This is a genomic window from Lysobacter changpingensis (genome assembly GCF_017308985.1).
Classification (GTDB): domain Bacteria; phylum Pseudomonadota; class Gammaproteobacteria; order Xanthomonadales; family Xanthomonadaceae; genus Lysobacter_J; species Lysobacter_J changpingensis.
The window spans coordinates 1-56,325 of record NZ_JADWPE010000008.1; the positions used below are offsets into that span (position 1 = coordinate 1).

Annotated in this window: 50 protein-coding genes and 1 tRNA gene; 27 read left to right on the forward strand and 24 right to left on the reverse strand. The window is 67.5% G+C overall.

Annotated elements, in window-relative coordinates; genetic code table 11:
* The first annotated feature begins 375 nt into the window (after nucleotides 1-375).
* Genes I4U41_RS17435 through I4U41_RS17445 form a run of 3 tightly spaced genes read left to right on the forward strand, consistent with a single transcriptional unit; the run spans nucleotide 376 to nucleotide 3,917 of the window.
* Nucleotides 376-2,757, forward strand: coding sequence for an arylsulfatase (locus tag I4U41_RS17435; RefSeq protein ID WP_206862452.1), 2,382 nt, complete (start codon nucleotides 376-378; stop codon nucleotides 2,755-2,757).
* Between the two features lie 35 nt (nucleotides 2,758-2,792).
* A complete protein-coding gene (locus tag I4U41_RS17440; RefSeq protein WP_206862453.1) occupies nucleotides 2,793-3,551 on the forward strand; it encodes a hypothetical protein in 759 nt (252 codons plus the stop codon).
* Between the two features lie 48 nt (nucleotides 3,552-3,599).
* A complete protein-coding gene (locus I4U41_RS17445) occupies nucleotides 3,600-3,917 on the forward strand; it encodes a hypothetical protein (protein ID WP_206862454.1) in 318 nt (105 codons plus the stop codon).
* 156 nt (nucleotides 3,918-4,073) lie between these two features.
* On the opposite strand, the gene I4U41_RS17450 is transcribed toward I4U41_RS17445, so the two are convergent.
* On the reverse strand, nucleotides 4,074-5,495 hold the full coding sequence (locus I4U41_RS17450) for a M20/M25/M40 family metallo-hydrolase (RefSeq protein ID WP_206862455.1): 1,422 nt from the start codon (nucleotides 5,493-5,495) through the stop codon (nucleotides 4,074-4,076).
* Between the two features lie 1,167 nt (nucleotides 5,496-6,662).
* Between I4U41_RS17450 and I4U41_RS17455 the strand changes: the two genes are divergently transcribed.
* The 3 genes from I4U41_RS17455 (at nucleotide 6,663) to I4U41_RS17465 (ending at nucleotide 8,039) form a co-directional block, all read left to right on the forward strand.
* Nucleotides 6,663-6,959, forward strand: coding sequence for a hypothetical protein (locus tag I4U41_RS17455; protein WP_206862456.1), 297 nt, complete (start codon nucleotides 6,663-6,665; stop codon nucleotides 6,957-6,959).
* 81 nt (nucleotides 6,960-7,040) lie between these two features.
* Nucleotides 7,041-7,490 (forward strand): hypothetical protein, encoded by a 450-nt coding sequence (locus tag I4U41_RS17460; RefSeq protein WP_206862457.1) that lies wholly within the window; start codon nucleotides 7,041-7,043, stop codon nucleotides 7,488-7,490.
* A gap of 108 nt (nucleotides 7,491-7,598) precedes the next feature.
* Nucleotides 7,599-8,039: a DUF6869 domain-containing protein gene (locus I4U41_RS17465; protein ID WP_206862458.1), complete on the forward strand. Its 441-nt coding sequence runs from the start codon at nucleotides 7,599-7,601 to the stop codon at nucleotides 8,037-8,039.
* Nucleotides 8,040-8,656: 617 nt separating this feature from the next.
* Here the strand turns inward: I4U41_RS17465 and I4U41_RS17470 are convergent.
* The 12 genes from I4U41_RS17470 to I4U41_RS17525 form a co-directional block, all read right to left on the reverse strand.
* Nucleotides 8,657-9,055: a carboxypeptidase-like regulatory domain-containing protein gene (locus tag I4U41_RS17470; RefSeq protein ID WP_206862459.1), complete on the reverse strand. Its 399-nt coding sequence runs from the start codon at nucleotides 9,053-9,055 to the stop codon at nucleotides 8,657-8,659.
* Nucleotides 9,056-9,222: 167 nt separating this feature from the next.
* Nucleotides 9,223-10,332 (reverse strand): AAA family ATPase, encoded by a 1,110-nt coding sequence (locus I4U41_RS17475; RefSeq protein WP_242525342.1) that lies wholly within the window; start codon nucleotides 10,330-10,332, stop codon nucleotides 9,223-9,225.
* Entirely contained in the window at nucleotides 10,275-10,814 is a 540-nt protein-coding gene (pnuC, locus tag I4U41_RS17480; protein WP_242525352.1) for a nicotinamide riboside transporter PnuC, read from the reverse strand. The genes I4U41_RS17475 and pnuC overlap by 58 nt, the downstream gene beginning before the upstream one ends.
* A 26-nt stretch (nucleotides 10,815-10,840) precedes the next feature.
* Nucleotides 10,841-12,190 (reverse strand): AMP-binding protein, encoded by a 1,350-nt coding sequence (locus I4U41_RS18595; RefSeq protein ID WP_206862461.1) that lies wholly within the window; start codon nucleotides 12,188-12,190, stop codon nucleotides 10,841-10,843.
* A complete protein-coding gene (locus I4U41_RS17490) occupies nucleotides 12,187-12,726 on the reverse strand; it encodes a hypothetical protein (RefSeq protein WP_206862462.1) in 540 nt (179 codons plus the stop codon). Before I4U41_RS17490 ends, I4U41_RS18595 begins: the two co-directional genes overlap by 4 nt.
* 44 nt (nucleotides 12,727-12,770) lie before the next feature.
* On the reverse strand, nucleotides 12,771-13,736 hold the full coding sequence (locus tag I4U41_RS17495; RefSeq protein WP_206862463.1) for a radical SAM protein: 966 nt from the start codon (nucleotides 13,734-13,736) through the stop codon (nucleotides 12,771-12,773).
* Nucleotides 13,733-15,529: a vWA domain-containing protein gene (locus I4U41_RS17500; protein ID WP_206862464.1), complete on the reverse strand. Its 1,797-nt coding sequence runs from the start codon at nucleotides 15,527-15,529 to the stop codon at nucleotides 13,733-13,735. The genes I4U41_RS17495 and I4U41_RS17500 overlap by 4 nt, the downstream gene beginning before the upstream one ends.
* Complete coding sequence (locus tag I4U41_RS17505) at nucleotides 15,526-16,437, reverse strand: hypothetical protein (RefSeq protein WP_206862465.1); 912 nt, start codon at nucleotides 16,435-16,437, stop codon at nucleotides 15,526-15,528. The genes I4U41_RS17500 and I4U41_RS17505 overlap by 4 nt, the downstream gene beginning before the upstream one ends.
* Nucleotides 16,438-16,519: 82 nt before the next feature.
* Nucleotides 16,520-17,995, reverse strand: coding sequence for an AAA family ATPase (locus I4U41_RS17510; protein ID WP_206862466.1), 1,476 nt, complete (start codon nucleotides 17,993-17,995; stop codon nucleotides 16,520-16,522).
* Between the two features lie 181 nt (nucleotides 17,996-18,176).
* On the reverse strand, nucleotides 18,177-18,809 hold the full coding sequence (locus I4U41_RS17515; protein ID WP_206862467.1) for a DUF4291 domain-containing protein: 633 nt from the start codon (nucleotides 18,807-18,809) through the stop codon (nucleotides 18,177-18,179).
* 183 nt (nucleotides 18,810-18,992) lie between these two features.
* Nucleotides 18,993-19,970: a hypothetical protein gene (locus tag I4U41_RS17520; protein WP_206862468.1), complete on the reverse strand. Its 978-nt coding sequence runs from the start codon at nucleotides 19,968-19,970 to the stop codon at nucleotides 18,993-18,995.
* Between the two features lie 446 nt (nucleotides 19,971-20,416).
* Nucleotides 20,417-20,830: a hypothetical protein gene (locus tag I4U41_RS17525; RefSeq protein ID WP_206862469.1), complete on the reverse strand. Its 414-nt coding sequence runs from the start codon at nucleotides 20,828-20,830 to the stop codon at nucleotides 20,417-20,419.
* 172 nt (nucleotides 20,831-21,002) lie between these two features.
* On the opposite strand from I4U41_RS17525, the gene I4U41_RS17530 reads away from it, so the two are divergent.
* The gene (locus I4U41_RS17530) at nucleotides 21,003-21,542 is read left to right on the forward strand and encodes a hypothetical protein (RefSeq protein ID WP_206862470.1); all 540 of its coding nucleotides are present in this window, start codon (nucleotides 21,003-21,005) and stop codon (nucleotides 21,540-21,542) included.
* A gap of 67 nt (nucleotides 21,543-21,609) precedes the next feature.
* Here I4U41_RS17530 and I4U41_RS17535 read toward each other — a convergent pair whose 3' ends face one another.
* The 3 genes from I4U41_RS17535 to I4U41_RS17545 all read right to left on the reverse strand — a co-directional run bounded on the left by I4U41_RS17535 (nucleotide 21,610) and on the right by I4U41_RS17545 (nucleotide 24,882).
* Nucleotides 21,610-21,939, reverse strand: coding sequence for a hypothetical protein (locus I4U41_RS17535; RefSeq protein WP_206862471.1), 330 nt, complete (start codon nucleotides 21,937-21,939; stop codon nucleotides 21,610-21,612).
* Nucleotides 21,940-22,293: 354 nt separating this feature from the next.
* A tRNA-Ile gene (locus I4U41_RS17540) sits at nucleotides 22,294-22,369 on the reverse strand.
* Between the two features lie 155 nt (nucleotides 22,370-22,524).
* Nucleotides 22,525-24,882, reverse strand: coding sequence for a GH92 family glycosyl hydrolase (locus I4U41_RS17545; protein WP_206862472.1), 2,358 nt, complete (start codon nucleotides 24,880-24,882; stop codon nucleotides 22,525-22,527).
* A 155-nt stretch (nucleotides 24,883-25,037) separates the two neighbouring features.
* On the opposite strand from I4U41_RS17545, the gene I4U41_RS17550 reads away from it, so the two are divergent.
* From I4U41_RS17550 to I4U41_RS17570, 5 genes are read left to right on the forward strand one after another with little or no spacing between them, the layout of a single operon-like run.
* On the forward strand, nucleotides 25,038-26,078 hold the full coding sequence (locus tag I4U41_RS17550; protein WP_242525343.1) for a LacI family DNA-binding transcriptional regulator: 1,041 nt from the start codon (nucleotides 25,038-25,040) through the stop codon (nucleotides 26,076-26,078).
* A complete protein-coding gene (locus tag I4U41_RS17555; RefSeq protein WP_206862474.1) occupies nucleotides 26,075-27,361 on the forward strand; it encodes a sugar MFS transporter in 1,287 nt (428 codons plus the stop codon). Before I4U41_RS17550 ends, I4U41_RS17555 begins: the two co-directional genes overlap by 4 nt.
* Complete coding sequence (locus tag I4U41_RS17560; protein ID WP_206862475.1) at nucleotides 27,358-28,353, forward strand: carbohydrate kinase family protein; 996 nt, start codon at nucleotides 27,358-27,360, stop codon at nucleotides 28,351-28,353. The genes I4U41_RS17555 and I4U41_RS17560 overlap by 4 nt, the downstream gene beginning before the upstream one ends.
* Complete coding sequence (locus I4U41_RS17565) at nucleotides 28,350-29,582, forward strand: AGE family epimerase/isomerase (protein WP_206862476.1); 1,233 nt, start codon at nucleotides 28,350-28,352, stop codon at nucleotides 29,580-29,582. Before I4U41_RS17560 ends, I4U41_RS17565 begins: the two co-directional genes overlap by 4 nt.
* The gene (locus tag I4U41_RS17570; RefSeq protein ID WP_206862477.1) at nucleotides 29,582-30,958 is read left to right on the forward strand and encodes a glycoside hydrolase family 47 protein; all 1,377 of its coding nucleotides are present in this window, start codon (nucleotides 29,582-29,584) and stop codon (nucleotides 30,956-30,958) included. The genes I4U41_RS17565 and I4U41_RS17570 overlap by 1 nt, the downstream gene beginning before the upstream one ends.
* 3 nt (nucleotides 30,959-30,961) lie before the next feature.
* On the opposite strand, the gene I4U41_RS17575 is transcribed toward I4U41_RS17570, so the two are convergent.
* A complete protein-coding gene (locus I4U41_RS17575) occupies nucleotides 30,962-31,429 on the reverse strand; it encodes a hypothetical protein (protein ID WP_206862478.1) in 468 nt (155 codons plus the stop codon).
* Nucleotides 31,430-31,551: 122 nt separating this feature from the next.
* Between I4U41_RS17575 and I4U41_RS17580 the strand changes: the two genes are divergently transcribed.
* Nucleotides 31,552-31,938 carry a nuclear transport factor 2 family protein gene (locus I4U41_RS17580; RefSeq protein ID WP_206862479.1) on the forward strand — a complete coding sequence of 129 codons (387 nt, stop codon included), beginning with the start codon at nucleotides 31,552-31,554 and terminating at the stop codon, nucleotides 31,936-31,938.
* Nucleotides 31,939-32,160: 222 nt separating this feature from the next.
* Here I4U41_RS17580 and rpoD read toward each other — a convergent pair whose 3' ends face one another.
* Both rpoD and dtd read right to left on the reverse strand, forming a co-directional pair.
* On the reverse strand, nucleotides 32,161-34,020 hold the full coding sequence (gene rpoD / locus I4U41_RS17585; protein ID WP_206862480.1) for an RNA polymerase sigma factor RpoD: 1,860 nt from the start codon (nucleotides 34,018-34,020) through the stop codon (nucleotides 32,161-32,163).
* A gap of 75 nt (nucleotides 34,021-34,095) precedes the next feature.
* Nucleotides 34,096-34,536, reverse strand: coding sequence for a D-aminoacyl-tRNA deacylase (gene dtd / locus I4U41_RS17590; RefSeq protein WP_206862481.1), 441 nt, complete (start codon nucleotides 34,534-34,536; stop codon nucleotides 34,096-34,098).
* Nucleotides 34,537-34,635: 99 nt separating this feature from the next.
* Here dtd and I4U41_RS17595 point away from each other — a divergent pair, with 99 nt between their 5' ends.
* From I4U41_RS17595 to I4U41_RS17605, 3 genes are read left to right on the forward strand one after another with little or no spacing between them, the layout of a single operon-like run.
* Nucleotides 34,636-35,565 (forward strand): lauroyl acyltransferase, encoded by a 930-nt coding sequence (locus I4U41_RS17595; RefSeq protein ID WP_206862482.1) that lies wholly within the window; start codon nucleotides 34,636-34,638, stop codon nucleotides 35,563-35,565.
* A 35-nt stretch (nucleotides 35,566-35,600) separates the two neighbouring features.
* Nucleotides 35,601-36,095, forward strand: coding sequence for a PH domain-containing protein (locus I4U41_RS17600; protein WP_242525344.1), 495 nt, complete (start codon nucleotides 35,601-35,603; stop codon nucleotides 36,093-36,095).
* Nucleotides 36,082-37,584, forward strand: coding sequence for a PH domain-containing protein (locus I4U41_RS17605; RefSeq protein WP_206862483.1), 1,503 nt, complete (start codon nucleotides 36,082-36,084; stop codon nucleotides 37,582-37,584). Before I4U41_RS17600 ends, I4U41_RS17605 begins: the two co-directional genes overlap by 14 nt.
* A gap of 4 nt (nucleotides 37,585-37,588) precedes the next feature.
* Here I4U41_RS17605 and I4U41_RS17610 read toward each other — a convergent pair whose 3' ends face one another.
* On the reverse strand, nucleotides 37,589-38,647 hold the full coding sequence (locus I4U41_RS17610) for a CDP-glycerol glycerophosphotransferase family protein (RefSeq protein ID WP_206862484.1): 1,059 nt from the start codon (nucleotides 38,645-38,647) through the stop codon (nucleotides 37,589-37,591).
* Between the two features lie 67 nt (nucleotides 38,648-38,714).
* On the opposite strand from I4U41_RS17610, the gene I4U41_RS17615 reads away from it, so the two are divergent.
* Nucleotides 38,715-39,482, forward strand: coding sequence for a glycosyltransferase family 2 protein (locus I4U41_RS17615; RefSeq protein ID WP_242525356.1), 768 nt, complete (start codon nucleotides 38,715-38,717; stop codon nucleotides 39,480-39,482).
* Nucleotides 39,479-40,342, forward strand: coding sequence for a glycosyltransferase family 2 protein (locus I4U41_RS17620; RefSeq protein ID WP_206862486.1), 864 nt, complete (start codon nucleotides 39,479-39,481; stop codon nucleotides 40,340-40,342). The genes I4U41_RS17615 and I4U41_RS17620 overlap by 4 nt, the downstream gene beginning before the upstream one ends.
* 149 nt (nucleotides 40,343-40,491) lie before the next feature.
* Here the strand turns inward: I4U41_RS17620 and I4U41_RS17625 are convergent, their stop codons facing one another.
* The 4 genes from I4U41_RS17625 to def form a co-directional block, all read right to left on the reverse strand.
* On the reverse strand, nucleotides 40,492-42,165 hold the full coding sequence (locus tag I4U41_RS17625; RefSeq protein ID WP_206862487.1) for a glycosyltransferase family 39 protein: 1,674 nt from the start codon (nucleotides 42,163-42,165) through the stop codon (nucleotides 40,492-40,494).
* Nucleotides 42,166-42,257: 92 nt separating this feature from the next.
* Entirely contained in the window at nucleotides 42,258-43,577 is a 1,320-nt protein-coding gene (gene rsmB, locus I4U41_RS17630; RefSeq protein WP_206862488.1) for a 16S rRNA (cytosine(967)-C(5))-methyltransferase RsmB, read from the reverse strand.
* Nucleotides 43,574-44,497, reverse strand: coding sequence for a methionyl-tRNA formyltransferase (gene fmt, locus I4U41_RS17635; protein WP_206862489.1), 924 nt, complete (start codon nucleotides 44,495-44,497; stop codon nucleotides 43,574-43,576). Before fmt ends, rsmB begins: the two co-directional genes overlap by 4 nt.
* A gap of 113 nt (nucleotides 44,498-44,610) precedes the next feature.
* Entirely contained in the window at nucleotides 44,611-45,126 is a 516-nt protein-coding gene (gene def / locus I4U41_RS17640) for a peptide deformylase (RefSeq protein ID WP_206862490.1), read from the reverse strand.
* 212 nt (nucleotides 45,127-45,338) lie between these two features.
* On the opposite strand from def, the gene I4U41_RS17645 reads away from it, so the two are divergent.
* From I4U41_RS17645 to I4U41_RS17685, 9 genes are all read left to right on the forward strand, one after another.
* Nucleotides 45,339-46,487, forward strand: a complete 1,149-nt coding sequence (locus I4U41_RS17645; RefSeq protein WP_206862593.1) for a LysM peptidoglycan-binding domain-containing protein — start codon at nucleotides 45,339-45,341, stop codon at nucleotides 46,485-46,487.
* Nucleotides 46,488-46,568: 81 nt separating this feature from the next.
* Complete coding sequence (gene dprA, locus I4U41_RS17650) at nucleotides 46,569-47,726, forward strand: DNA-processing protein DprA (RefSeq protein ID WP_206862491.1); 1,158 nt, start codon at nucleotides 46,569-46,571, stop codon at nucleotides 47,724-47,726.
* 87 nt (nucleotides 47,727-47,813) lie between these two features.
* Nucleotides 47,814-48,302, forward strand: coding sequence for a DUF494 family protein (locus I4U41_RS17655; RefSeq protein WP_206862492.1), 489 nt, complete (start codon nucleotides 47,814-47,816; stop codon nucleotides 48,300-48,302).
* An 84-nt stretch (nucleotides 48,303-48,386) separates the two neighbouring features.
* Nucleotides 48,387-49,319: an RDD family protein gene (locus tag I4U41_RS17660; RefSeq protein ID WP_206862493.1), complete on the forward strand. Its 933-nt coding sequence runs from the start codon at nucleotides 48,387-48,389 to the stop codon at nucleotides 49,317-49,319.
* Nucleotides 49,320-49,518: 199 nt separating this feature from the next.
* Nucleotides 49,519-52,020, forward strand: a complete 2,502-nt coding sequence (locus I4U41_RS17665) for a DNA topoisomerase I (RefSeq protein ID WP_206862494.1) — start codon at nucleotides 49,519-49,521, stop codon at nucleotides 52,018-52,020.
* A 133-nt stretch (nucleotides 52,021-52,153) separates the two neighbouring features.
* On the forward strand, nucleotides 52,154-52,717 hold the full coding sequence (gene tsaC, locus I4U41_RS17670) for an L-threonylcarbamoyladenylate synthase type 1 TsaC (RefSeq protein ID WP_206862495.1): 564 nt from the start codon (nucleotides 52,154-52,156) through the stop codon (nucleotides 52,715-52,717).
* Nucleotides 52,718-52,800: 83 nt separating this feature from the next.
* Nucleotides 52,801-53,541: a DUF4124 domain-containing protein gene (locus I4U41_RS17675; RefSeq protein ID WP_206862496.1), complete on the forward strand. Its 741-nt coding sequence runs from the start codon at nucleotides 52,801-52,803 to the stop codon at nucleotides 53,539-53,541.
* Nucleotides 53,541-54,146: a DUF4124 domain-containing protein gene (locus I4U41_RS17680; protein WP_206862497.1), complete on the forward strand. Its 606-nt coding sequence runs from the start codon at nucleotides 53,541-53,543 to the stop codon at nucleotides 54,144-54,146. Before I4U41_RS17675 ends, I4U41_RS17680 begins: the two co-directional genes overlap by 1 nt.
* Before the next feature lie 117 nt (nucleotides 54,147-54,263).
* A complete protein-coding gene (locus tag I4U41_RS17685; protein WP_206862498.1) occupies nucleotides 54,264-56,156 on the forward strand; it encodes a CocE/NonD family hydrolase in 1,893 nt (630 codons plus the stop codon).
* The last annotated feature ends 169 nt before the right edge of the window (nucleotides 56,157-56,325 follow it).

The window sequence follows — 56,325 nt, forward strand, 5'->3', positions numbered from 1 at the left end:
GGGCGTGGTGGCCGAATGGGAAGAGTCCGACGAAATCCGGCGCTATCGCATAGGGCTTCGCGCTAGCTTCTGAAGCGGAGGGCCTGGTCAGCCGGCGTGTCCGCTCCTGGCCGATAGCGGACATCAAGCCCGGCCTGGGAAATCAGTGTTTCCGTCGTTCAAAGCAGTCGCTTATTCGTGCGACCGATGGCCGCCCCAAAGCTACTGGCCCCGTTTCACTGCCCTTTCACGCCAAGTTGATGAGGCTGACCGCCGCTTGAACGCGGTCCTAGGCGCCGGTGGTGAGCGTTCGCGCTCCCGGCGCATGGATTCCTGACCGGCCGCGTCCACGAGACCTGCGTAGAGCCCCCGCTCTGCGTGCCGACGGAGGTTCGCATGCCCGCCAGTCGCAGCCGCTTCAAGGTCCGCCACCTCGTTCTCACCATGGCCACGCTGCTCTTCGCAGCGCCGGTAGTGGCCCAGGACTCCTTGCCGTTTCCGCCAAAGCCGTCCGGCAGCAAGGCAGGTCCGACGATCGCGCAATCCTCGTACAGTCCGGTGCCGGCGAAAGCGCACCTGCCCGCCAACGCGCCGAACATCGTGGTGATCATGCTCGACGACGTCGGCCCCGCGTTGCCGGGCACCTTCGGCGGCGTCATCAATACGCCGACGCTGGGCCGGCTCGCCAAGCAGGGAGTGAGCTACAACCGCTTCCATAACGCGGCGATGTGCTCGCCCACGCGCGCATCGTTGTTGACCGGGCGGAACCACCATCGCGTGGGAAACGGCCAGATCGCCGAGCTGGCCAACGACTGGGATGGCTACACGGGACGGATTCCACGCACCTCCGCCACCGCAGCGAAGGTCCTTGGCTATTACGGCTACTCCACCGCGGCCTTTGGCAAATGGCACAACACGCCGGCGAATGAAACCACCGCCGTCGGGCCCTACACCGACTGGCCCGCAGGCGAAGGCATCGGCTTCGATTACTTCTATGGGTTCCTCGCCGGCGAATCGTCGCAATGGGAGCCTGCAATCGTGGAGAACACGGTTCGCATCGACCCCTCGCACGGCAAGGAGGGCTACCACTTCACCGTCGACATGACCGACAAGGCGGTGGCGTGGATGAAGCAGGTGCACGCACTCACGCCGGACCGCCCCTTCTTCATGTACTGGGCGCCCGGCGCCGCGCACGGTCCCCATCACATCTTCAACGAGTGGGCCGACCGCTATAAGGGCAAGTTCGATGGCGGCTGGGATGAGATGCGGGAGGAGGTGTTCGCAAGGCAGAAGAAGCTGGGATGGATCCCGAAGGGCACTGAACTCACGCCGCGCCCGGACTCGCTCGCCGCGTGGTCGGACATTCCCGAGGACGAAAAGCCCTTCCAGCGCCGCCTGATGGAAGTGTTCGCCGGCTACACCGAGCATGCCGACCACCAGGCCGGCCGCATCATCGATGCGCTGGACGAGATGGGCATCCGCGACAACACGCTGGTCTTCTACATCTGGGGCGACAACGGCTCCAGCGCGGAAGGCCAGAACGGCACGATCAGCGAACTGCTCGCGCAGAACGGCATCGCCACGCAGATCAGCGACCACATCCGCGCGATGAACGAACTCGGCGGCATGGAGGTGCTGGGCTCGCCGAAGGCCGACAACATGTACCACGCCGGTTGGGCGTGGGCCGGTTCCACGCCGCACCGCTCCACCAAGCTGGTCGCCGCGCATTTCGGCGGCACGCGGACGCCGCTGGTGGTTTCCTGGCCGGGCACGATCAAGCCCGACAAGACTCCCCGCTCGCAGTTCCACCATGTCAACGACATCGTGCCGACGATCTACGACGTGCTCGACATCACGCCGCCGAAACTCGTCGACGGGATCACGCAGGACCCGCTCGACGGCGTGAGCATGGCCTACACCTTCGATTCGGCGAAGGCACCCGGGCGAAAGAAGGGCCAGTACTTCGAGATCATGGGCAGTCGGGCGTACTACGAGGACGAATGGATCGCGTCCGTGTTCGGTCCGCGCACGCCGTGGAAGGCGGGCGTGGATCCGGCGATCTTCAAGTGGTCGCCCGACCAGGATGCGTGGGAGCTGCACGATCTGCGCACCGATTACTCGCAGGCGAAGGACGTCTCGTCGCACCATCCAGACAAGGTGGCCATGCTCAAGGCGTCGTTCGACGCGCAGGCAAAGGCCAACAAGGTCTGGCCCGTGGGTGGCGGGCTCTGGTCGGCCGTATTCCATCCCGAAGACGCGCCGTCGAACCCGGCCACCGAGTTCAGCTATACGCAGGAAGTGATAGCCGTACCCGAGTTCACCGCGCCGAAGGTGGGCGCGCGCAGCAACCTGGTCACGATCGAAACAGAGCTGAAGCCGGATTCGCAAGGCGTGTTGTACGCGTTGGGAGCCTTTTCCGGCGGGCTCGCCCTGTGGGTCGATCAGGGCAAGCTGAACTACGAGTACAACCTGTTCGAAGTCGAACGCACGAACCTGGCCTCGTCGGCGCCGCTTCCGTCCGGCAAGGTGAAGATCGAGGTCGAAACGCGCAAGGCGGACGACAAGCACGCCGGGCCGCTCGACGTGGAAATCAGGGTCAACGGCAAGGCGGTGGCGCAGGGTCGCGTGCCGCGCTCGGCACCGCTCACGTTCACGGCCAACGATGCGTTCGATGTCGGCCGCGACAGCTACTCGCCGGTATCGATGGCGTACTTCGATCGCAAACCCTTCGCCTATAACGGCGCGATCGAGCGAGTCGACGTGAAATACCTCAGGTAGCGTCCGCCGCATTGGGGCATCGGCACGAAGAGGAGATGGACGTGATCGCGATGAACCGTTGTGCCCGGCCGGTGCCGATCGTGGCCGCGTTGCTCATCCCGTGGGGCACCGCGAGCGCCCAGGATCGGTGGGACTGGATCGTGGCGCCGTACGTATGGGCCGTCGACATCAGCACGGACCTTGAGACGCCACCGCCGGCGTCGGCGGTGATCACCCGGCGGCTGAGCTTCGGCGATGTCGTGGACAAGCTCGACGGCGCGTTCCAGATGCATGCCGAGGGGCAGGGCGAGCACTTCGGCCTGTTCGCCGACTTCACTTACCTGGGCCTTTCGCAGGATGCCACGCGCCGTTTCTTCCAGGCCGAGTCCGACCTGGACACGCGCCTGTTCGAGGCGGCAGCCGTGTGGAGCCCCGGCGGGCAGCGCTTCACGGGAGGCGAGGTCTTCGGCGGGCTTCGCTACCTCGATCTCGACATCGCCAGCACGATCACGCCGAGCGGCCCCCTTGGAGTGCCGCAGTTTCGCGTGGAACTGGACGAATCCTTCAGCGACTTCATGCTCGGCGCGCGCTACACGTGGGCCTTTGGTGGACGCTGGGGCTTGACGCTTCGCGGAGACGGTTCGTGGGGCGACACGGATGGCACGTGGAACGCGAGCATCGTCGCGAATTACAGAATGAAATCGGGCGCGTGGTACTTCGGCTACCGCTATCTCGACGTGGACGCGGAAGCGCGGGGAACCTCTACCGATCTGGTGGTCAAAGGTCCGGCAGTCGGTTACGGGTTCGCGTTCTGACGCGGAGCATCGGATGTGACGTTACGGGACGTTCACTGGTTGCGCCGCATGCGGGAGGTGCTTTTCGAGCGCGACGTCTCGCGCACGATCTTCGAGCACACGCGCAACCTGCTCGTCGCGACGTTGGTCCTGGCCGCAGGGCTGGAAGCGATAGAGCACGACCCGCGCGACATCGGTCCGCTGGCCTTCCGATCGACCGGCTATGTCGTCGCTGTGCTGGGCACAGGGCTGGTTCTGCTCAACCTTGCCGATGGCATGCATCGCCTGTCCAAGGCGGGACTGCCGCGTCTGTGGCAGACGCTTCTCATCGCCGCCTATGTGGTGCTCTTCTGGCGCGTGACGCATCTGATCCTGCTTTTCAGGTGAGTGTCACCGGGCCGTGCGGATGCATGGTGTGTCCGCCTCTGGCGATAGCAGCCATTCGACAGAGCCGAGTACTGCTTCCGTCTTCGCAATAGATAAGGCCCGCCGTTGGCGGGCCTCCAGCTGCCTTCTTGCGCGTCGGGGGGGGCGGCTATTCCCTTACTGCGCCAACGCCTTCACCAGGTCGAACAGGTAATCGCGCCCCACATACACCGAGCGCACTTCCAGGCGTTCGTTGAGCCCATGCGCGCCATTGCCGTCGGGGTCGCCCCACATGCCGGGCACGCCGTAGGTCGGGATGCCCACGGCCGACATGTAGAGTCCATCGGTCGCGCCGGTCGACATCGATGGGATCACCGGCACACCGGGGAAGTATTTCGCGCTCAGCGTTTCCATCGGGCCGATGATCGCCGGATCGAGCGCGGGCGATTTGGCCAGCGGCTTGTCCTTGCGTGCGAGGTCGATCGAGATGGCGGGGTTGCCGATGACCCCGACCAGCGCATCCTTGATCTCCGCCGGCGTATGGCCGGGGAAGATGCGGCAATTGACGTTGGCTTCGACCCGCTGCGGAAGTGCATTGACCGCGTGCCCGCCGTTGATCATCGTCGCCACGCACGTCGTGCGCAGCATCGAGTGGAAGCCCTTGTCGGTGTTGACGATCGCCTCCGCCCTTGCGTCACCGGGATCCTTCGCCAACGCCGCCATCGCGGCACCCAACTCATCCTTGCGCGCCGCACCGGCGCGCGCGAAGAAGGCGCGGGTAGTGTCGTTGAACTCGGTCGGGAACTCATGCCCGCCCACCTTCAGCAAGGCCTCGGACATCGCGTAGATCGCGTTGTCGCGCACGGGTTGGGAACTGTGTCCGCCGGGATTGGTGGCGACCAGCTTGTAGTCCTGGTAGGTCTTCTCGCCGACCTGGATCGATTGCGCGACCAGGTGCCCCTTGCCATCGGTATCGCCACCGCCGCCTTCGTTGAGGGCGAAGGCCGCGTCGATCAGATCGCGTTTGTGGTTGGCCAGGTACTGCGCGCCGTTGAACGCGGTGTCGGTCTCCTCGCCGCAGGTCAGCGCGATCTTGACCGTGCGCGCGGGCTTGTAGCCGGCCTGCTTGAAGCGGATCAGCGTGTCGGCCCAGGTCGCGGCCATCATCTTGTCGTCGGCGATGCCGCGCGCGTAGTAGTAGCCGTTCTCCTCGACCAGCGTGTACGGATCGCGCACCCAGTCGGCCCGCTTGGCCGCCACCACGTCGATGTGCGCCAGCAGCAGGATTGGCTTGAGCGTGCTGGACGTGCCGGGATAGACGGCCACCAGTCCGCCTTCCTTCGGGTGCTCGGGCACCGAGAACAGCGTGATCTGGTCGTCGGCAAAGCCTGCTGCCTTCAGGCGCGCGGCAATCTGCCCGGCGGCCTGGGTGCAACTGCCGGTGGTGACCGAGGTGTCGGTCTCCACCAGTTCCTTGTAGAGCTCGAAGAAGCGTTGCTGGTCAGGACGCAGCGGCCCCATCTTGCCGGTGGGCACCTGTGCCGCCACCGGACCTGCGATCAACGCGCCCATCGCCAACGCCATCCATATCGCTTTCATGCCTCACCCCTTGGTTGTGCCCGCGAATGGTGACGCGAGCCTGCGCAACCGCCCCCTCGTATCGAAGGGCCCTGATTCGCCTTCTACAGTATCCGGTGACCGATGTCCGGCTTGGGGCGTTGCCGTGCCTCATGGCGGTAGGGAGAGGTGGCCGCTGCTAATGTCCGATTTCGACCCAAAGCGGACGTTGGGTGCGGGCCAATCAGGAACTAGGGGTGAGGCTCATTTGATGTGGAACTGGACTCGTGTCGCGGCAGCGGGCCTCATGGCGGTCCTTTTCGTGCCGCCGGCGGGGGCGTGTTCGATCGTGGGCGGCTTTGTTGGGTACGAGCCAGGTAAACCCGGAACACAGGAGCGGGAGCTGTCCCCGCCTTGGGAACCTGTCCCGCGGCCCCTCGTTCGCGTTGCGTCTGTCGAGAAGCCAAAGTCTGACGTGCCGGGGCGATGCGACTCCTACACGTATGTCTTCATCGAGGTATCGGTGCCGGAAGGAAGCGTCTTCTCGGTCACGGACTTGGGATTCGTTTTCCGTTCCCCGGATATGCAGGACCCATATCTCTCGTTTCCGAACATCCCCATTTCCTCGAAGACGATCAGCGAGGATGGCGCGACGATGCGTTTCAGATTCGGGTTCGAGTCTGGTGGAAGGTCCTTTCCTCTCGAAGTATTCGCAATGAACAAGGCGATGCAGGTCGGACCCTCTACGGTCGTTGTCGTCGAGCTACCGGCGTACCAACGAGTGTCCGCTCCTGGCCGATAGCGGACGTCCCGCGGGGCGAGCCCGCCCCGTCAATGCTAATGTCCGCTTCCGACCCAAAGCGGACGTTCGTGAACGTACACGCTGATGACCGCTCGCCGCATTCTTCAATGGCTACTGTTAATCGCTGGGCTCACACTGCTGTCGGTGGGCGCCGTGCTTGCGCTTTACCATTGGTGGGCATCAGGCATGCCATTCAATCCGGAGCGTTCCGCCAGATTGCTTCGTATCAACCTTTGGATTTCTGTTGTGGGACTGGCTGCTACCGTGGTCTCGTGCATCAAGCTCTTCAGGCGGCCCTCGGCGAAACGAAACTTGGGATAAGTGCGCGCCTCAACACATCACCGAATGTCCGCTTCTGGCTGTTAGCAGGCGTTCCGCCGGCCGGGCTCTAGGTATGGAGGAGCTTGATGCGCGATATCGATCAGATCGAAAGCACGCTTGTTGCGCTGTATCCGGCGCTAAAGGTCACCCGGCTGAAGGTGGTTCATCCTGGGGCTGATGACGATGGTCTCTGGTTCTTTACGCATCCGGCCTCCCGCTTCGAGGTGCAGTTGGAAGCGGCGGCAGGAAACTGTCCGCTTCTTTTGGAAAGCGACAGTGACAACCAGCGACTGGTGGTCACGACAGTTCAGGAGGCCGTTGAAAGCGTGGCCGCGAAGCTTGGACTTGCACCGCCGCGGGAGATGTCCGCTCCTGGCCGGTAGCGGACGTTGGGGCGAGCGAAGGACTGGGGGCGGGTGTTAATGTCCGCTTCCGACCCAAAGCGGTCGCCGAGGGAGGGTTGCATGGAATTTCGCCGCGTCATGTCGGTGCTTCGCTTTGCAAAGAGGGGCGTGCGAGTTGGTCTCTTCACCTTGGTTGGCTCTATTGCCGCATGCTCGGGCGCCCCGCGGATGGAAGTGGACGTGGATGGCCTAGGGCAACACCGACTCGGTCAGCTTGTCGCGAAGACATGGATGCTTTCCGAAGCAAGGCTCCAGGCCAAAGTTCGAGAAGACGTAATGTCGACCGGCACGGGATGCCTAGCGTCAATCGCCTGCTTGAAGGCGTTTGGTTTCGTCGACTGCATCGAAGCGGCGAGCGGCATTCGCTGCGACTACGCCGGCGATGTCCTGGCAGTCGTCGTAAAGCCCAGAGGGACTCGGGTTGGCAACAGGATTAGCGTGAACATCGACATTCAGGCGATGCCCGATGGCCAGCTTCTCGTTAACGTTGAAAAGGCCGGATCCATCTGAGGCGCGATGGTGGCCGCTTGGCTGCGGGCTGCCGAGGTGTAGTTCCGGAGTGTCCGCTTCTGGCCGATAGCGGACGCTTGACCATGACGGCCGGCGGCCGGGCTGCTAATGTCCGCTTCCGACCCGAAGCGGACATGGGTAAAGGCAATGCCGGACCAACAGCCGCCAATGGCAGAGATCGCGGGCGCTTACGTTGCCGCTCTTCGATCGGGCACCAACTATTCGCATGCGCGTTTCGACCCGATTGATTGTTGGCTCGATGACCGCTGGGACGATCTGTGGCTCTTGATCCAATCCGTCTCGGATCTCCCTGAGGAGATCGACAGTCTCACCCTCGCTACGGTGGCTGCGGGGCCACTTGAGAGTCTGCTTTCTAAGGCGCCCGCGAGCTACGCCGATCAAGTTCTTGCCGCGGCGCGGCGCTCGCCACGATTAGCCAAGATGCTCACTGGTGTATGGCCCAGTTCCATTGCTCCGGAAACTTGGATAAGGGTCGTGGAGTTCTGTCGCAAGGTTCCCCATCCGATCGATGGAACGTATCAGTACTAAGCCTGCGGAGCCGATCAAGCAAGGGCGCCTTTACTTGAACGTCCGCTTCTGGCCGATAGCGGACATCCGCGTACGGCTCGAGCTTAAAAAAAGCCGCCTTGCGGCGGCTTTTTCTTCCAGAGCCGTGGGGCGAACTTAATCGCCGCGGCAGAGGCGGAGTGGTGACTTCAGTCAATCACGCCCCGGCACGAGGGTCAATACAAAGTGGCCTTACCTTCTCGGCCTGTCCAAGGGCGCTTCCTGCAGTACGCACTATCCCGCCGCGGAGACAGGGGTTCGCGCCGCCCCAGAGAGCGTAACTCACTGATTTTGCGTGTGGAGCGCAGACTACGGCTGCGCCAGTTCGTCGATTTCGAGCGCATTGACCTCGATGGGCACGAACTATGGCTATCGAACAGTCACAAACTTTGGTGTTCGGACCAATCCGAAGCGATCGACGCGTTGTGCACCCCGGCGGCGAAAAAAGGCACCAGTCGTGGCGAAAAAAGCGTCATCGTCGGCACGAAAAGGGTCAACACCGGCGCTTCAAGTGCCTCCGTCGACGCTTGAAGCGTCGCGCGCTGGGGATAAAGCGTCGCGCGTCCGCTAGCGGCCAGGAGCGGACGCGCGAGCCCGCTTCAGTGGGTCGCTTCGTCTGGCCAGACCGGTTCGAAAAGAATCTCTTCAGTGACGCGAAGCGTCGGCACGACGAGCCGCACGGGAGTGTCTTCCAGCCGCTCTTCTTGGGAGTGTTGGGTTGCGGAATATGCCGTCACTGAGTACTTCGGAGCGGGATCGCTGCACATGGTTCGGATACGAACCGGAATCGAATAGCGCCCATTCGCGTCGGTGTGCCCGATGGCCGGACCGCCCGGCGTGCGCCCTATGGACCAGGAAACTCCTACGGCAGTGTTCGGCAACGGAACGCCTTGCGCGTCCGTAACGCTGCCTGACACCGAACGGAACGTCGCGGTGCATTTTTTTGCGAACGCATCTTGGCTAGCCAACAGAACAAGGGCCAGAACGATCAGGCGCATGCTTTTGCTCTCTCGGGCGAATGTCCGCTTCGGGTCGAAAGCGGACGTTGGGACCCGCCTCGCCGCCCTGTGCGGCCAATGTCCGCTATCGGCCAAGAGCGGTCATTCCCCTATGTCGCGCCTGCCTAAGCCAATCTTTGAGCAACGCAACAGGCGAGCTGACACGGTTAGGGCTCCGTCTGCGGAGTGGGCAGGCATTCCAACGCCCTTTCGACACGTTCGTCCCAACCACCGCAAACCAGCGCGTAATCGAATCCACGCGCATTGAGTTCGCGGGCGTACCAATTGTGTTGCCATTGACGGAAGGCTTCGTCGCGACGGGTTCCGTCCTGCACAAACGGAACGTCGGGGGCGCACAGGAGGATGCGATCGTACGGCCGCTCCGCAAGCCGTCGGAGCTCGTCGGACACACGCCCGAACATCGCCTGTGAATAGAGCATCGTCGTCAGCGGTGTGGTGTCGCACAGCAGGTAGCGGTTCGCCTCCCGCGTGAGCGCCTCCTCGCGCGCTACCTGCGTGCTCGCAATCGCGAGCATGTCGGCTTCCGTCAATACGCCACCGCGCTGCTCCCACAGCTCCCTGCCATACTCAGGCGCGTTAAGGGTGGTCAGCCTGTCGGCTAGACGCGTCGCCAACGTGGATTTCCCCGTCGACTCACCTCCCAAGATCGCCACGCGGCTGACGAAATCCGTGTAGACGACCGGATCGAGCCGATGACGAAGCACATGCAATCCCGAACGCACCGCCGTGCCGGACACCGGCACGGCAAGGCGGTCGGGATCCACCGATACGTGGACGACCGTCGGCCCGTCGCGCTCGCGCTGCGCACTGGCCAGCATCGCCGCGAATCCATCTCCGTAGGATTCGCTGGTGAACACGGCATCCACTTCGATCGAAAGCACTGCATGCAGCAGCCAGGCGACGAACGCCCGATGGACGTCGTCCGGCGCCTCGTTATCGGGCACGGACCTTGCCTCAATACCGCGCTGCCGGCATTGCCCGGCAAGGCGTTCGTCATCGAGCACCAGGCGCAGTGCATCGGGATACAACTGCGCGAGCCACCTTTCGCGACGCTCGGGCTCGAAGCCGGCGAACTCCGGCTTCGTGTAGCTGATGACAACCAGTTGTTCGCATTGCGCATGCGCCTGATCGAGCAAGGACTGGTGGCCCCGATGCAGCGGGCAGAACTTGCCGACCACCAGCCCTGTGCGGAAACCGGTCATGCCGTCGCGCCCGCAGTCGTGCGCTGGTTCGTCCAGTGACGCCACGCCAGCCATGCGTTGATCCAATACACCGTGTAGAGAACCGCGGTGAGCGTCAGTCCGCGCGATGCATACAGCGGAACGGCGATGGTGTTGACCAGCAACCACACCGGCCAGGTTTCGATGCGTCGACGCATGAGCAACAGCTGCGCGAGCACGGAGGCCGCCAGCACGGCGGAGTCGGCGAACGGGGCGTAGGCGTCGGTGTATCGGTGCAGGACCCAGCCGTAGGCGCCGGCAGCCACCCAGGCGGCCGTGGCCATCCACACCAGCATCGACTGCGGCGTGCGCCGGATCGGTAGATCATCCTTGCCAGTGCTACCGGTCCAGGAATACCAACCGATCACGCTCGTGACGATGAAGAAACCTTGCAGCAGGACATCCGCGTACAGTCGCGCCCCCCAGAACACCATGGCGAACAGCGCGCACCCGACGATGCCCGTCCACCAGGTGTGCACGCTGTTGCGGCCCGCCAGCAGGATCGAGACCGTCGCCATCGCGTTGGCCGCGGCTTCCAGCAGGTTCACGCGCTCTGCCCTCCATCCAGATCGGTCGTGTACTGGAGCACCTTGTCGTCCGCGTCGAGAACATCGACGTGCACGGCGCGTCCTTCCAGCGCATCGCCCAGCCTGCGTGCTGCTTCTGCAGCCAATGCCATCTCGCGCGTCGCCAGGCGCAACGTCACGTCGCCAGCGGCATCCTGGTGCACGACATAGCGCGACAGCGGCAACGCCGCGATTGCGTGGGTGAGGTCGATGTTGTTGATCCAGTGTCCTTGCGCGGTGAGGAAGCGCACGGGTCGCCGCCCCTGGAAACCGCGAATCACCGGCCCGGAAGGCCCGCCCACCAACGCGCCGTGATCACCCGTCCGATAGCGCAGCAACGGCAGGCAGAAGTTGAAGCCGCCCGTCAGCGTGATCTCACCGGGTTCGCCTTCCGCCACGGACTGTCCGTGCGCGTCGAGGATTTCGATGTACATGCGCGGCTGCAACGGCACGAAACCCTCGACGTCGCGGTCGTACACCGCAATGGGCCCCGCTTCGTTCATCGAATAGAGGTCGAGCACCGGGCAGTCGAACCGATCTTCCAGGCGCGTGCGCAGCCCCGGCGACAACGCCATCGATACGGAGAGCAGCGCGCGTGGCCGATGGCGGACGGAAAGTTCCAGCATGGCGGCGAACGAAATCGGATCGCCGGCGATGACTTCGGGCAGCATGGCGTCGATGTAGCGCGCGCGATCGAGCGGATCGCGCCAGTCGTCGGGATGCAGGTTGATCTTCGCCAAGCCCGATTCGTCCATCGCGGGCGTGACGGACACGTAGGTGAAGCATCGGCGTTGCAGGCCCAGCAGCATCACGCCGACGTCGCCGGCGCCATGGCGCAGCGCGATGCCGGCGCGTTGCAGCGCGCGCTTGTGATACGCGAGGTATCGCCCTGCGACGACCGGGTGGGACGGAAGCACCAGCGGATGCCCCGTCGTGCCGGTGGTGCGGAAGTTGATCAGCCGTTCCAGCGGCACCGAATCGGGAACGAAGCGCGCGATGTCGGCCGACAGATCGCCACGCCCGACGGTCGCGATGTCCTGGAAACGGGCCGGTCTAGATTGGGTCCGATAATGCGGCACCTGTGCGAACACGTCCTCGACGAATGTGTCGAGCCATGTCGGCGGCCGTCCCGGTTGCCATTCGATCGGCGCCGTGGCGATCTCGCGCTCATGGTCGCGCAGGGCCAGGACCTCCTCGGCGAGAAGGCGGTTTCCACTGCGATTGCGGAACAGCGGCGCGCACGGGTGTTCGGTCATCCGCCGCAGTACGTCGCGCCCGGCCTCGGTCAGCGTCGGATACCGCTCCGCGTCGGTCGGCTCGCGATTCACTCGCGCGTCCACTTGTCCGCGGATTCCTCCGCCGCCTTGCGCGCCAATGCTTCCCGGACCGCGCGTGCGCGCGTGTCGGCGGCGCGACTGGCGTCGAGCAGGCGACGCCGCTCGACGCCACTGACGCTCGCAAGCCGGTCGGCGGCCTGATTCGCGGTCTCGCCGTCCGGGCGCAATCCAAGCCGCGCGATCGCCGTTCGCACCAGCTCCTCACGCCGCTCGGGCTCGAACACATACCGTGTCGCGTTCGCTTCCGCCGCGAGCGCAGGCACCACGTCGGAGAAGAGCGCCAGCATCGCGATGCGATCGAGTGGCTGTCCGCGCCAGGTTTCATCCGAAAGCAGCCACGCCAGCACGGCGGCCAGCGTCAGCTGGTTCGCAGGCACCGCCGCCAACTCTCCCGACAGCGTGGCCAGCAGCGGCATCGGCGCTACGCAGTCGTACGACGCGAGGACATCGTTGACCACGGCCGCCACGTGTACCCGCCCGTCCCCACCGCGTCGCGGCGGATCGAGGAAGTCGGCCGGCGTTTCCATCAGCCGGCGCAGCAGGGGTTCGAGCGAAGGACCAGTCGACATGCTCATGTTCCGAACTTGGCAAACACCTGGGTGGAAGGGCAGTCCCGGCAGACGGCGGCGGGCGTTGCGCGACGCCGTTGCGTCAGGCGCGCGCGCCACGAAGCGACGTCCTCGACCGTCTTCACGTCGGCGATCGGGATGCCATGGTCGTCCAGCGTGAAGCTGCACGATGCGATGCGACCGTGCTCGTCGATGAAAACCGTCGGACGAAGCGGCTCGCAGTCTTCGACGGCGATCGCGTGCCCGCGTGCCGTGGCCGACAGGCGATCCAGATACGGCTCGCTCGCGCTGACGCGCACGCCGCGCGACGCCATGCGTGCGACGAGCGCGGGAATGTCCCTGCGAAGCGCATCGACGTCTTCGCCGCGCAACGCCTGACCAGGGTGGAATTCGGGGCGATCGCGCCCGCCGAGCTGGTTGAAGGTGATCTCGTCCACGCCCCAGTCGGCCAGTCGATCGCACAGGTTCGCGAATTCGGGCAGCGTGTCGCGCATCAGCACCACGTTCGCGCGCAGACGCGGCGGCGAACGTTCCGGACGCAGTTCAGCCAGGCGCCGGACGCCATCGGCCAGGCGCGACCATCCACCCGGCCAGCCGCGCAGGCGCTCGTGCGTTCCGGCGAGCGCATCCACGCTGACCGTGACTTCGTCGAAGGCCGACACCATGGCCTGGGCAACGCCGGGGCGTTGCAACGTGGTGCCGTTGGTGGTCACGCTGACGCGAAGGCCGTGTCGTTCGCGAAGCCCGCGCGACAGCGCGAGGACGCCTTTCCAGAGCATCGGCTCGCCGCCCAGCCAACTGACCAGGACATCCTCACCCGTCGCTGCACGATGGGCACCGAGCAGCGCGCAGAAGCGTTCCACCTCGGCGGGATCCACCTGCACGCGCGGCATCGCCACGCGCCGGTCGTAGGCACAGAAGCCGCACGCGAGGTTGCAGGCGGTGGTCAGTCGCCAGAGCACGATCACGTTCGGACTCCGGCGCTCGCATCCGCATAGTGCCGACGACTGAAGTCGCGTGCGAACGCGAGCAGTTCGGCCATGTCGCGCACCGCGTGGATGTCCCATCCGGCCGTGCGAGCCCGCGCGAGGTCCGCCTGCCATCCCGCGCCCGTTGCGGCGCGGATGTGCGACGGTAGCGGGCTGTACAGGTTTAGCGCCATCGTGCCGCCGCCGCGGCCGGCCTGGAGCGCCTTCGCTGCGACATCCCAACCGCTGTTGCCGCGCTCGTCGTGCTCGAACATCGTGGTGATGCCATCGTCCGACAGATGCAGGATGTGCACCGCCCGATCCTGCGGCGTGCGCGCCGCATAGGTATCGCGCAGACGATGGATCGGGAATGCCGTCGCGCCGCCGAAGAAGCCGGTGAGCACGCGCAGGATCGCGTCCTCCGAACGCACGAATCCATCGGTGTGCATGACCTCGTGCTTGCCGCTCCACAGCGTCGCCTGCACGCGCGATCCCGCGCGCAACGCCGAGATCGCGATGACCGCGCCGGCCAGCGCGAGGTACGACGTCCGCTGCTGCGGGTTGGGCATCGAACCCGAGCTGTCGACGTACAGGTCCAGGTCGATCGGCTCCACCGATGGCTCGCGTGCCGGTGCGTCGCCGTAGGTGCGTTGCACCGTCGTCAGGCCCGGGATCACCTTCGGCGACTGCATCACGCTCTGCATCCAGTCCAGTGCATCGAGCGGATCGCCGGGATCCCACGGCTCCAGGCCTTCCGGCTGCGGCTCGGTTGCCTGCGGCTGGGGGCGCGCGGGAAACCGGATCAGGTGCGGCAGCGCGCGCTCGCGGTAGTAGCGCACCGCGATGTCGTGATCGTTCAGATCCAGGCCTGCCGCACGCAGGATCTCGCCGTACTCGAAAGGTTCGCGCGCCTGCCCGCTGCGATCCTGCGCCTTCTTGTCCACGGGCGCCTTCGATTTGACGTCACCGCCGGTGGGCTCTTCACCGGTGACGCGTGGATCCTGCGACGGATGCACCACCGGTGCGAGTTCATCGTCGTCCGCGCGATCCAGCCCGGCAGGCTGGCTGCCCTGCCCGGCATGGCGCGTGTCCATCAACGCCTCGACGCGTGGATCGCTCGCCTGCTCGACCAGATGCGGAAACACCAGCGTCGCGAAACGCGTGGCGCCGTCTAGCCAGTCGCCGGCATAGGCGCGGATCAGTCGCGCCCCGAGCCAGGCATCGCCGCGCAGCGCCGCATCGTCCACCGGGCCGCCGAGCAACCCGGGCGCCAGCTGCCACAGGTGTTCGTAGATGCCCATATACAGCGTCCACACCGGCGTGGACTCGGCGTGCGCATTGCCTTGCGCCAACCGGCGGTAGATCTCGTCCATGCGCAGGCCGCATTGCCGTTGCAGGCGATCGTTGATCAGCAGGTCAGTGTAGAGGTTGGCCATCATCGGCGCGTGCGCTTCCAGCGTCGGAAGCGCGCGACGCATGCGGGCCAGCAGGCGCGCATGGTCGGTGGCCGTCGCGGGAGCCAGCACGTGGTGGCCGATCTCGTGCGCGAGGATCTCCAGCGCCAGATCGCCCAGGCCATGATGCGCAACGCTTTGCAGGTCGATGACGACGCGCTGGTCAACCAGGCGAATCATCGCGAAGCTGCCCGTCAGCCCTTCCGCCGCAGCCTCGAAGTGGCTTTCGCACAAACGTGGATCCTGCAGGCGCGTGAAGCGGCTCCACGTCGCCAGCGCAGCGGGCCATGCTTCGCGCCAGGGGCGCAGCGCGTCGTTCGTGGGCGCGGGTTCGTTCACGGCCGGGCGGGTGCGACGCGGATGGTGTGCGACCACGGCGAGAACAACGCGACGCTGTCGGCACTGGCGACGGCCTTCATGCGATCGCCCGGCACCGGAAACGCGATCTGCGTGTCGTAGATGCGCGCACCCTGCGGCGTGATCGAAACCTCGCGCGCGGCCTCGGCGGAGGCTGCGGCAAATTCGCCCGACGACGCGGGCAGGACGACGGCGCCCATGGCATCGGCCACGATGAGGAAATGCCGGCCATCGCTTTGTGCGACGAAACCATCGCTGGCGACGCGCACCTCCGGCGGCGTCGCGAACGGCCCGCCGAGTCCGCTGAAACCGCCGACGGTGCGGCCTTGCGGATCCATCGCGCCGGTGACCGGATTCCACCAGCGCTGCGCCTGCAGGCGTTCGCGCAACTCCGGCCACGGCATCGAAGCCGAGCCTGCCGCCGCGGACGCAACCTCAGGCGCGAGGCGACCGGCATGATCCAGCGCGACTTCGCGCAGATGGGCCATGCCTGCGCGCCACGCGCACACCGCGCCCAGGCTGCGTAGCGATGCCACGTCCGGACAACGCGACGCGAGACTCGACGCGACGTCGATCCATTCGTCCACCCGCACGCCCGGCACGCTTCCGAGGCGCACGACTGCGTTGGTGATCGCGCCAAGCGCATCCACCGGGGATTGCGCGATCAATCGCGCCGCCGGCGTCGCCAACTGCTGCCATGCGCGATTCACCCACGGCAGTCGGGCCGATGGGCCGGCCAGTCCTTGTCCGACCAGGTCCAGGCCGATGTCGAAAGCCGCCTCCGCGACGCGCTCGACGCCGTCGCGGTCCACGCCTTCCACGGCGACGCAGACCGCGTCGATCTCGTGGCGGACGAAGGCGCCGAAGGCGGCGGTGTCGAGCGACGGCATCCGATGCCGCATTTCGGCCACGCGCTGATTGAGCGCGGTCCGCCGAGCAGCCAACACGCCGGCCAGCGAGGAGCACACCATCTCAGCGCGCCTGCAGCCAGTGCAGGTAATTGGTGTAGCGCTGGTGCAGGTACTTGAGCTTGAGCAAGTCGTCGTACAGATGCCCGTACAGTTTCCGCGCCTTCACCCGCTCCTCGATCACGCGTTCGATGCGCGCCAGCCTCGAACGCGTCTCGCGTTCGCTCACGCCCTCCAGTCCCTTCGAGAACTGCTCGGAAAGCTCGCCGACAGGATCGTTGCGGTCGAGGTCGAGCCGGTCGTACTCGGCATTGGACGCATCCAGCAGCCAGCGCAGCCAGCTCAGGCGATCGGTGCGGTAGGCGGCGTTCTCCGGCAATGCGAAGAACGGCGCGTCCAGGTCGGGCTGGAGCTTGTCGTTGAGGACGAACGGCAGGACGTGGCGCACGTCGTCCAGCGCCACCGTGGCGTTGCCGCGGAAGTACGCCAGTGCCTTGGCGAACACGAGCAGCGTCATCAGGTTGCGCACCGACAGGCCGTTGCGCGTCTGGCAGCCCAGGTCCTTCATGCGGTCGCGGCCGCTCTCGGCGGCGGTGACCTGCGCCCAGTCGGCGCCGGCCAGGCGCGCCGTGTCCTTGGTGAGGTATTCGAACTGCGCGCCCGCGGTTTCCATCAGTTCGAACTGGCTGCAGAAGAACTCGATGCGGCGCCGGACATCGTGCGGCACTTCGACCGCGCGGATTTCCTCCACCAGGCGATCGCCTTCGGCTTCGGTGAACACGATGTCGCGCGGCACGACTTCTTCCGGGCGGATGTTCTCCTCGATCCGCACCAGCATGTCGTCGAGGAAGCGCGGATTGAACGCCAGCGCCTGCACGACGACGTCGATGCGATCGCGCAGCGCCTCGATCACCTGGTACGTGCCGCCACCGCGGTCGTCATTGGCGGTGAGGTACCAGGCCGACTCCGGGCATTCGTAGACGTGGTTGAGGATCTCGGCGTAGTTGTCGCCCATCACCGTGAGCAGCGCGCTTTGCGTGCGCGTCGGGATGCGGTTGTATTCGTCGATGATCTTGACCCGCATCGACAGCCACTTGCGCCAGGCGATGCGGATGTCGCCCATGTCCTGCGCCGCGACCAGATCGGCGGGCAACGGATTTCCCAGCAGGTCGGCGATGGTCATCTGCGGATGGCCATGCTGCATCGCGCGGCGCACCTCGCGCACCGGATACCCGGCAAGCACGCCCATCAGGATGGCGCTGGCGGTCTTGCCGCGTCCGGGGCCCCCGACGAACAGGCACTTGCGCCGGGTGGCAAACGTGAGCAGCGGCATGAGCACGTAGCTGGAGTAACTCTGCGCCGAAGGCAGCGTCAGCGTGCGGCGGCTGTCGCCCACGCTGAACGAGGCCGACGGGCCGTCGTGGTACTCGATGTCGTAGTGCGGACTGATGATCGCGTTGTTGACGATCCAGAAGTACGCCTGGCGCAGCTTCTCGTCGAGCGGCACGGCCTGCTCGGACACGTCGGTCGCGGTGCGCACCGGCCCTTCGTACAACTCCGCCACATCGAACGTCCGCGGCGCCGGCTCGTGCCTGGGATTGGTGGGTGCCTGCGATACACGCTGAAACAGATTGAACGGCGACACTCGATTCCCCCGGTCGTAAGCCCCTGTCGCATTGTACGGGCGTCCGGGCGCGACGACAGGCGGCGTCGCCGGCAAGTCAGGGGCGGGCGTCGATGCCGACGGCCGAAGCCGCGACGGGCGCGGGGGTGTAGACGGCTTCGAGCGGCGTGGCGAGCGACTCGAAGCCGCCGTGGAGGTGCGCGCGTTGCGCCACCACGAACGGCGTCACGTCTTCGATCGAAAGCAGTTCGCGCTCGCCGTAGCGCCGGAGGGCATCGCCTCGAAGCCCCAGCTGCACCGCACGCCGTTCAAGCGCGCGGCCCGACGGGTCGTGATCGGGGTCCCACTGCAACCGCACGTCGGAGCCGGCGACCGCTCGCTGCCAGTCGTCGCGCGAGGGATAACGCGAGGCGTCGTACGTGGACGGCACGGCCTGACGCAGCAACTCATCGAAGAACGTGCGCCGAAGGCGAATCGCCAGCACGCGTTCCTGCCCTTCCTTGGTGGCCCAGCCGCAGCGATACATCATCCAGAGGAAATTCGGCTTGATCCAGCTCATCCGCGAGTAACTGAACTCGCCGCCAAAGCGCTGGTTCGCCACGGCGAACTCCGCGATGGCAGGCCGATACGCCTGGTAGACACGGATGGCCTCGTCATCGAACTGCGCGAGGACGTGGGGTCCTTCGACCGGCCAAGACGCCGATTGTTCTGCGTAGGGTGCGCTCGTCATCGGGTGATGCTAAACGACCCCTGGCGCCGAAACGGCTGATCGCCTGCAACACGCCGTCCCTCGTGAGCTGCGCGGATTCCCTCATACCTCCCGCTGCCGCGATTCGTCGATTGTGCGAATGTCCGCTTCGGGTCGAAAGCGGACATTAGCACCGCCGAGGTAGGCGCAAGCGGTACAGCGTGCCTACTTCGGGACGAACTCGTCACGTTCGCAAATTTCGGTGCCGGGCACGGGTTGGTACGCGTCCCGCTCGCTTTGAGCAACCGGATCGAACTGGCTTGACGCTGTAGGCGCGAGGAGACGTCGCAGCTCGCCGAAGCGACGCTCGCCTTCGACCACTTCGTCCTGCGACATCATCAACCGCAATCCCTTGGTTTCGGCCTGCAGTCCGAGGGCACTGATGCTTGCGGACGTGGTTTCACGCTGCAATTGTTCCGCCAGCATGTAATACGCCAGGGACTGCGCCGCGTCTGGCTGCACTGCCTGCCGCAGCAGTGGCGTCCGGTCCGGCCCGGTCATGCGAGGTGCGTAAGCCCGTGCGAGCATCAGGTTCGCCTGCAAGTGTCCGCTCTGCGCCACACGCTTCGTCACTTCCGCGGCATCGCGACGAAAGACCATCAGCTCATCCAGAGTGTCGAGTAGTCGATCCGGGCGGAATGCAAGACCGGACCCATAGTGCAGCATGGAAGGAAGATGGCCGCGCATCGCCGCCCTCCGCCACATGGCAACGCTTTCGGAGGGAGAAAGTGCGGGCATTCCTTCGCAGTACTCTTTGCGGACCTTCGCCAACTCCGCCATGGTCTGGAGCACATCGTTCTTGTTCAGTGCGGCCACCTGGTCCGCATTGATGCGTGCCGCCATCTGCCCCATGCGATGGCTAAAAGCTTCCGAACCCGCACAGAATTCCAGCTCCCGTGCCAGCTGGCAGGTAGCCTGGGCATCGCCGGCATCCACGCGACTACGCAGTTGCTGCACCGCCTCACGCGCGGTGGCGGCCCGGGGCAGCGCTCGCGCGCTCGCGAGGAGAGATGCGCTGTCCGGGCGGGGAGCTTCTTGAATCTGAGGCAGGGCGCGAGCCTGCGCAGTGTTAGACGGCTCACTGTCCTGTCTGCAGGACATAAGTGGCAGCAACAAGACAATTCCAAAAGTCGCCTTCTTCATCCATGGCTCCTGTACGCGAATCCAGTCTTCACTGCAGCCCGAGCTTGTCATCGCGACGGCGAGTCATAAAGGCACACCGCTGAGATCGCGCGCTCCTGGAACCGGCTGTTTGCCGAGACGGTCCGATGTCCGCTATCGGCCATTAGCGGACGCTCGTAGGGGCAAAGCTGGCTAGCGCCGGAATGTACTGAAAAATGCTTTGTGAGCCAGCCAAATGACTAGCGGTGCAGCGAGCAGAACAATCGCAGTGGCCACATCCCCAAAATCGGACACCCACGCCCTTGGTCTAGCCGCTTGGTGAATGGTCGGAGCAGCCGCGTACCGCACACCTGCGCCCCAGAGCGCCGCTACTGTAGCAGCAAGCGTGATGATGAGTCCTACAAGGGACGGAAAATGTACCTGTCGTTTCATTTTACCCGCCTCTTACCACCGACTCGGTCGCCAGTTTAAGTCCGCAATCGGCCAGACGCGGACGTTGCCTGTCGACGCGACCTCACGGTGCGTGCCCACGCCCCGGCGACCGTTCCAACAAGCGCCGCGAACACGACCAGCAGCCACTCGATCAGCACCATGAGCGGCGGTGCCGCACTCCATGCCGATAAGGCGAGGCCGATAAGGATCGAGACGAGCGTGTACACGCTGAGTGTCGTGAAGGCATGTCGGAGGGACTCGGTGAGACTTTGCGTTGCGACTGCGAAGAACAGGATCGCCACCGCGAAGGTGAAAGCGACATTGCCAGCCGCCCAAGTGCGGAAAGCCCCTGCTGGATCGCCATTTGGGGAAGCGCCTTCGAAGAGGCCGATGACGAAACCTATGGCGACGACGCACAGCGAGTGCCTTACCGCGATTTTCAAGCGCACTGCGTCTCCTTAACGTCCGCTTCGGGTCGAAAGCGGACATTAGCACCCCGGCTGCCGGCCGTCCCGGCCGGGCGTCCGCTATCGGCCACTAGCAGACTAGTCGTCCGGTTTGCTGGTGCTAATGTCCGGTTTTGGTCGGCGACTCAGGGTCGGCGGAGAGTCGGGGGCAAGGATGAAACACACGTACAGCCCGGAACACGCGCCTAGGTACCTGCGGGTGATGGAAGTCTTTGATGACGCGGCCAAGGCGATCCCTGAGGAGCTCTTCAAGTGGCTCGCTTGGGGATCGGGCATCGCTGCCTTGAGGATCGTGGAACAGAAAACTGCTGCGGCATGGCTCGTATGGCTTTGGCCAATCCTGCTCTTCATCCTCGTTTGGCGCATTCAATGGTTCATCGGCAGAAAGCTCCGCTTCCCCGAGGAGAAGCAGCCAGACGGCTCCGTCGTCGTGACCTTTTCGGCACCGCGCCTCCTGCTAGCGCTTGCAATGTCCGCGGCGTCGTGGTGGTTCATCATTGCGCTGTCGAATGCAATCACTGATGCGGGGTTGGTCGTGGCGAAGTCGCAACAGACAGCTACAGCTTCACAGCCCCGTCCTTTTAGGCCCGCGCCGTTGAAGCCAACGCCGAAGCCCGAGCCGGAGGCGCTCCTACCGTCGCATGAGAGTACTCCGGAGGCCCCGAAATCTTCTATGGAACCGAAGCGGAGTTAGTGCTGTCGGACGGGCCGGTGCCATGTCCGCTATCGGCCAGGAGCGACGTTGCTTTATTGCCCTCTCCTCAAGGAACGCATGCGACCTCGATGGTCTCGACATTCCCGGATTCCACGGTGAATTCGAGCCAGCAACCGTCATTGAAGACGAGCCCTTTGGACACACCATCGACTTGCTCGACCTTCATCGCGGGACCATAGATGTGCTGGATATCCGCCAAACTCATGCCTGGGCACGCGCCCGCCGGCGTGCAAAAACGACTGCTGGACGCGAACAGGCGCCCAACGCCCTGCTCATCAAGTTCGATGGTGAGGCCGGGGTACGCAAGGCCGGTGGGAAGGTAATCGGTGGTCGCGCTGACGCTGCGTCTTTCCGGCTTTCCAAGGATCCTCAGCACCGACGCTTCCGACTGCCCCAGCCTGATGCCACCGACGCCCAGCTCGTATCTCGCGTCGGACAACGGCCCCAGTGCAGCTTACACAAACAGGACGGCAAGTTTCATTTATCCCTCCCCAGGCGCCCCGTGTCTGCTTCGGGTCGGAAGCGGACATTAACACCGGTACGCAGGGACCCACACGATGGCCCCATCAGCCCCACTGCATGCGCGGCAGCGGCTTAGCGCCCCGCAATGGCGGGCGTGACTCGTCCAAGGTCCGCATGTGACGACAACCTTTACGGACGTCCATCAAAGGTTGGCGCAAAACGACAATCTTTGATGGATCCCGCAATGAGACTTCGATGGAATGCGGAATGGTGGGCCCACCAGGATTCGAACCTGGAACCAAGGGATTATGAGTCCCCTGCTCTAACCGTTGAGCTATAGGCCCGTGGGCTGCGGAGTTTAGCAGCCGGCGGGGGTGGGTCGGGCGCGCGGGAGTCGCACCTGCGCGCTGGTCGCGTTCCCCGGGTGCGCTTCGTCACCCGGGCTGCAGGAGCAGGGATCGCGATGACGCGGCGGAGTCGCGCCGAGTCCCGTGCGACTTCATCGTGTGGACATCGAGTACGGACGCTGCTTCGGATCCGTCGCCCACGCCTTGTTCGGCTGCGCCTGCATGGTGAAGCGCAGCTCGCCGCCGGCCATGAGTTCCTCGTGACGCACGAAGGCACGGTCCAGCGGTCTGCCGTTGAGCGTCGCGCTTCCGATGTAGAGGTGCGCGTCGTCCAGGCCGTCGGCGATCACGGTGAAGCGCTTGCCGTTGGGCAGGTTCAGCGTGGCGCGCGGCAGGAACGGGCGGCCGATGACGTACTCGTTGCTGCCCGGCGCCACCGGGTAGAAACCCAGCGCGGTGAACACGTACCACGCCGACATCTGGCCGAGGTCGTCGTTGCCGGCGAGGCCATCCGGACGCGGCGCGTACTGCGTCTTCATGATGTGGCCCAGGCGCGCCTGCGTGCGCCATGGCTGGCCGGCGTACGCATACAGGTACGCGACGTGATGGCTCGGCTCGTTGCCGTGCGCGTACCAGCCGATGAGGCCGGTGATGTCTTCCATGTGTTCGAAGATCTTCGGATCGACCTTCGCGTCGAACACGGCGTCCAGGCGCGCGAGCAGCTGGTCTTCGCCGCCGTGCGCCTTCGCGAGGCCCGCGACGTCCTGCGGCACGTACCACGAGTACTGCCACGCGTTGCCTTCGGTGTAGTCGGTGCCGTAGCCGCTGGCGCTGGGATCGAACGGTTCGCGGAAACTGCCGTCGCGCTTGCGCGCGCGCATGAAACCGGTGGATGGATCGAACGCGTGCTTCCAGTTCCCGGCGCGCTTTTCGAATTGCGATGCTACGTCCTTGCGGCCCATCGCGTCGGCCATGCGCGCGATGGTCCAGTCGTCGAATGCGTATTCCAGCGTTTTCGACGCGGCTTCGCCTTCCTCGTCGATCGGCACGTAGCCCAGCTGCATGTACTGCGCGATGCCGTCGTACGGGCCGTAACTGGCGCTGGCGACCATCGCGTCGAGCGCCTCGTTCGCGTCGAATCCGCGAATGCCCTTCATGTATGCATCGCTGATCACCGGCACCGCGTGATAGCCGATCATGCACCACGTTTCCAGGCCATGGAACGACCACACCGGCAGCACGCCGTACGGGCTATGGCGATGCGAGGCGAGCAGCGAATTGACGAAGTCGCTGTTGCGCTGCTCCGGCTGCACCAGCGTGAGCAGCGGATGCAACGCGCGGTACGTGTCCCACAGCGAGAACGTCGAGTAGTTCGTGAAGCCCTTCGCCTGGTGCACGGCGTTGTCGGGGCCGCGATAGCGACCGTCGGCATCCATGAACAGCGACGGCCCCATCAGCGTGTGGTACAGCGCGGTGTAGACGCTGCGGCGCATCGGCTCGGGCGCATCGACGTCGAGCGCGCCGAGCGCCTGCGTCCACTGCGCCTTCGCCTCGCTGCGAACGGCGTCAAAGTCGAAACCGGGCACTTCGGCGTCGAGGTTCGCGATCGCGCCCTCCTCGCTCACTGGCGAGATGGCGACCTTCACGACCATCGTTTCGCCCTGCGCATCCTTGAAATCCAGCGCGCCGACGAGCTGGCGTCCTTCGATCTGCGCACGCTGGCGCGGGTCCTTCTCGCCAGGCGGCGGGAAGCCCTTGTAGACCACATTCTCTTCGGTGTCGTGGAACTGATGTCCGCTGACAGGTTTGGAGAATCGCATCGCGAAGTACAGCTGACGCCCCGGCGCCCAGCCGCGCGTTTCGCGGAAACCGGTGAGCGTGCCATCCGGACGCAGCCGCATGCGCGACCACAGCACCTTGCCTGGATAGTCGTACATGCTCGTGCGCAGATCGACGAGCACGTGCGCGGGCTTGCCCTTCGGGAAGCGATAGCGATGCACGCCGACGCGCGGACTCGCGGTGAGTTCGGCGCGGATGCCGTAGTCCTGCAGCGTCACGGCGTAATAGCCGGGCTCGGCCTTCTCGTCCTTGTGATCGAAGCGCGACGTGTAGCCGCTACCGGGCTTGTCGACGTCGCCGCGTTCGAGCTTCACCTCGCCGGCGATGGGCATCACCAGCACGTCGCCGAGATCGGAATGGCCGGTGCCTGAGAAGTGCGTGTGCGAGAAACCGACGATGGTGTGGTCGTCATACCGATAGCCCGCCGCCCAGCCATAGCCTTCCTTGCGCGATTTGATCTGCGTGTCGGGGCTCAGCTGCACCATGCCAAAGGGGACCGTCGCGCCGGGGAAGGTGTGGCCTTCTCCGCCGGTGCCGATGAAGGGGTCCACCGAGGCGAAGGCCTTCGCGCCCGCGCTGCCGTCGGGCGTCGCCGCGGCGGCCAGCCCGCCGGCCAGGCAGAGGGCCGCGCCGGCCAGGCGCAGGGAATGGGAACGGGCACGACGGGACATGGGCGCTCCTGTTCGGATCAATTTGGATCGTTCTAAACGGCGGACCCTAGCACGACGCCGGCGGAAATCTCATGTTGCATCGCAAGATTGCGTCCGGGCGCCCGGCCCAGCAGGATGCGCGGTTTAGAACGATCCAAATGCCGGAGCCGAGCCCCATGAGCGCCCCCGCCGCACGCGGACGCGTGACGCTGACCGACATCGCGCAGGCCTGCGAGCTGTCCCGCGCGACGGTGTCGCTGGTGCTGCGCGGCAGCCCGCTGGTCAACGCCGACACGCGCGCGCGGGTGGAAGCCGAACTCAAGCGGCAGGGCTACGTCTATCACCGCGGTGCGGCGAACCTGCGGCGCAAGGTGTCCTCGACCATCGCGCTGGTGATCAACGACCTGTCGAATCCGTTCTTCGCCGAATTCGCCGCGGGCGTCGACGAGGCGCTTGCCGCGGCCGGCTACGTGACGCTGCTGGGCAGCACGGGCGAATCCAGCGAACGCCAGCAGGCGGTGCTCACCTCGCTGCTCGAACACGATCCGGCCGGCATCATCCTCTCGCCCGCCGAGGGCAGCGATGCGGCGCGATTGCGCCCGCTGCTCGCGTCGCGCACGCCGATGCTGGTGTTCAACCGCACGCTGGGCGAGGAGTGGGATTACCTCGCGCTCGACAACGCGCATGGCGCGCGCCTCGCTACGCAGCACCTGCTTTCGCAAGGGCATCGCCGCATCGCGTTCTTCGGCGGACATGGCGATTCCAGTTCGTGCTTCGAACGACGCGAAGGCTGGCGCGCCGCGCTCGCCGACGCAGGCGTGACGCCGGAGCCGCAGTGGATCGTCGAATGCGCGCCGACGCGACTGGAAGCGGCGCGGCAGACGGGCGCGTTGTTCGTGCGCGATCCCGCGCCGACGGCGGCGGTCTGCTACAACGACGCGGTCGCGCTCGGCCTTATCGCAGGCCTTTCCACGCGGGGCCGGCGCGCCGGACACGACTTCGCCGTCACCGGATTCGACGACATTCCCGAAGCGTCGGTGAGCGCGCCGCCGTTGACGACGGTCGCGGTCGATCCGCGCGCACGCGGACGGCAGGCGGCGGAGCTGATCCTGCAACGCCTGCGCGAACCGTCGACGCTCGCCACCACCACCATCGCCCCCGTGCGCCTGCATGCGCGCGCGAGCAGCCAGTTCACCCTGCCCGGAGACGCCGCATGAGCGGTCGACCGCTGTCCAACGGCACCGCGATCGCGGTGCTCACGATGATCTTCTTCACCTGGGGCGCGCTGACGAGCCTCAACGACGTGCTGATCCCGCACCTGAAAGCCGTGTTCGAGATGAACTACGCGCAGACGATGCTGATCCAGTTCACCTTCTTCAGCACGTACCTGCTGATGTCGGTTCCGGCGGGGAAAGTGGTCGCGATCGCCGGCTACAAGCGCAGCATCGTGATCGGTCTGTGCGTGGCGGGCGTGGGCGCGCTGACGTTCTTCCCGGCGGCGAAGATCCCGTCGTATCCGCTGTTCCTGTTCGCGCTGTTCGTGCTCGCCAGCGGCATCACGCTGCTGCAGGTGTCGGCAAATCCGTACATCGCACTGCTGGGCGACGCGCAGACGGCGTCGAGCCGGCTGACGCTGGCGCAGGCGTTGAACTCGGCCGGGCACACGCTCGCGCCATTGCTGATCGGGCCGCTGATTCTTTCCGTCGCCGTGATCGGCAGCGCGGATCTGGCCTTGATGCCGGAAGCGCAGCAGACGGCGTATCGCGTCGCCCAGTCCGAATCGGTGCAGTTGCCGTACCTGGGCATCGCGGCGGGGCTGTTCGTGCTGGCGCTGCTGGTGGTGCTGTTCCGCCTGCCCGCGCTGACGGAAGCGACCGAACGCGCCGACCATCAGCGCCACACGTTCGGCGAGGTACTGCGCCATCGTCACCTGCGCTTCGGCGTGGTCGGCATCTTCGTGTACGTCGGCGCGGAAGTGGCGATCGGCAGCTTCCTGATCAACTACATCAGCGATCCGCGCATCGGCGCGCTCGACGAAGCCACCGCCACGCGTTACGTCGCGTGGTACTGGGGCCTGGCGATGGCGGGGCGCTTCATCGGCTCGTTCCTGCTCCGCCGAATCGAACCGCGCGTGCTGCTGGGCTTCTTCGCGATCGGGGCAATGGCGCTGCTCGCGACGACGATGCTCAGCGAGGGCCGCACTGCCGTGTGGAGCGTGGTCGCGATCGGGCTGTTCAACTCGATCATGTTCCCGACCATCTTCACGCTCGGCATCGACGGCCTCGGCCCGCTGACGAGCAAGGCGTCGAGCCTACTGGTGATGGCCATCGTCGGCGGCGCGGTGGTGCCGCTGCTGCAGGGCGTGCTGGCCGATCGCATCGGCGTGCAGATGGCGTTCGTGCTGCCGCTGGTGTGCTATGCGTTCGTCGCCTGGTACGGATTCCGTGGCGCGCGGCGCGTGCATGCAGACGCCGTGGCGGTCCCGGTGGCGCAGCCATGATCGCCGCGGTGAAACGCGACGCCATCGTCTGCTTCGGCGAGGCGCTGATCGACTTCCTCGCGCTGCCCGCATTGCCCGGGCAGCCGCGCCATTTCGTCGAGTTCGCCGGCGGCGCGCCGGCCAACGTCAGCGCGGCGGTCGCGCGCCAGGGCGGCAATGCGCGCTTCGTCGGCATGCTCGGCGTGGATATGTTCGGCGAGTTCCTGATGTCGCAGCTGCGCGCGTTCGACGTGGACACGCGCTTCGCGGTGCACACCAGCCAGGCGCGCACGGCACTGGCGTTCGTTTCGCTCGACGAGGAAGGCGAACGCAGCTTCAGCTTCTATCGTCCGCCTGCGGCCGACCTGCTGTTCCGCGTGGAGCACTACCGCAGCGAATGCTTCGTCGACGCGGCCGTGATGCACGTGTGCTCCAACAGCCTGACGGAGCCGGAAATCGCGCAGACCACCGTCGCCGGCATGCAGCTGGCGCGCGAGCACGGCGCGCTGGTGAGCATGGACCTCAACCTGCGGCCATCGCTGTGGCCGGAAGGCAGCGACCCGGCGCCGCGCCTGTGGCAGGCGCTGGCGGAGGCCGATGTGATCAAGCTGTGCCGCAGCGAAGCGGATTTCCTGATCCGTCGCGCCGGCCATCACGACGCGATGCTGCAACGGCTGTGGCAAGGGCATGCGCGGCTGGTGCTCATCACCGACGGCGGCAAGCCGATCCGCTGGCATACGCGCGATGCGCAGGGCGAAGTGCCGGCGTTCCGCGTGTCGGCGGTGGACACGACCGCCGCGGGCGACGCGTTCGTCGCGGGCCTGCTGCTGCGGCTCGTCCAGCGCGGCGTGAGCGCCGACACCTTCGACGACTGGCTCGGCGATGCCGCCGCCATCGCCGACGCATTGCGGAACGCCGCCGCCGCGGGCGCACTCGCGGCGACGAAGCATGGCGCCTTCGCCGCGATGCCGCGTCGCGAAGACATCGAACAACTGCTGCGAGACCAACCATGACGACTCCGACCGGGACGGCCACGCCCGAGTTCCGCAGCGAATCCTTCCTGCGCGCGCACATCGCCGACACGATGGCGTTCTATCACCCGCGCGCGATCGATCCGGCCGGCGGCTTCTTCCACTACTTCCGCGACGACGGCAGCGTTTACGACGCCTCGCATCGCCACCTCGTGAGCAGCACGCGCTTCGTCTTCAACTACGCGATGGCGGCGCGCGAGTTCGGCAATGCCGAGTATCGCGACGCCGCCCGCCACGGGCTGCGCTATCTGCGCGAGGTGCATCGCGATGCGCGCACCGGCGGCTATGCGTGGACGATCCGCGACGGCATCGCCGAGGACCGCACGAATCACTGCTATGGCGTCGCGTTCGTGCTGCTCGCGTACTCGACCGCGCTGAAGGCGGGCATCGAAGAGGTTCTTCCGTGGATCGACGAGACGTGGAACCTTCTGGAGTCGCGCTTCTGGGATGCGGACGCTGGGCTGTATCGCGACGAAGCCGATGCGCAATGGACCTTCTCCGACTACCGCGGCCAGAACGCGAACATGCACATGTGCGAGGCGATGCTCGCGGCGTATGAAGCGACGCGGGATTCGCGCTTCCTCGATCGCGCGCTCGTGCTCGCCGACCACATGACGCGACGCCAGGCGGCCAAGGCCGAGGGGCTCGTGTGGGAGCACTACGATCGCGAGTGGAACGTCGACTGGGATTACCACCGCGACGATCCGAAACACCTCTTCCGGCCATGGGGTTACCAGCCGGGGCATCAGACCGAGTGGGCGAAGTTGCTGGTGATCCTCGACCGCCATCTGCGCGAGCGCGGCATGCCGGCGGATTGGACTATCGCGACGGCGCGGCATCTGTTCGACGTCGCCGTGCAGCGCGCGTGGGACGCGGAGTCCGGTGGCCTCTGCTACGGCTTTGGCCTGGGGCCTGAGTTCGCCGTGTGCGACGACGACAAGTACTTCTGGGTGCAAGCCGAGTCGCTGGCTGCGGCGGCGCGATTGGCCGAGGCGACGGGCGAGGCACGCTACTGGCAATGGTACGAGCGGCTGTGGGGGTATTCGTGGACGCATTTCGTCGATCACGAACACGGCGCGTGGTATCGCATCCTCGATCGCCGCAATCGCAAGTACAGCGACGAGAAGAGTCCGGCCGGCAAGACCGATTACCACACCATGGGCGCCTGCTACGACGTCCTCACCGTTTTGCGCAACCGCGGAGAACACTGATGCGACTGCACGCTGCGTTGTTGTCCCTGCTGCTGGTGTCCACGCCCGACGTGGCGGCCGAGTCCCCGAACGCGACCGCGCCTGTCGCCTTCACCGATGCGCGGGCCGCACGCAGCGCGGAGGAAGTGAGGGCGCAGTTCCTGCACGCGTGGCGCGGCTATCGCGAGTACGCATGGGGCCACGACGCGCTCAAGCCGCTCAGCAACACGCCGTCGGACTGGTATGGCGAACCGCTGCTGATGACGCCGGTCGATGCGCTCGACACGATGATCCTGATGGGGCTGGATCGCGAGGCAGACGAGGCGCGCGAACTGATCGCGACGAAGCTGTCGTTCGATCGCGACCTGGACGTGAAGCACTTCGAAGTCGTGATCCGGCTGCTCGGTGGCTTGCTGTCCAGCTACCAGATGACGAACGACAAACGGCTGCTCGACCTGGCCGAAGACCTCGGCACGCGCCTGCTGCCGGCGTTCGATTCGCCCACCGGTCTACCCTATGTGTACGTCAACCTGCGCACGGGCAAGGCGCACGGCAACGAGAGCAATCCCGCCGAAGCCGGCACGCTGCTGCTGGAGTACGGCACGCTGAGCAAGCTGACCGGCAACCCGGTGTTCTATGAGAAGGCCAAGCGCGCGCTCGTGGAAACCTACAAGCGGCGCTCGAAAATCGGCCTGGTCGGCGAGCGTTTCGACGTCACCACGGGCGAGTGGACGAACAAGCGCAGCCACGTCGGCGCGCGCATCGACTCGTACTACGAGTACCTGTGGAAGTGCTGGACGCTGTTCGGCGATGAGGACTGCCACGCGATGTGGAAGGAGAGCATCGCCGCGGCCAACCGCTATTACCCGGAAGAAGTCGACGGCGCGCTGTGGGTGGGCCACGTCGACATGGACAGCGGCGAACGCGTGGCCAGCCGCTACGGCGCGCTCGATGCGTTCTGGCCGGGCCTGCTGGCGCTGTCGGGCGATGTCGCGCAGGCGCGCCGCCTGCAGGATTCGTCGTTCAAGATGTGGCGCAAGTGGGGCATCGAGCCGGAGGCGTACGACTACCGCAAGGGCGAAGTGACGTCGGCGGGGTATCCGCTACGCCCGGAGATCATCGAATCGGCGTGGTACCTGCACCGCCTCACTGGCGATGCGAAGTACCGCGCGATGGGCCGAGAGATGTTCGACGACTTCGTCCGCTACACGCGCACCGATTCGGGCTTCGCGGCGCTCGACAGCGTGATCACGAAGGACAAGGACGACGACATGGAGAGCTTCGTCCTCGCCGAGACCTTCAAGTATTTCTACCTGCTGTTCGCGCCGCCGGAAACGCTGGACCCGGCGAAGGTCGTGCTGACCACCGAAGCGCACCCGCTGCGGCGGACGTGGTGAGGATCACCCGATCACACCGGCCAGCGCGAGCGCGATGACGATCGGCACCAGCACCACCAGCACGGCGAGGCAGCACAGCAGCCCAACGCCGACGGCGCGCCAGTTCGAGTAGGTGCGATCGCTCGCCTCGTACTCCGCGATGCGGTCGCCCTGGAAACGCTTCGCGATATGCGAGGCGACCAGCAGCTGCGGGATCGTGAAGACCATCGCCGGCACGTTCTCGGGCAGGACGTATACGAGTGCGAGAACGAGCGCGCACGCAATCGCACCGTAGGTCAGTGCCTGGCGCGCACGCGCGTGATCGCCCAGCGCGCGGTAGTTGCGCGACATCAGCCACCCGGTCGCCAGAGGCGTACCCATGAACGTGCCCAGCACGATGCCCGAGACCCGGTACAGCCGGGCGGCTGCCGCGGGCACCGCGACTGCCACCGACGCGGTGGCCGGGCTGCGGTACGGATTCGTGTCTTCCATCGGATTCCCCATGCATGGCCGCCCCCGCGGCCGGATCCGAGCTTGCCGCCAGCGCATGCTGCTGACAGCACGCTGTCAGTCTCTCCCGCCCATGCTGGGCGTCCCAACCGAAGGAACCTCGCATGGACACGAAGACCAACGACATCGCCGCAGTCGCCAACCGCCTCGTCGAACTCTGCCGCACCGGCCAGTACGACCAGGCGCAGCAGGAGCTGTACGCCGAGGATGCCGTCAGCATCGAAGGCACCGGCCAGGACGCGGAATCGATCGCGCGCGGTATGGCGGCGATCCGCGAGAAGGGCAAGCAGTGGGCCGACAACCTCGTCGAGGTGCACGGCGGCAGCGTGAGCGACCCGGTCATCGCCGATGGCTGGTTCAGTGTCGCGATGGGACTGGACGCGACCTACAAGGACATGGGCCGCGTGGCGATGAAGGAGATCGCGGTGTACCAGGTGCGCGACGGCAAGATCACGCACGAACAGTTTTTCTACAACACCGACAAGCCGTAACGCAGCGGGCCGGGCCGACCGCCCCGCGGAGGTCGCCATGAACGCGAAGTCGACCACGCCTTCCACGAACAATGGCTGGAAGACCTGCAGCCGCGGTCACAAGTACCGCGGCACCGGACCCTGTCCTATCTGCTGGCCTGGCGGCGCGGGAAAGCGCGCATCGAAAACGACGAAGCCCCGCTGAGCGGGGCTTCGTGGTGACACATCGGCGGTGTTGCCGCGTCAGTCGATGTCGAGGAACGAACGCAGCTGTTCCGAACGGCTCGGGTGACGCAGCTTGCGCAGCGCCTTGGCCTCGATCTGGCGGATGCGCTCGCGCGTGACGTCGAACTGCTTGCCGACCTCTTCCAGCGTGTGGTCGGTGTTCATGTCGATGCCGAAGCGCATGCGCAGCACCTTGGCTTCGCGCGGCGTGAGGCCTGCGAGGACATCGCGCACGGTCTCGGTCAGGTTGATGTTGGTGGTCGCCTCGACCGGGGACTCGATGTTCGTGTCCTCGATGAAATCGCCCAGATGGGAATCCTCGTCGTCGCCGATCGGAGTTTCCATCGAGATCGGTTCCTTGGCGATCTTCATGACCTTCCGGATCTTGTCCTCCGGCATGTCCATTTCCTTCGCCAGCTCTTCCGGAGTCGCTTCGCGGCCGTACTGCTGCAGCATCTGGCGGCTGATGCGGTTGAGCTTGTTGATCGTCTCGATCATGTGCACCGGGATACGGATGGTGCGCGCCTGGTCGGCGATCGAACGCGTGATGGCCTGGCGGATCCACCACGTGGCGTAGGTCGAGAACTTGAAGCCGCGACGGAACTCGAACTTGTCCACCGCCTTCATCAGGCCGATGTTGCCTTCCTGGATCAGGTCGAGGAACTGCAGGCCGCGGTTGGTGTACTTCTTGGCGATGGAGATCACCAGGCGCAGGTTCGCCTCGACCATCTCCTTCTTCGCCTTGCGCGCCTTCGCCTCGCCGTAGGCCATCTGGCGGGAGATGTCCTTGATGTCGGCCAGGGTCAGGTAGGAGGCCTTCTCGATCTCCATCGTCGCCTGCTGCTCGGCGATGATCTGGTCCTTCACCTCGCGCAGGCCCGACGACCACTTCTGCTTGCGCTTGAGCAGCTCGTCCACCCATTCCAGGTTGGTCTGGTTGCCTTCCCAGGCGCGGATGAAGTCCTTGCGCGGCATCTTGGCGACGCGCGTGGACAGGTCGAGGATGCGGCGCTCGTGGTCCTTGATGCCGTTGACGACCTCGCGCATGTTCCTGACCAGCACGTCGGTCAGCGGCAGCGGCAGCTTGAAGGTGACGAACACCGCGGCCATGTCCTCGCGCAGCTTCAGCACCGACTTGTGCGCCGGGCCGTGCTTGGCGTAGGCCTTGAGGAACTTCTGGTAGTTGTCGGCCAGGGATTCCATGCGCGCGGCGACTTCGACCGGATCCGGACCGGTCGCCACTTCCTCGGTGTCGCCGTCGGCGACGTCGTCCTCGTCCTCGTCGGCCTCGGCGTCGCTGTCCACGGCTTCGGCGACCACCGGTGCCGGCGGCTCGGGCGTTTCGTCCAGATGGTCGTTGAAGCCGACGATGATCTCGGCCAGGCGCTTCTTGCCGGCCTTGTGCTGTTCGTAGTCCTCGAGGATCGACGCGATCGTCGCCGGGAACACGCCCAGCGAGGCCTGCACCTGGCCGAGGCCTTCCTCGATGCGCTTGGCGATGGCGATCTCGCCCTCGCGGGTGAGCAGTTCGACCGTGCCCATCTCGCGCATGTACATGCGCACCGGGTCGGTCGTGCGACCGCCTTCGCCGTCGAGCGCGGTCAGCGCGGCGGCGGCTTCTTCGGCGGCGGTGTCGTCGACTTCACGGTTGCCCGTGCCGCCGTCGGCGAGCAGCAGCGTTTCGGCGTCGGGGGCCACTTCGTGGACCTCGATGCCCATGCCGTTGATCATGCCGATGATGTCTTCGATCTGCTCGGCGTCGACGAGGTCGTCGGGCAGGTGGTCGTTGACTTCGGCGTAGGTCAGGTAGCCCTGCTCCAGGCCCTTGCTGATCAACTGCTTGATGTCGGAGGAGGGGGGCTGACGTTCGTTGGCCATGGGTTGCGCCACCGCGCTGATGGGAAGGGATGGGGAACGTTCCAGTATATCAGGCCGGACCGGTCGGATTGGCCTTCAGGACCGCAGGAGGAAGGTGACCGGGCCGTCGTTGACCAGGCTGATCACCATATGGGCACCGAACCGCCCCGTTTCCACCCCCCCGGCGTGTTTTTGCCTGCAGATCCCGACCAGCCTGCTGAACAGCGGTTCAGCGACCTCCGGCGCGGCGGCCGTGCTGAAGCCCGGACGCATGCCGCTGCGGGTGTCCGCGGCCAGGGTGAACTGGCTGACCAGCAGCAGGCCGCCGCCGGTCTGGGCCAGGCCCAGGTTCATTCGGCCTCCCTCGTCGGCGAATACACGGTATCCGAGCAGCCGGTCGGCCATCCGCGCGATCTGCACCTCGCCGTCGCCGGGTTCGACACCCACCAGGGCGAGCAGCCCCGGTCCGATCGCCCCCACCACCTCGTCGTCCACCCGGACGCTGGCTTCGGTCACGCGCTGGATCAGGGCGAGCATGGCGTCCCGGGAATGACGGAGGGAGCGCCGATGCTGTCGGCCCCGACGCGACCGGTCAACCGGCGCCGGCGAAGGCGAAGGCGCCGTTAGACTGAATGGATGACCCGCTTCGCCGCACGCCTGCTGTACTTCGTCGCTTCCCTGATCGGTCGCCTGCCCTGGCCGGTGCTGCTGCGCCTGGGCGATGCGCTGGCGGCGTTGTGGCGCTGGCGCGACGTGCGCGAGAGCCGCGTCGCGCGGATCAACCTTGAACTCGCCTACCCCGACCTGCTCCCCGCCGAGCGCGCGACGCTGCACGCGGCGATCCTGCGCACCACCGCGCGCCAGGTGCTGGAAACCATCCGCCTGTGGACCCGGCCGCATCCGGAAAACCTCCGCCTGCTGCGCGAGCAGCACGGCACCGCGCTGATGGACGAGGCGATCGCCGCCGGCCGTGGCGTGATCATCGCTGCGCCCCACCACGGGAACTGGGAACTGCTGAACCAGTGGCTGGCATGGCGTACGCCGCTGGCGATCCTGTATCGCCCGCCGGAATCTGCGGTGGTCGAGCACTTCCTCAACCTCGTGCGCGCCGACCACGAGAGGGGCGATGAGGAGCGCGTCACCCAGGTCCGCGCCGAAGGCCCGGCGATCCGCCAGCTGTTCAAGCGCCTCAACGACGGTGGCGTGGTCGGCATCCTGCCGGACCAGCAGCCCAAGGCCGGCGACGGCGAATTCGCCCCGTTCTTCGGCGTGCAGGCGCTGACGATGACGCTGATCGGCCGGCTCGCCTCGCGCACCGGTGCGACCGTGCTGTTCGCGTGGTGCGAACGCATCGACACGCACGCCGATCACCCCGGCTTCGCGCTGCATCTCCAGCCGGCGCCAACGGCGATGTCCGATCCGGATCCGAAGGTCGCCGTGGCCGCGCTCAACGCGGCGGTCGAAGCGATCGCCCGGCGCGATCCGGCGCAATACCAGTGGACCTACAAACGCTATACGCTCAGGCCGCCGGGTTCGGGGGAAGAGAACCCGTACTGGAACCGCTGACGGCGCGCCGTCGCGAACGAGGACGGAACGACACCATGGCCGACCACGACGAGACCGCCGCCGCGATCCAACCCGCCGACTGGCACGCCCTGCCCGACCGCGCGCGCCTGCCCAGCATGCTCACGCCGATGCTGCCGCTGGCGATGCCGGGGCTGGTCGGCGGCTTCGTGCTCGCGGGGGTATCGGGACTGTGGTTCGCGCCACCCGTGCTCGGACTGGCCGGCGCGGCGCTCGGCGCATGGATCGGCCTCAAGCACCATCGCCACACCTTCTGGCGCCTCGACGAAGACGGCCTGGCGGTTCGCCGCGGCCGTCTATGGCAGCGCGAAACGCGCGTGCCCGCCACGCGCGTGCAGCACCTGGACATCAAGCGCGGACCGCTGCAGCGCCAGCGGAACCTGGCCACACTGATCGTGCACACCGCCGGCACGCGGCACAGTTCGGTGAGCGTGCCGCACCTGGACGCCGACGACGCCGAACGCCTGCGCGACCTGCTCGCGCGCCAGATCGACGCCGATGACGACGCCTGAGCCCGGCGGCGTCGAGACCACGCCGGAAGTCCCCGCGCTCGCCGAACGCCGACTGCATCCGATGTCGTGGCTGTTCGTGCTGCTGCAGCAGCTGAAGCAGTTCATCCTGCCGCTGCTCGTGCTGGTGTTCGCCGGGCGTGGCGACCGCAACGAGCTGTGGCCGCTGATCGGCGTCGCCGTGCTGGTCGTGCTCTCGCTGTGGCAGTACTTCACCTATCGCTACGGCGTGGCGGGCGATCGGCTGGTGATCCGCAGCGGCCTGTTCGAACGCAGCCTGCGCGTGATCCCGTTCGCGCGCATCCACAACGTCGCGCTGCAACAGTCGGCGCTGCACCGCGTGTTCGGCGTGGCCGAGGTGCGGCTGGAATCGGCGGGCGGCAGCAAGCCCGAAGCGCAGATGCGCGTGCTCAAGCTCCATGACGCGCTGGCGCTGGAAGCGCTGGTGCGCCATCGCGGCGCGGCGGCGGCGGTCGCGGGCGAGCCCGAAGCCGCCACGCTGCTCGCGATGCCGCTGGGCGAAGTGATCCGCCTGGGGCTGGTATCGAACCGCGGGTTGATCGTCGTGGGCGCGGCGTTCGCGGCGGTCGTGCAGATCAGCCAGCGCGCGGTGCTCGACGTGTTCCGCACGGTCGGCGAATGGCTGTTCGGCTTCGCCGGCGAACACCATTTCGGCCCGATGCAGTACGTCGTGTCCGCGCTCGCCGTGGTCGTGTTCGCCATCGCGCTGCTGCGCGCGTTCTCGATCCTGTTGGCGCTGTTGCAGTACCACGGTTTCCGGCTGAGCGAGATCGGCCGCCGCCTCACCGTCGAACGCGGCCTGCTGGCGCGATGGCGCACCAGTGCGTCGCGCCGCCGCATCCAGGCGTGGACCCTGCGCGAAGGCACGCTGCATCGCCTGCTCAAGCGCCGCAGCCTCGACGTCGACACCGCCGTCGCCGAGGAGCAGCAGCAACAGCGCGCCCTGCGCGAGCTCGCGCCGATCGCCACGCCCGCCGCGTGCGATGCGCTGATCGAACACCTGCTGCCGCGCGCCGGCTGGACGCAGCTCGACTGGCGCGCGTTGCCGGCATCGAACTGGTGGCGGCTGGTGCTGCCGACGCTGCCGGTCGTCGCCGCCGTCGCCATCGCCGCGAGCTGGCGTTTCGGCGCGTGGGGCCTGCTCGTGCTGGCGTGGCTGCCGTGGGCGGCGTTCGTCGCACATCGGCGCGCGCATCGCATGGCGTACGCGGCGAATCCGGAACTGATCGCCGTGCGCGAAGGCTGGTGGACGCGCCACTGGCGTTTCGCCGAACTCGACAAGCTGCAGGCGCTGCAACTCACGCGCTCGCCGCTGGATCGCCGCTGCGGCACCGCGACGCTGCACCTGGACACCGCCGGTAGCGGCGCGCTCTCGCCGCCGCTGCGCGTGCGTTTCCTGCCATACGATGAAGCGCTGGCGCTCTACGCGTCGCTCTCGCGCACGTTGGCGCGACGGCCGTTGCGCTGGTGACGCCTCAGCCAGCCGGGCCCCAGTAGCCCAGTTCGCGACGGATCTGCCATCCGCGCAACCACGACGACAGCGGCTTGCGACGCAGCCGGCCCAGATCGCCGCGCAGCAGCGATTGCGTCGCCGCGATCACGCGCTCGGACGAATGCCCGTCGCGATACGGATGGATCGCATCGCCATACGCCGCCAACGCGGTCTTCAGGGCATCGTCCGGCGCGAGCGCGCGCGCGAGCATCTCCGGCAATCGCGCCGCATCGTCGAAATCCAGCATGTGCGGCTTCGGCGTGCGGTTGCGGAACGTCACCACCGGCTTGCGCTGAACGACGAACTCGGACACGACGGAGGTCGTATCGGCCAGCAGCACGTCGGCGGCGCGCTGCGCGGTGACGAGCTGTTCGGTCTCGAAGAACGCGGCGTTCGGGCCGGCCAGCGCGCGGTAACGCTCGAACAGCTCCGGCGCGCACTTGGGATGCAGCGTGAGCAGCCAGTAGCGATCGCCACGCGCGACCTCCGCGGCGATGGCGTCGAACAGGTGCGGCGCGGCGCTCAGGCGTTCGGTGAAGGTCGAGGCGAACATCACCACGGGCCGGTCGCCGGCGGGCGCGCGCATCGCCGCGGCGGCGCCCGCGTCGTCGCGGAACAGCGGATCGAGCTTGGGCCAGCCAGTTTCGACCACGGCGAAATGGCCGGCCTGCGCGGCCAGGGCCTGGAACGGCGCGGTCGTGGCCGGGCCCTGCGTGCAGTACAGGTCGAACAGCCCGCGCACGCGGAAATGCCCGCGTTCGTCGGAGCGCTTCTCCACGTTGAAGCCGTGGAAGAGCTGGACCTTCGCACCGGAAACGAAGGTGGGCACCCAGTTCGCCGCGCTGAACACGGCGACCGGTTCCAGCGCGACCGCCTCGCGCAGGCCTATCATGCGCACCGGCGACGGCAGCGCGGCTCCCGCGGCGCCGTCGACGAACCAGGCGTGAACGCCGTATCCCGCGGCTTGCAGCGCCTGCGCCAGCGGTTGCAGGATGGGCAGCGCGTACCGCTCGCTCGCGAACAACAGGGTGTCGGCCATCAACGCTTCCTCGGATCCATCGCTGCAGGGCTCACCGGCGACCGCGCCACGCGCGGGCGGCGGCACGCCCCTGTCGGCCTGCATTATCGCGTTCAACGAAGCCGACCGCATCGCCGACTGCATCGCCTCGCTCGCCTTCTGCGACGAGGTGGTGGTGGTCGATTCGCATTCCACCGACGCCACCGCACGGATCGCCGCGGAGCTGGGCGCACGCGTGATCCAGCGTCCGTTCGATGGTTTCCGCAGCCAGAAGCAGTTCGCCGTCGAACAGGCCGCGCACGACTGGGTGCTGTGCCTGGACGCGGACGAACGCGTCGGCGACGCACTGCGCACCGCGATCGAAGCCGAACGCGCGCGCGGTTTCGAAGGCGCGGCGGGATACCGTTTCGCGCGGCTGAGCGAGTACTTCGGCAAGTTCCTGCGCCACGGCAACGCGTATCCCGATCGCGTGCTGCGTCTGTTCGACCGCCGCCGCGGCGGCTGGCGCGGCAAGCGCGAGGTGCATGAGGCGGCCAGCGTCGACGGACCCGTGCGCACGCTCGCCGGCGACCTCGTCCATCATCCGTACCGCTCGCTCGAAGCGCAGTTGCAGAAGACGCAGCGCTACGCGCGGATGATGGCCGAGCACGACTTCGCGCGCGGAAAGCGCGCGACGCTGGGCAGGCTGATCCTCTCGCCGGCGTGGCGTTTCTGGCGCGGATACCTGCTGCGTGGCGGTTTCCTCGACGGCTGGCACGGTCTCGTCTACGCCTACGTTCGCGCCAACTACGTGCGGCAGAAAACCATCATGTTGTGGCTGTTGCAGAACGGCCGTCCGATCAACGATCCAAAGCCATGAACACCTCGAAGAACCCACGCGTCAGCGTCGTCATCTCCACCTACAACTGGCCGCAGGCGCTGGAACTCGCGCTGGAAGCGCTGGCGCGCCAGACCGTGCTGCCGCACGAGGTGATCGTCGCCGACGACGGCTCGCGCGAGGACACGCGCGCGATGCTCGAGCGCCTTGCGCGCGACTACCCCGTGCCGCTGCGGCACAGCTGGATCGAGGACAAGGGTTTCCGCCTCGCGCTCGCGCGCAATCGCGCCATCGCCGCGACGACAGGCGACTACGTGCTGATCCTCGACGGGGACATGGTGCCGCATCCGAAGTTCGTCGAAGACCAGATGCGTGCCGCGCAACGCGGCAGCTTCGTACAGGGCATGCGCGTGCTCACCGACGAAACCGGTCGCGACCGCCTGCTCTCGCGCGAGGTCCAGCAACTGGGTTTCTTCGACCGCGGCCTGACGCGGCGCCGGCACACGCTGCGCATTCCCGCGCTGGCGGCGTTGTCGCTGCGGGTGACGCGCAACCAGAAGACCAGTTCGATCAAGGGTTGCAGCCAGGCGTGGTGGCGCGACGATCTGGTCGCGTTGAACGGCTTCGACGAACGCTTCGAAGGCTGGGGCCGCGAGGACAAGGACTTGGCCGTGCGCGCGTTCCACCATGGGTTGATGCGGCGGATGCTGCGCTTCGGCGGCCTGGCCACGCACCTGTACCACCGCGAACGCCACGAAGAGGGCGCGAGCCCGAACGACCCGCTGCTCGCCGACACGAAGGCGACGAAGCGCGTGCGCAGTCCGCTGGGGCTGGACCGGCATCTGGCGGAGTTCGCGCGCGAGCCGTTGCCGGATTTGCGCGAGGGTGTGCGTGGGGTGTGACGTTCCCTGCTGATTTCCGGTAATCGGGCCGCCCGCCGCTTCGGTCAGCGGTTGCCGTTGTAGCCCGGGTAAGCGAAGCGCACCCGGGGCGCGGTCCCTCTCCAACCCGGGTGCGCTTCGCTTGCCCGGGTTAAAGAGCGATCGCTTCGTCAGCGGCACCCTGCCGTCGCAGCGCCCGGCACCAGCGTCCACCCGCGACGGTTCGCATTCCCCAGATGCTGCGTCAGCGAGGCGTCGATGCACGCCGCCAGCGCCACGTCCTGCACCAGCAGCCAGCGCGTCGCCGGCGCCTCGCGCTGCCATGCCAGGCCGCGCCGCATCTGCTCGTCGAAATCCACCTTGAAGCCGAATTCCGCGACGCGGCGATCGGCCATCAGCAGGTTCTGCTCGCGCCACGCGACCAGGCCCAGCTCCGCATCCGGGCCGATGCGGCGACCGACCTCCGTCATCAGGCCGCGCGCCGACGAGGAATCGTTGAGCAGCGGCGCGATCATCAGGCCGAACGCCACCCACAGCCCCGACAGCAGCGCGATCATCCCCGCGAACGGACGGCGCCGGCCGGCCCACAGCAGGCACAGCACGCCCCACACGCCGATCGCGGTGATGCACATCGCCAAAGCGGCGGATTCGAGCTGGAGCCCACGTTCCTCGACGAACCGCCGCTCGAAGCCCGGATCGCCGAACCACGTCGCCAGCCCGCCCAGCAGCAGCGCGATCGCGAACACGACGGTGAAGCCGAACGCGGTGCGGCGCACGCCGCGCTTGCGCATCAGTCCCGGCAGCAGCGGGCCGAGCGCCAGCGCCATCATCGGCAGCGCGGGCAGGATGTACATGTCGCGCTTGCCGGCCGGAATGCTGAAGAACACGATCACCAGCACCCACCATGCCAGCGGCAGCAGGTAACGCGGATCGCGCCGGCGCAGGCGGCGGCGCCACGCGGGGATAGCCCACGGTAGCGCGAGCACCGTCGGCAGCCACATCGTCGCCATCACTTCGAGGAAGTACCACGCCGGCTGGCCGTGATCCCACGAGGCGCCGTAACGCTTCGCGGTCTGGCGCACGAGGATGTCGTCGACGTAGGCGCGGTACTCCGGCCCCGCGTTGCCCATGGCGGCGATCAGCATCGGCACCAGCCACACGCATGCGGCGAGCACGAAGGCGAGCGGACCGAGCCAGAACTTCGGATTTCGCACGTGCACCTTCACGTTCCAGCCGCGCAGCGAGGCGATGCCCGCCGGAACCAGCATCAGCAACGCGAGGATGCCCACGCCCTTGCTGATGACGCCCATCGCCGCCGCGGCCCAGCCGAGCATCCACATCGGCCAGTCCGGCCCGCGGTTGCGCGCGACCTGCAGCACGTGGCGCAGCAGGCCGTAATTGCCGAGCGTGATCCAGAACACCACCAGCGGATCGATCTGCGCCTTCTTCGACTGCCAGGTGAACTGCAGCGCGAACAGCAGCGCGTAGCCGGCGTAGATGCCGACGCGACGCGTCCACAACCGCGAGCCCAGGTCGACCACGCACCACAGCGTGCCCAGCGCCGCGAGCAGCGACGGCAGCAGGAAGGCCACGCGCCAGTTGCCGAAGATCGTGTACGCGATCGCCTGCAACCACATGAAGACCGGCGGCTTGTCCGAATACAGCTCGTGCCCGCGATGCGGGAACAGCCAGTCGCCGCTTTCGACCATCTGCCTGGCGACGAGGGTGAAGCGCGGCTCGTCGGCCGGCCACGGATCGCGCAGGCCCAGGCCGGCGCCGAGCACCAGCAGGGCGATGATCCAGAACAGCCAGGTGTCGCGGGAGCGGGCGGTGGTCGGCAGCATGCGCGGATTCTATCCGCGCGATGTGGTCGTAACGTCGGAACGATCCGGGGCGGCGCAGGCCGTGCGCCAGGCCGCCGGGTGTCGCGCGTTCGTTACGCCGGCCGCTTGCGCAGCCGCGCGTAGTAGAAGCCGTCGAACCCGCCCTCGCCCGGTAGCCGCTGCCGCCCGGCACCGGCGACGCGGCCGAAGCGCTCGTCCAGCGGTTCGGCCACGGCATCCGGGGTGCGCGCGAGGAACGCCTCGACCTGCGCCTCGTTCTCGGCCTTCAGGATCGAACACGTCGCGTACAGCAGCACGGCACCGGGCGCGACCGTGGTCCACAGCGCATCGAGCAGGCGCGCCTGGGTCGCGGTGAGCGAATCGAGATCGGACTCGCGCCGATGCTGCAGCACGTCCGGTTGGCGTCGCACGATGCCCGTCGCCGAACACGGCGCGTCGAGCAGCACCGCATCGAACGGCACCCCGTCCCACCACGCCGCCGTCTGCGCCGCATCGACCGCGGCAAGCTGGATGCTGCCGCCGAGCTTCAGACGCGACAGGTTCTCGCGCACGCGATCGAGCCGCTGCGCGTCGATGTCGATGGCGCTCAGGCGCACGGTCGCATCGCGTTCGAGCACGTGCGCGGCCTTGCCGCCGGGCGCGACGCAGGCGTCGAGCACGCGCGCGCCGGCCGCGGGCGAGAGCGCGTCGACGACCAGCTGCGCGGAAGCGTCCTGCACCGACGCCTCGCCCTCGGCGAAGCCCGGCAATGCGGCGACGGCGACGGGCGTGTCGAGGCGCACCGCATCGCCGGCGGCGTCGTCGAGCCGCGCGGCGATGCCGGCATCGTGCAGGCGTTGCAGGTACTGCGCGGGCGTGGTGCGACGACGGTTGACGCGCAGCCACATCGGCGGCTCGGCGACGCTGGCGTCGAGGATCGCGGCTTCGTCCTGCGGCCAGTCGGCGGCGATGCGGTCGCGAAGCCATTTCGGCCAGTGCGCGTGCGCCTCGATCTGCGCAATGCCTTCGCGCTGGGCGCGTCGCAACAGGGCGTTGACCATGCCGGCCTGGTGCGTGCGGCCGATCGCGCGCGCCGCATCGACCGTGGACGCGAGCGCCGCGTGCGCCGGCAACTTCAGCGGATCCAGCTGCGCGAGCCCGGCGAACAGCAGCGCCTTGAGTTCGCCGTCGCGGTATCCCAGTGGCTTGCTCATCCATGCCGACAGCGCCGCTTCGAAGCGCGCGGGCTGGCGCAGCACGGCGAAGCAGATCGCTTCCACCAGCGCGCGGTCGCGCGGATCGGGCAATGCCGGCAGCGCCTGCGCGAGTTCGGCCTTGAGCGAACGGCCGCGATGCAGCACCGCGTCGAGCACGCGCGCGGCGATCACGCGGGTCTGCACGCCGGGCGGCAGCTTGCGGGGGGCGGGTTTCATCGGTCGGCGACCAGATCGCGGCGGCCGTTGAGGTAATCGGCGGCGGTGATCGCCTTGCCGCCTTCGCGCTGGAGCACGCGGATGCGCAGCACGCCGGCACCGCAGGCGACATCCAGGCCGTCGCGCGAGGCACGCAGCAGCGTGCCCGGTTCGGCGCCATGCGCTTCGTCCAGCGCGATCGCGCCGTGCAGGCGCAGGCGTTCGCCGGCGACGCTGGCTTCGGCCATCGGCCACGGATTGAACGCGCGCACCTTGTTCGCCAGCGCATGCGCGGGCTGCGACCAGTCGAGCCGCGCCTCGCTCTTGTCGAGCTTGTGCGCGTAGGTGACGCCGTCTTCCGGCTGCACCTGCGGAACGGGATGGATGTCGGCGCGCAGCAGCCCGAGGCCGTCGCTCAGCACCTGCGCACCGAGCGCGGACAGCCGGTCGTGCAGCTGCCCGCCGGTTTCCTGTTCGCCGATGTCGATGGCCTGCGAGAGCAGCACCGGGCCGGTGTCCAGGCCTTTTTCCATCTGCATCAGGCACACGCCGGTGCGCGCGTCGCCGGCTTCGATGGCGCGCTGGATCGGCGCCGCGCCGCGCCAGCGCGGCAGCAGCGAGGCGTGCACGTTCCAGCAGCCGTACGTGGGAATGTCGAGCACCGACTGCGGCAGAATCAGGCCGTAGGCGACGACGATCATCAGGTCGGGCTGCAGCGCGCGCAGCGCCTCCTTCGACGCGGCGGACCTGAAGTTCTCCGGCTGCAACACCGGGATGCCGCGCAGCAGCGCCTCGCGCTTCACCGGCGAGGGCGTGAGTTCGCGACCGCGGCCGGCGGGGCGATCTGGCTGCGTGTAGACGGCGACGACTTCGCCCTTCTGCGCGGCGGCGCGCAGGCAGGGAACGGCGAAATCGGGGGTTCCGGCGAAAACGAGTCTCATGGTCGCGGTGCGGTGCCTGCGAAGTGGCCGTGCCACGTGGAAAACGAAGAACGCGGGTCGCCCCGCGTTCGTGTCGTGCGTGGCGCCGGCGCGACGGCCGGCGCGACGATCGCTCAGGCCGCGGCCTGGCGGCGCTGCTTGGCGAGCTTCTTGCGCACCATCTCGCGCTTGAGCGGCGAGAGGTAATCGACGAACAGCTTGCCGGCCAGATGATCCATCTCGTGCTGGATGCACACCGCCAGCAGGCCGTCGACGTCCAGCTCGCATTCCTTGCCGGTGCGGTCGAGGTACTTCACGGTGATGCGGTTGGCGCGGGTGACGTCGGCGAAGATGCCCGGCACCGACAGGCAGCCTTCCTGGTACACCTGCTCGCCATCGCGCGCGACGATCTCCGGATTGATGAAGACCATCGGCTGGTCCTTCTCCTCGCTCACGTCGATGACCATGAAACGCTGGTGCACGTCGACCTGGCTGGCGGCCAGCCCGATGCCCGGCGCTTCGTACATGGTCTCGAACATGTCGTCGATCAGCGCCTGGAACTGCGCGTCGGCGATATGCGCGGGATCGACCTTGGCGGCGACGGTGCGCAGGCGCGGATCGGGGAATTCGAGGATGGGAAGCAGGGCCATGGCGTCGAAATGGGGGCGTGTGTCACAACCGCAAGAAGTAGCGTGATTGTAACCCCGTTATGGCGGTCCGACGCTTGCAACCGTGCGGTTCTTCTGGGCTATAGTGCCGCGGTGCCCCGCCTTCACGGCGTGTATTTTGGGGAAGCTGCCCGAGGCAGCGGGGCCGGAACAGTACGTTCAGGGGCGGTAAGGGGAATTGCCAGATGGCCTTGATGCTTAAACCGTTGCGCACGGTGATGACCGCTGCGCTGCTCACGATCGCCACCTACGGCGTCGCCGCGGAACTCGCGGGCGGCCATCCGGACACCTACGTGGTGAAGAAGGGCGACACCCTGTGGGACATCGCCGGGCGCTTCCTGAAGAAGCCGTGGCTGTGGCCCGAAATCTGGCAGGCCAATCCCCAGGTCAAGAACCCGCACCTGATCTTCCCGGGCGACGTGCTGTCGCTGGCCTACCTCGACCGCGTCGCCGTGCAGGAAGGCCCGCGCGAGGAAGCGCCGATCAACGCCATCCCGCTGTCGGAAGTGGAGTCCTTCCTGAAGGACCTGCGCGTGGTGGACGAATTCGAAAGCCTGCCCTATGTCGTCGGCCTGGAAGAGGATCGCCTGCGCAGCGCCGGCAACCAGCTGGTGTACGTGAAGGGACTGGATGGTGCCGAGCCGGGCCAGCGCTACATGGTCGTGCGCCCGAGCCAGCGCTTCCAGACGCTGGATCCGGATCGCTGCTGCGAGCCGTCGGGTCGTCGCGCCGAAACGCTGGATTTCCGCGGCAAGCGCAACTGGGGCACCGAGAGCCTGTGGGCCTACCAGCTGCCGCCGGGCGGCGGTGAGTTCCTGGGCTACGAGCTGGCCAAGGTCGCCACCGCCACCGTCACCCGCGGCATCGTCGGCGATGCCGAGGCCGTCACCGTGCTGGTCGACGACAACGGCAAGGAAGTACGCGCCGGCGACCGCCTGATCCCGGTCGAGGCGCAGGCCTACGACCTGCAGTTCATGCCGCACGCCCCGGCGCAGGAGCCGGCGGTGGAGAAGGCCCGCGTCATCGCCGTGGCCGACATGGTCAGCAGCGGCGGCACGCGCGACGTGGTCGCGCTCTCCGTCGGCGCGGCGGACGGCGTGGACAACGGCACCGTGTTCTCGGTGTGGCGCCAGGGCAGCATCGAGGTCGACCGCGTCCGCGCGGGCATCGACCGCAGCCCCGACGCGCACAGCCGCGGCGAGAAGGTGAAGATGCCGGACGAGTTCGCCAGCCACGTCATGGTGTTCCGCACCTTCGACAAGGTCAGCTACGCGCTGGTGATGGACGGCATCCGTCCGACCCACCTGGGCTATCGTCTGAAGCATCCCGACGCAACGAACTGACATCGCGTCCGGGAGTTTCCTGATCGAACCACGCGACGGCGCCTGACGGCGCCGTCGTCGTTTGCGGGCGATGCTGGTCGCATGACCGGCCCGCCCCCACCCGATACCGACGACCACGCGGAAGCGCTCGCCCTGTTGCGTCTGATCGCCGCCGGCGGCTCCACCGCCGCGCGCTGTGCGCTGATCGAACGGTTCGGCGGCGCGCGGGAGGCGGTCGCCGCCGGTCCCGCCGGCTGGCGCGACGCCGGGTGGACGGACGAACACGTCTCCGCGCTTTCGGCCGCCATCGCAACGCCGGCGGCGTTGGCGTGGCTGCAGGCGCCCGGCTGCAGCCTCATCGGCTGGCATCAATCCGATTACCCGCCGCTGCTGCGCAGGTCGCCGAACCCGCCGCTGGCGCTGTTCGTCGCGGGCGACCCGGCGTTGTTATGGCGGCCGTCGATCGCAGTGGTCGGCAGTCGCGGCCCGACGCCGGGCGGACGCGACAACGCGCGCGACTTCGCCCGCGCGTTCGCGGCGTCCGGACTGGTCGTCGCGAGCGGCATGGCCGCCGGCATCGACACCGCCGCGCACCAGGCGACGCTCGACGTCGGCGGGCGCACCGTCGCGATCCTGGGCACCGGCCCCGACGTGCCCTACCCGCGCGCGAACACCGGCCTGCACGCGCGCATCGCGGAGACCGGCGCGATCGTCAGCGAGTACCTCCCCGGCACCCGACCGGTGCCGTTCCACTTCCCTGCACGCAACCGGATCCTGGCGGGGCTGTCGGTCGCGACGGTGGTGATCGAGGCGGCCGAGCGCTCGGGGGCGCTGATCACCGCCCGGCTGGCCGCCGAAGCCGGACGCGACGTGTTCGCCGTGCCAGGGTCGATCCACAACCCGCTCGCGCGCGGCTGCCACCGGCTGATCCGCGACGGCGCCACCCTGGTCGTCTCGGCGCAGGATGCGATCGACGCCCTGGCGCCGCAGATCTCCGCGCTCGCCCAGGACTTGCGCCGGGAGCTCGGCGCCCCCATCCAGCCCCCTCAGGCGCCCGGGGCGGATGCCGGCGACGGTCAGACGATTCACGACCCCGACTACCAGAAGTTGTGGAACGCCCTGGGCCATGACCCAACCGCTATGGATCAGCTGGTGCAGCGGACCGGATTGACGGCCGCGGCAGTGTCCTCCATGCTGCTGCTCATGGAGCTTGATGGCCGTGTTTTTTCGCAACACGGCCGGTATTTCCGCAGTCGCTGACGGCTCCCGTTCAGGGAATCCCGGTCGCGGCGGCGGGCCTTCCGCAAGTTCTGCCCACCGCGCCGCGTGCGGCGCAGGCCGAGGGAAATGAAAGAGAGCATCCTGGACGTCCTGCTGTACCTGTTCGAGCATTACTTCACCGACGATGCGGACCTCGTCCGCGACCGCGATTCGCTCCGCAGCGGCCCCCTCTTCGACGAACTCGGCAAAGCCGGCTTCAGTCCCGCCGAGATCAACAAGGCCTTCGAATGGCTCGACGCGCTGGCCCAGCAGCGGCCCAGCGCCGCGGCTCCGCGCGCGAACGGGCCGGTGCGCGTGTTCTTCGGGCCGGAGCTGGACAAGCTCGACGTGGAATGCCGTGGTTTCCTGCTGTTCCTGGAACAGCACGGCGTGCTCGACGCCGGCCAGCGCGAGCTCGTGCTCGACCGCGCGATGGCGCTGGACCAGGACGAGATCGACCTGGACGACCTGAAGTGGGTCGTGCTGATGGTGCTGTTCAACCAGCCGGGCTCGGAAGCCGCCTATGCCTGGATGGAAACGCAGATGTTCGAGGACGAACCCGAGCCGGTGCACTGAGCGCCGCCGGACGCAGGTAACGCGCCTGGGGAGGCGCATGCAGGCCGGTCCGCACGGGCCGGCCTTCGACAATCAGGGGACAACATGACGGACTGGTACTACCACCTGCCGGGACAGGGGCGCGTCGGGCCGATGGCCGCCGACGACGTGCGCGAGGCCTATCGCGACGGCCGCGTGCAACGCGACACGCTCGCCTGGCACGTCGGCGCGCGCGACTGGCAGCCGCTCGACCGTTTCTCCGATTCGCTCGGTCTCGACGAGGTGGCACCACCGCCGGTCGTGTCGCCCTCGGCCTTCGCGACGCCCGCGGCGGTGGCCGGCGACGCGGTCGACCGCGCTTCGCCGTACGCGCCGCCGCGCGCCAGCCTCAACGAAGTGGACGACTACCAGGCCGCAGCCGGCGAGGTCGTGTACGCCGGCTTCTGGAAGCGCCTGGCCGCGCTGATGATCGACTCGCTGGTCGTGAGCATCGGCTACTACGTGGTGCTGGTCATCGCGATGGTCGTGTTCGGCCTGGGCATGTCCGGGCTGTTCTCCGCCGAGTCCGCCCCGCCGACCGGCATGGTCGCCCTGCTCGCGCTGGTCTACCTGCTCTATCCGGTCATCAGCGGGCTGTACTACATCGGCATGGAGTCCTCCGGCACGCAGGCCACGCTGGGCAAGATGGCGGTGGGCATCAAGGTCAGCGACGACGCCGGACGGCGCCTGGGCCGCGGCCATGCCTTCGGCCGCTGGGCCTCGCACCTGCTGTGCTACTTCACGCTCTACATCGGCTACTTCATGGCGGGCTTCACCCAGCGCAAGCGTGGCCTGCACGACATGGTCGCGAGCACGCTGGTGGTCGACCGCTGGGCATACACCGCCCATCCGGAACGGCAGCGCCGCGGGCTCGGCGCCGTCGCGCTGGTGCTGCTGATCCTGGGCGGCCTGGCAGTCGTGGCCTACGTGGGAATCATGCTCGCCATCGCCATCCCGGCGTACCAGGAATACGTGCGGCGCGCCGCCGGTGCTGGCTGAAGTCCAGGCTGAACGGGACCGTCGCAGGGCGGCGGCGGTCCCGGCTTCACGCGGCCATGCTTGACAGCCCCGGCCGACGCATGGCCTCAATAGAAAAAAGAGAAGCCCCCGAACGCCCGCGCCGCATGTCGCGGGCGTAGTCTTCTCCCGCTTCCATCCGCCCCCATCGCAGCGCCGGGACAGGCCCTGCGGAGCCCCCATGGCCAAGAACCTCCTCATCGTCGAGTCGCCCGCCAAGGCCAAGACGATCAACAAATACCTCGGCAAGGACTTCACCGTCCTGGCCTCCTACGGCCACGTCCGCGACCTGGTGCCAAAGGAGGGCGCGGTCGATCCCGAGCGCGGCTTCGCCATGCGCTACGACCTGATCGACAAGAACGAGAAGCACGTCGACGCGATCGCCAAGGCGGCCAAGGGCGCCGAGGCGCTCTACCTGGCGACCGACCCGGACCGCGAGGGCGAGGCGATCAGCTGGCACATCGCGGAAATCCTGAAGGAGCGCGGCCTGCTGGAAGGCAAGCCGCTGCACCGCGTGGTGTTCACCGAGATCACCCCGCGCGCCATCAAGGAAGCGATGACGCAGCCGCGGTCGATCGCCTCCGACCTGGTCGACGCGCAGCAGGCGCGCCGCGCGCTGGATTACCTCGTCGGCTTCAACCTCAGCCCGGTGCTGTGGCGCAAGGTGCAGCGCGGCCTGTCCGCCGGCCGCGTGCAGTCGCCGGCGCTGCGCATGATCGTCGAGCGCGAGGAGGAGATCGAAGCCTTCGTCGCGCGCGAGTACTGGACCATCGAGGCCGAGTGCGCGCATCCGACGCAGGCCTTCACCGCCAAGCTCATCAAGCTGGACGGCAAGAAGTTCGAGCAGTTCACCGTCACCGACGGCGACACCGCCGAGGACGCCCGCAAGCGCATCACCGCCGCCGCCAACGGCGCGCTGCACGTCACCGACGTCGCATCGAAGGAGCGCAAGCGGCGTCCGGCACCCCCGTTCACCACCTCCACGCTGCAGCAGGAAGCCGCGCGCAAGCTCGGCTTCACCACGCGCAAGACCATGCAGGTCGCGCAGAAGCTGTACGAAGGCGTGGCGATCGGCGAGGAAGGCACGGTCGGCCTGATCACCTACATGCGTACCGACTCGGTGACGCTGTCGCAGGACGCCGTGACCGAAATCCGCGACGTCATCGCCCGCGACTACGGCACGCGCGCGCTGCCGGACAAGCCCAACGCGTACCAGAACAAGTCGAAGAACGCGCAGGAAGCGCACGAAGCCGTGCGTCCCAGCTCGGCGCTGCGCACGCCCTCGCAGATCGCGCGCTTCCTCAGCGACGACGAACGCCGGCTCTACGAACTGATCTGGAAGCGCGCCGTCGCTTCGCAGATGGTCCCGGCCACGCTCAACACCGTGTCGGTCGACCTGGCCGCCGGCAGCGAGCACGCGTTCCGCGCCTCGGGCACGACAGTGGTCGATCCGGGCTTCCTCGCCGTGTACGAGGAAGGCAAGGACACCAAGGCCGCCGAGGACGAGGACGAAGGCCGCAAGCTGCCGGCGATGAAGACCGGCGACCGCGTGCCGCTGGATCGCATCCACGCCGACCAGCATTTCACCCAGCCGCCGCCGCGCTACACCGAAGCGGCGCTGGTGAAGGCGCTGGAGGAATACGGCATCGGCCGTCCGTCCACCTACGCCTCGATCATCCAGACGCTGCTGTTCCGCAAGTACGTGGAGATGGAAGGCCGCAGCTTCCGCCCGTCCGACGTGGGCCGCGCGGTGTCGAAGTTCCTGTCGTCGCACTTCACGCGCTACGTGGATTACGACTTCACCGCCAGGCTCGAGGACGAACTCGATGCGGTGTCGCGCGGCGAGGAGGAATGGGTCCCGCTGATGGAGAAGTTCTGGGGCCCGTTCAAGGAACTGGTCGAGGACAAGACCGAATCGGTCGATCGCAGCGAGGCCACCGGCGCGCGCGAGCTCGGCACCGATCCCAAGTCCGGCAAACCGGTGAGCGTGCGCCTGGGGCGCTTCGGGCCGTACGCGCAGATCGGCGACAAGGACACGGACGAGAAGCTCGAGTTCGCGTCGCTGCGCCCGGGCCAGTCGATGCACACCATCACGCTGGAAGACGCACTGGAGCTGTTCAAGCTGCCGCGCAAGCTCGGCGAGAACGAGGGCCATGAGGTCAGCGTCGGCATCGGCCGCTTCGGCCCGTTCGCCAAGCGCGGCAGCACGTACGCTTCGCTCACCAAGGAAGACGATCCGTACACGATCGACCTGGCGCGTGCGGTGTTCCTGATCGAGCAGAAGGAAGAGATCGCCCGCAACCGCATCATCAAGCAATGGGACGGCAGCGACGTGCAGGTGCTCAACGGCCGCTTCGGGCCGTACATCAGCGACGGCAAGCTCAACGGCAAGATCCCGAAGGATCGCGAGCCGGCCTCGCTGTCGCTGGAGGAAGCCACGCAGTTCCTCGCCGACACCGGCAAGCCGGTGCGCCGCGGCTTCGGCAAGAAGGCCGCGAAGAAGGAACCGGCGGTGAAGGTGAAGAAGGAAGCCGCCGCGAAGAAGGCGCCGGCCGCGAAGAAGGCTCCGGCGAAGAAGGCGCCCGCGAAGAAGACGGCTGCCAAGAAGGCGGCGAAGAAGACCACGACCGCTGCCACAAAGAAGACCGCGACGAAGAAGGTCGTGAAGAAGGCGAGGGCGTAAGGCGCCTTCGCTGCTTCGACGGTTTCCACCGCTGTGAAGCGTGATCCCGGCGAACGCCGGGACGCGCCCCGCAAGATCCCACGCGCCGAACGCCCCTGCTGGCGCGCATCGCGCCCCGCGTTATCCTCGCGCCATGTCCCCGCCGCTCACTTCGAACGAAGCCGCCGACGCGCTCCGCCGCGGCGGCGTCATCGCGTATCCGACCGAAGCCGTCTGGGGGCTGGGCTGTGATCCGTTCGACGAGTCGGCGGTGCTGCGGCTGCTGGCGATCAAGCAGCGGCCGGTCGACAAGGGCGTGATCCTGATCGCCGCGTCGCGTTCGCAGTTCGACGGCCTGCTCGATTGGGAGGCACTCACCGAAGCGCAGCGCGACGCGGTGCTCGCCAGCTGGCCCGGGCCGAACACCTGGATCATCCCGACCACGCCGCGCGTGCCGCGCTGGATCACCGGCACCCACGACGGCGTCGCCGTGCGGGTGAGCGCGCATCCGGACGTGGTCGCGCTGTGCGACGCGTTCGGCGGACCGCTGGTATCGACCAGCGCCAACCTGGCGGGCGAGCCGCCGGCGTTCACCCGCGAAGCACTCGATCCCCGCGTGCTGGCGCGACTCGACGGCGTCACCGGGGGCGAAACCGGCGGCCTCGCCTCGCCCACCGCGATCCGCGACGCCCGCACCGGCGCCCGGATCCGCGCCTGAGCCCGCCCGAAACGCCACCGCCGGACAACCGGACGCCCGGCGCCGCGCTTCCTTCGTCACCACGGGCGACGCAAGATGCGCGCATGGCCTCCGGCGTCCGCATCGTCGCGCTCCTCGCACTGCCGCTGCTCGCGGCGGCGGGCGCGCATGCGGCGGAGATCACCATCTACCGCTGCACCGACGCGCAGGGCCAGCTGACGTTGCGCGATACGCCGTGCAGGAAAGGCGAGAGGCAGCAGACGCAGGAGATGGTGCGCCCGAAGGACGCACCGCCGTCCGTGCGCCGCCAAGCCGCCGCGCCGAAGGCCGAACCGCCGCCCGCCGCGCCGCCGCCGCGCTACGTTGCCTCCACACCGGCGCGGCCGATGTACGAATGCACCACGCCCGACGGCAACCGATATCTCAGCGACACCAGCGCCGGCAATCCGCGCTGGGTGCCGCTGTGGACGCTGGGCTATCCCGGCTATTCGGGCCTGCTTCCGCCGCCGCGCCCGTTCTACCCGGGCGGCGTCCACGCCCGTGTGAGCGGCACGTTCGATGGCGGCGACGGCCGCTATTCGGTGCGCATCGGCGATCGCCCGCCGCCGCCGCCTCGTCCACCCGATGGCGTGCCGCCGCCGGGTTACGCCGCGTACGGCACGGGCACCTGGGTCCATGACGAATGCCATGCGCTGCCGCAGGCGGAAGTCTGCGCACGCCTGCGCGACGAACGATGGGAACTCGGCCGCCGCTACAACAGCGCGTTGCAGAGCGAACGCGGAGAGATCGACCGCCAGCAGCGCGGCATCGACGCGCGCCTGGCCAGCGACTGCGGCGGCGCCTGATGCGGGCGTTGGCTGGCGCCGCGTTGCTGCTCGGCGCCCTGGCGATCGCGCCCGCGCATGCGGAGGTGGTCATCTATCGATGCACCGACGCCTCGGGTGCGGTGACGTTGCAGAACGGCACGCCCTGTCCGAAGGGCAGCCGGCAGCAGAAGAAGGTGATGGACACGCCGACGACCTCCGCGCCCGCGCATGCCCCGCCGCCCGCACCACCGGAACCGGCGCCCGCCGCACCCGTCGCCGTGCCTGAACCTGTCGCGGCACCGGAGCCGGAGCCCATCAGCCCTCCCCGGCAACCGCCCGCGCTGTTTGCCTGCCAGACCTGGAACCGCGAGCGCTACTTCGGCGAAACCGCGCAACCGCCGCCGCGCTGCGCGCCGTTGCAGGTCACCGGCCTCGACGGCACCGGCGCGATGGCCGGCGGCACCGCGTGCCAGATGATGGAAGACCGCTGCGAGCCCGTGCCCGCGTTCGCCCTATGCGACGCATGGAAGCAGCGCGTGCGCGATCTCGACGCCCGCACGACCTTCGGCGGCGGCGAGCCCGTCGCGCCGGCCGAGGCCGAGCGCATCCGCCGCACGTTCGCGGAAAGCACCTGCGCCCCCTGACGCGCTGGCCGCCGGCACGTCCCGTACGCGTTTGAACACAGGGCGAAGCGGCTCCGCGCCGCCGACCCGGACGGCCGTCCCGCGGTCGCCACGAGCGCAAGGGAACGATTCTTGGAGATGGACTTGTCCGCAGTGCGCCCCGCGCTCGGCTGGTGGCTGGTGCTGGTCCTCGTGCCGGCCGCGCTGCTGCTCACCGCGGCGGCCCTGTTCGTCATGCGCGAACGCATCCCCGCGCACTGGCAGCAACCGGTGCGCGCGCTGGTGTTCGGCGTGCGCATCGACGACGACGTCCGCATCCGGATGTCCGACGGCACGCAGCTCGCCGGCACCCTGTACCGTCCGCGCAACGCGGAGGGCCCGTTGCCCACCGTGTACGTCCGCCTGCCGTACGATCGCCGCCGCTACGGCGAGGCCATCGGCGAGGGCCTGTTCTTCGCGCGCAACGGCTACGCCGTGCTGGTGCAGGACGTGCGCGGCAAGTTCGGTTCCGAAGGCGACGATTTCCTCCCCTGGCGCCACGCCACCAGCGACGGCGTCGACACGCTCGACTGGATCGTCCGCCAGGGCTGGTCGAACGGGAAGGTCGGCACGATCGGCTGTTCGGCGCTGGGTGAACTGCAGTACGCGCTGGCACGCGCGAACCATCCCGCGCACGCGGCGATGATCCCCATCGCCGCCGGCGGCGCGGCCGGCGACGTGGACGGCCACGCCGGCTATTTCGGCGCGTTCGAAGGCGGCGTGTTCCAGTTGGCCGGCGCGGCCGGCTGGTTCGCCAAGCACGGGATGAAGTCCGATCACGGGCCCTGGCCGAACGATCTCGACATGGCGAAGGCGCTGCCGACGTTGCCCATGCTCGACGTGGTCCGCCAGGTGCGGCCCGGCGCGAACGGCTTCGAGGATTTCCTGCAGACGCCGCTCGGCGACGCGCACTGGCGCGCGCTGGACTACGTGTTCGCGGACGATCGCCCGCGCACGCCCGCGCTGGTGATCGACACCTGGGGCGATCCGAGCCTGTCGGGCACGCTGGCGCTCACCGGATCGGTGCTTCGCAATTCGCCCGAAGCCGGACGCGTGCAGCACGTGATCATCGCGCCGGGCAACCACTGCGAACAGGAACTCGTCGCCGGCATGGGCCGCTTCGGCGACCTGCCGGTGCGCAATGCCGCGCAGCCCTATCGCGAGTGGTATCTGGCGTGGTTCGACCACTGGCTGCGCGGACGCGGGGACGGCCTCAAGGCGCTGCCGCCGTACCGTTACTTCGTGCTCAACGAACAGCGCTGGCTCGACGCGACGCAGTGGCCGCCAGCGGAGGCGCGACCGCAGTCGTGGTACCTGTCGGGCGGCGGCCACGCGAACGGCCGCGACGGCGACGGCGTCCTAGCGCTGGAAGCCGCACGCGAGACGCGATCGGACGACTACATCCACGACCCGCTGGATCCCGTTCCCTCCCGCGGCGGGCCGCTGTGCTGCACGGGCGATCCGGCGCAGCGTTCGGGGCCGGTGGACCAGGGCGACGTCGAAACGCGGCAGGACGTGCTCGTCTACACCTCCGCGCCCTTGCAACAGCCGCTGCGAATCGTCGGCGAACTGCGTGCGCAGCTGGTCGTGTCCTCGACCGCGCCCGACACCGACTTCATCGCGCGCCTCGTGCACGTATGGCCGGACGGCCGTGCGACGAACATCCAGGAAGGCGCGCTGCGCGCGCGCTACCGCGACGGTGTCGAACGTCCCAGCCTGATGACGCCGGGCGACCGCTACGTGCTCGACGTGCCGATGCGCTCCATCGCCTACCTCGTCCCCCGCGGCCATCGCATCCGCCTGGACATCAGCAGCTCAAGCTTCCCGCGCCTGGAACGCAACCTCGGCACGGGCGGTCGCAACTACGACGAAACGCGCCCGTCGAAAGCACTCAACCGCATCTTCCACGGCGGCGATGCGGTGAGCTTCGTGGAGATCCCCGTGCTGGACCTGCCGGTGCCGGAAGACAGGCCGTTCGCGGGGCCGCGGTAGGCGCATCGCCTCGGGGGCATAGCTCGCTCGGGCATGCGGCAAGGCGTGGCAGGTTGCACCGCCGCCCCGCTACCCGTGCTCGCAGCCCAGCGCAGTTCCGCAGTGATCGGTCCGAAGTACGCACCGCCCGCAGGCTTTTTGACGACGCGCCATCCGTTCTTTACCGACA

What these genes read in the sequence shown, in the direction of transcription:
- I4U41_RS17575 (WP_206862478.1), bottom strand. Translation starts at nt 31,429, where the DNA reads ATGGAAGACACGAATCCGTACCGCAGCCCGGCCACCGCGTCGGTGGCA.
- def (WP_206862490.1), bottom strand. Translation starts at nt 45,126, where the DNA reads ATGGCCCTGCTTCCCATCCTCGAATTCCCCGATCCGCGCCTGCGCACC.
- I4U41_RS17505 (WP_206862465.1), bottom strand. Translation starts at nt 16,437, where the DNA reads ATGCCGTCGCTCGACACCGCCGCCTTCGGCGCCTTCGTCCGCCACGAG.
- I4U41_RS17565 (WP_206862476.1), top strand. Translation starts at nt 28,350, where the DNA reads ATGACGACTCCGACCGGGACGGCCACGCCCGAGTTCCGCAGCGAATCC.
- I4U41_RS17530 (WP_206862470.1), top strand. Translation starts at nt 21,003, where the DNA reads ATGAAACACACGTACAGCCCGGAACACGCGCCTAGGTACCTGCGGGTG.
- I4U41_RS17600 (WP_242525344.1), top strand. Translation starts at nt 35,601, where the DNA reads ATGGCCGACCACGACGAGACCGCCGCCGCGATCCAACCCGCCGACTGG.
- fmt (WP_206862489.1), bottom strand. Translation starts at nt 44,497, where the DNA reads ATGAGACTCGTTTTCGCCGGAACCCCCGATTTCGCCGTTCCCTGCCTG.
- I4U41_RS17655 (WP_206862492.1), top strand. Translation starts at nt 47,814, where the DNA reads ATGAAAGAGAGCATCCTGGACGTCCTGCTGTACCTGTTCGAGCATTAC.
- I4U41_RS17580 (WP_206862479.1), top strand. Translation starts at nt 31,552, where the DNA reads ATGGACACGAAGACCAACGACATCGCCGCAGTCGCCAACCGCCTCGTC.
- I4U41_RS17470 (WP_206862459.1), bottom strand. Translation starts at nt 9,055, where the DNA reads ATGCGCCTGATCGTTCTGGCCCTTGTTCTGTTGGCTAGCCAAGATGCG.
- I4U41_RS17545 (WP_206862472.1), bottom strand. Translation starts at nt 24,882, where the DNA reads ATGTCCCGTCGTGCCCGTTCCCATTCCCTGCGCCTGGCCGGCGCGGCC.
- rpoD (WP_206862480.1), bottom strand. Translation starts at nt 34,020, where the DNA reads ATGGCCAACGAACGTCAGCCCCCCTCCTCCGACATCAAGCAGTTGATC.
- tsaC (WP_206862495.1), top strand. Translation starts at nt 52,154, where the DNA reads ATGTCCCCGCCGCTCACTTCGAACGAAGCCGCCGACGCGCTCCGCCGC.
- I4U41_RS17625 (WP_206862487.1), bottom strand. Translation starts at nt 42,165, where the DNA reads ATGCTGCCGACCACCGCCCGCTCCCGCGACACCTGGCTGTTCTGGATC.
- I4U41_RS17645 (WP_206862593.1), top strand. Translation starts at nt 45,339, where the DNA reads ATGCTTAAACCGTTGCGCACGGTGATGACCGCTGCGCTGCTCACGATC.
- I4U41_RS17595 (WP_206862482.1), top strand. Translation starts at nt 34,636, where the DNA reads ATGACCCGCTTCGCCGCACGCCTGCTGTACTTCGTCGCTTCCCTGATC.
- I4U41_RS17450 (WP_206862455.1), bottom strand. Translation starts at nt 5,495, where the DNA reads ATGAAAGCGATATGGATGGCGTTGGCGATGGGCGCGTTGATCGCAGGT.
- I4U41_RS17620 (WP_206862486.1), top strand. Translation starts at nt 39,479, where the DNA reads ATGAACACCTCGAAGAACCCACGCGTCAGCGTCGTCATCTCCACCTAC.
- I4U41_RS17665 (WP_206862494.1), top strand. Translation starts at nt 49,519, where the DNA reads ATGGCCAAGAACCTCCTCATCGTCGAGTCGCCCGCCAAGGCCAAGACG.
- I4U41_RS17440 (WP_206862453.1), top strand. Translation starts at nt 2,793, where the DNA reads ATGGACGTGATCGCGATGAACCGTTGTGCCCGGCCGGTGCCGATCGTG.
- rsmB (WP_206862488.1), bottom strand. Translation starts at nt 43,577, where the DNA reads ATGAAACCCGCCCCCCGCAAGCTGCCGCCCGGCGTGCAGACCCGCGTG.
- I4U41_RS17660 (WP_206862493.1), top strand. Translation starts at nt 48,387, where the DNA reads ATGACGGACTGGTACTACCACCTGCCGGGACAGGGGCGCGTCGGGCCG.
- I4U41_RS17455 (WP_206862456.1), top strand. Translation starts at nt 6,663, where the DNA reads ATGCGCGATATCGATCAGATCGAAAGCACGCTTGTTGCGCTGTATCCG.
- I4U41_RS17460 (WP_206862457.1), top strand. Translation starts at nt 7,041, where the DNA reads ATGGAATTTCGCCGCGTCATGTCGGTGCTTCGCTTTGCAAAGAGGGGC.
- I4U41_RS17445 (WP_206862454.1), top strand. Translation starts at nt 3,600, where the DNA reads ATGCGGGAGGTGCTTTTCGAGCGCGACGTCTCGCGCACGATCTTCGAG.
- I4U41_RS17475 (WP_242525342.1), bottom strand. Translation starts at nt 10,332, where the DNA reads ATGGCTGGCGTGGCGTCACTGGACGAACCAGCGCACGACTGCGGGCGC.
- I4U41_RS17490 (WP_206862462.1), bottom strand. Translation starts at nt 12,726, where the DNA reads ATGGAAACGCCGGCCGACTTCCTCGATCCGCCGCGACGCGGTGGGGAC.
- I4U41_RS17520 (WP_206862468.1), bottom strand. Translation starts at nt 19,970, where the DNA reads ATGAAGAAGGCGACTTTTGGAATTGTCTTGTTGCTGCCACTTATGTCC.
- I4U41_RS17515 (WP_206862467.1), bottom strand. Translation starts at nt 18,809, where the DNA reads ATGACGAGCGCACCCTACGCAGAACAATCGGCGTCTTGGCCGGTCGAA.
- pnuC (WP_242525352.1), bottom strand. Translation starts at nt 10,814, where the DNA reads ATGGCGACGGTCTCGATCCTGCTGGCGGGCCGCAACAGCGTGCACACC.
- I4U41_RS17605 (WP_206862483.1), top strand. Translation starts at nt 36,082, where the DNA reads ATGACGACGCCTGAGCCCGGCGGCGTCGAGACCACGCCGGAAGTCCCC.
- I4U41_RS17685 (WP_206862498.1), top strand. Translation starts at nt 54,264, where the DNA reads ATGGACTTGTCCGCAGTGCGCCCCGCGCTCGGCTGGTGGCTGGTGCTG.
- dtd (WP_206862481.1), bottom strand. Translation starts at nt 34,536, where the DNA reads ATGCTCGCCCTGATCCAGCGCGTGACCGAAGCCAGCGTCCGGGTGGAC.
- I4U41_RS17570 (WP_206862477.1), top strand. Translation starts at nt 29,582, where the DNA reads ATGCGACTGCACGCTGCGTTGTTGTCCCTGCTGCTGGTGTCCACGCCC.
- I4U41_RS17465 (WP_206862458.1), top strand. Translation starts at nt 7,599, where the DNA reads ATGTCCGCTTCCGACCCGAAGCGGACATGGGTAAAGGCAATGCCGGAC.
- I4U41_RS17560 (WP_206862475.1), top strand. Translation starts at nt 27,358, where the DNA reads ATGATCGCCGCGGTGAAACGCGACGCCATCGTCTGCTTCGGCGAGGCG.
- I4U41_RS17675 (WP_206862496.1), top strand. Translation starts at nt 52,801, where the DNA reads ATGGCCTCCGGCGTCCGCATCGTCGCGCTCCTCGCACTGCCGCTGCTC.
- I4U41_RS17550 (WP_242525343.1), top strand. Translation starts at nt 25,038, where the DNA reads ATGAGCGCCCCCGCCGCACGCGGACGCGTGACGCTGACCGACATCGCG.
- I4U41_RS17555 (WP_206862474.1), top strand. Translation starts at nt 26,075, where the DNA reads ATGAGCGGTCGACCGCTGTCCAACGGCACCGCGATCGCGGTGCTCACG.
- I4U41_RS17435 (WP_206862452.1), top strand. Translation starts at nt 376, where the DNA reads ATGCCCGCCAGTCGCAGCCGCTTCAAGGTCCGCCACCTCGTTCTCACC.
- I4U41_RS17680 (WP_206862497.1), top strand. Translation starts at nt 53,541, where the DNA reads ATGCGGGCGTTGGCTGGCGCCGCGTTGCTGCTCGGCGCCCTGGCGATC.
- dprA (WP_206862491.1), top strand. Translation starts at nt 46,569, where the DNA reads ATGACCGGCCCGCCCCCACCCGATACCGACGACCACGCGGAAGCGCTC.